This is a genomic window from Streptomyces sp. CLV115 (genome assembly GCF_038448545.1).
GTDB lineage: Bacteria > Actinomycetota > Actinomycetes > Streptomycetales > Streptomycetaceae > Streptomyces > Streptomyces sanglieri.
The window spans coordinates 1-57,671 of sequence record NZ_JBCEWQ010000018.1; the positions used below are offsets into that span (position 1 = coordinate 1).

The window sequence follows — 57,671 nt, forward strand, 5'->3', positions numbered from 1 at the left end:
CCCCGGCCCCGGAACCCGCACCCCAGCAGGGCGGGTGACCACGGGCGGGCCGCCTTCGTGCGGCCGGGCTCACGCGATGGGCGGGCGGATCGGCGCCGGGCCCAGCGTGGTGCTCCCGGGGGACGCCCGGTGGCCGAGCCCGGTCCGGTAGGCGTCCATCGCCGCCTCGGTCCGGCCCACCCGCCGCAGCAGATCGCCCAGCAGCCGGCAGATGTCCGCGAGGTCACCGGCGGCACCCGCCCGCTCCAGCAGGGCCAGCGCGGTGACGTAGTGCTCCTCCGCCGAATCGAGCTCGCCCGCCTCCTCGTGGATCAGTCCCAGCAGCCGGTGCGCGCCGCCCGCGTGTACCGATCCCCGGTCCGGGTGCAGTTCGCCGAGGAGTCGGTGCAGCAGCTCCCGGGCCTCGGTGTTCTTTCCGCGCCGGCGCAGCACATCCGCCAGCTCCACCTCGACCTGGGAGGTGTACAGAGCGGCCCGCTTCGACGCCAGCATGTCGCGGGCGGCGCGCAATTCGGTCTCGGCGCCGGCCAGGTCGCCGTCCTGCGCGTGTACATACCCCCGCATCCAGTGGCAGTGCGCGAGCTCGGTACGGATCTGCAACTGCTGGTAGATCTCGGCGGCCCTCGCCAGTGAGGCGTCCGCCTCCGCGGTGCGGCCCGCCGCTATGAGCGTACGGGCGACGCTCCGGTGCAGTCCGGCCACCAGCTCCGGATCGGACACCTGTGGTGCCAGGGCCAGCGCCAGCTCACCCGCCTGGGCGGCGCGCGCATGGGCGCCCATGTCCATGTACGGGGCGATCGCGGCCGTGTACAGCAGCAGCAGCGCGCCTGGATCCTGGAGACCCGAGGTGTTGAGCTCGTCGATCGCGCTCTCCAGCAGATAGCAGGCGTACCGGAGTTCGCCCGCCAGGAGGTGGGCCACGGCTCGGCCCCGGACGGCCGGGGCGCGCCGGGGGAGCGGGGTGCCGGCCAGCAGCTTCTCCGCGGTCTCGAAGTGCTCACGGGCCGCGGGCAGATCGCCCGTCTCCAGTGCGCAGTGGCCCAGCCCGAGCGTCGCCGCGGCGCGTTCGTCCGGGAGCCCGTGCCGGACGGCCTCGGCGTGCAGGCCCGCGTAGGCGGTGGCGGCGTCCTCGGCCGCACCGGTGGCCAGCGTCCGCTGGGCCTCGACCAGCCTCAGCCGCAGACCGGTCGCGAGATGGGCGGGGCGCCCCGTCGCCAGTTCCTCGTAGCTGACCCCGAGCCGGTCCGCGAGGTGGCGTACGGCCGCCTCCGACGGGCGCACCCGGCCCGCCTCCAGCGTGGAGATGTAGGCGGGGGTGTAGGCGGGCTCGGCCAGCTGTCGCTGTGTCAGTCCGCGTTCGTTGCGCAGTCGTTGGACCCGGCGGCCGATGGCTCCGGGGTCGTCGCCGGCCCCCGCGCCCCCGCTCGCTGTGTGCTTCTCGTCCATCGTGCCGCCCCTTCCGCCCAGCCCGCCCCGAAATACGGTCCATGCATCGTAAATTCCCGGTTGGGTGCCTCAATCACCGGGCTTTCGGGCCTTGTTCGAAGCCCCGTACGCCTCTAGGTTAAGCAGCGCATTAAGTCGAATTAACTCATGGGTTACGTGTCGTCCGTGCCCTGCAAGCCCCCGGATCCCGAGGAGTTGTCCATGCGAATACGCCCCCACACGCATCGCGCGGCAGGAGCACTGGCAGGGCTGGCCCTCGCCGGCCTCCTGGCGGCGACCGCCGCCACCACGCCGGCCACGGCCGCTCCTTCGGGTTCCGGCGGCGGACAGCGCGTCGCCGCCGAGTACTTCCCCGACCCCGGCGGCTCGGGCCGGACCGTCGAGGTTCCCGCCAACACCCCTGTACGGAAAGGGAAGTCACCCGCGCCGCTGAGCGCGGCCGAGGCCACCGTCGATGGCACGGTGGGCGAACAGGCGGTGACCGGTCCGTCCGACGACCGGCTGGACGTCGTGATCATCGGTGACGGCTACACGGCCGGCCAGCAGGGCGACTTCCACGCCGACGCCACCGCCAAGTGGGCCGACATCACCGCCCTGGAGCCCTACAAGAGCTACCAGGGTCTCTTCAATGTATGGACCGTCGACGCGGTCTCCAACGAGTCCGGCATCAGCGGCGATCCCGGTGCGGACACCGTCAAGGACACCGCGCTCGGCAGCTACTTCTGGTGCTCCGACATCGAGCGGCTGATCTGCACCGACATCGACAGGGTGGCCGCGTACGCCGCGAAGGCGCCGGCCGCCGACCTGGTGGTGGTGATCGCCAACTCCACCAAGTACGGGGGCGCGGGCTACTCCGGTCTCCTGGCCGAGGGCCGCCCCTTCAACGGGGTCTCGACCCTCTCCTCCGACCATGCCTCGTCCAGCCTGATCGCCGCCCATGAGATAGGGCACTCGGTAGGCCTGCTGGACGACGAGTACACGTATCCCGAGTACGGGACGTGGACCGGCGGCGAGCCGGGCGGGATCAACTCCACCACCTACACCGCCGCGCAGCTCACCGAGAAGCAGGCCAAGTGGTACCGCTGGCTCGGGCAGAGCGATCCGGCGGGCGGCACGGTCGGTACGTTCGAGGGCAGCGCCTACTACCCGCTCGGGCTCAACCGCCCCACCGACTCGTCGATCATGCGGGAGCTGAGCAACACCGAGTTCAACCTGCCCGGGCGGGAGGCGATGATCGCCGGGTTCTACCGTGCGGGCAACGTGCTGAGTAGCACCGTCGACACCGACAACCCCATCGGTCCGGGCCGGCGCATCGCGGTGAGCCTGGCGGACCTCGGCACCTCCGTGGCCGGGACCGCCGCCGGATCCCGCACCCACCGGCCCGGCCTCGCCAGGCCGGAGCTGCGCTGGTACGTGGACGGCGTCGAGAGGGTGTCCGCGCGTGGACGGACCGCGCCCACCCCGGCAGCGCTCGGCGTCCGCGCGGACGGCCGGGGCCACCGGGTGACCGCCGAGGCCGTCGACCGCACGGACGCCATCCGCGACCCCGCCGTCCGCGCCCTGGCCACCGACACACTGACCTGGAACGTCAGGGCGACCGGACACCGGGGGCGGTAGGTCAGGCGATGATCGGGATCACGGCCTCGGGCGTCAGCATCCTGAAGGTGAACGCCTGATGGAAGTAGAGCCGGATGCTCGTGGCGTCGTGGTCCTGATAGCCGATCGACAGGTCCTGGCCCAGGCGCAGTTCGAAATCGCCGCCTCGGGTCGACAGCAGTACCCCGCCCGTGACGGCGGGCGCCCACAGGATCTGGTCGTCCAGCAGCCGGGCCAGGTGGGTGGCGACCGGGTACCCGTGGTCGGAGGTCTCGGTCGCCTCGGTGTAGGCGTCGGCACCCAGCAGCAGCCGGTACGGGCCGTCGACACCGGACAGCCGCAGCTGGGTCAGCGCCTGGCTGACGGTGGCCGGGTAGTCCCGGGCATCGGCGGGAAGTGTCAGCGGCGCGTGCGAGGAGCCGTCCCGCAGGCCGGTGATCCCGGCCGAGGCGTAGCCGTCGATGATCGCCATGTCCTCGGCGAACGCACAGGTGCGGGCGGCGTCCTTGACGGGCTGCCAGTCGCTGTCGTCCGATCCGCGCTCGACGTCGTCCACCGCCGACCGGGTCACCGTGAACGGCACGCGCCACTCGATGACCGGCACCGAGGTGCGGGCCCGGGCGATCACGTCCGGGGTGGGCGGATCGATGTCGCGCAGATGGCCGTCGCCGATGGCCGCCAGTTCGGGGCCGTCCGGACCGGTGACATCGACGACCCGGCGGCCCGCCACATGGCGGCTGAAGGTGCGCCGGGCCTCTTCTTCGATCTGGTCCCAGGCGGCTTCCGTGACAGGGGCTAGTTCGCGGTGGAGATTGTTCATCACTGGGCGCTTTCTTGCAGGCTGCCGATGCGCAGCGAACCGTCGGCCGGAGCGGCCGGGGCCGGGGTCTTCGCCGTCACCGGCGCGGACGCGGGCTCCGGCACGGTGTCGGCCCCGGCCGACGAGGGCGGGGGCGGCGGCGCGTCGAGGAAGTCGGCGCCGGGGGCGTAGAAGAGTGTGCCGGTGACCGCGGTCGAGAAGTCGAGAATGCGGTCGTGGGTGGCGGGCGGACTGCCGAGGAACATGTTGCGCAGCATCTGCTCGGTGATCCCCGGATCGGCGGCGTAGCCGATGAAGTACGTGCCGAACTCGCCCTGCCCGAAACTGCCGAACGGCATGTTGGCCCGCAGGATGTCGTGCTCCGTGCCGTCCGGGTCGGTGATCGTGTTGAGGGCGATGTGCGAGTCGGCAGGCTTGGCGTCGTCGGCGAACTCGATGTCGTCGAACTTGGTGCGCCCGATCACCCGCTCCTGCTCCTCGGTGCTCAGCGCGTTCCAGGACGTGAGGTCGTGCAGGTACTTCTGCACGATGACGTAGCTGCCGCCCGCGAAGTCGGGGTCCTCGGCGCCGACCAGGGCCGCCGAGACGGCGTCCGCCCCCACCGGGTTCTCCGTGCCGTCCACGAAACCGAGCAGGTCCCGGTGGTCGAAGTAGCGGAACCCCTGCGTCTCGTCGACCACGGTCACCGCCCCGCCGAGCCGGTCGAGCAGCTGGGTCGCCCACTCGAAGCACACGTCCATCCGCTCGGCCCGGATGTGGAACAGCAGATCCCCCGCGGTGGCCGGCGCATGGTGCTTGGCGCCGTGCAGTTCCTGGAACGGGTGGAGCTGCTCCGGCCTGGGTCCGTCGAACAGCCGGTCCCAGGCCCCCGAGCCGATGCCGGTCACACAGGCCAGACCGGCGTCGGGGAACCGGAAGCCGATGGAGCGGGCGAAGGCCGCGAGATCGGGCAGCACCTCGCGCACGGCGGGTTCGCCACCGGGCTCGATCGTGGCGACCAGGATGAGTGCGGCGCTGGTCAGCGGCGCGACGACGGGCTGGGCCGCGGCGGGATCCGAATCCGCGGTGGCGTCGGGCATACGAAGGCTCCCCTGGGGTCGCAACGTCGGGAAAGGGCTGTGCGCTTGTGGTGCGTACGTGACATGGGTCCGCTGCTACTTACGCACAGGCATCACGCCGTCGCAACCCGTGTCACCCGGCCGAGCGAGCCGGTCGGCGGGGCGGGTGGGCCCGCCCCGCCGTCGTCGCCCCGGCCCGCGAGGACCTCCGGCCGGTCGCGGCCCCGTAGCGTGGCACGAGCCCACGCGTTCGGTTCGCCGGCCTCCCGGCCTCCCGGCCACCGCAGAGTCACGAGGCGGTGCGCCCGGTGCCCGGAGCGGCGGCTGCGTGTGGATGTCGGCGCCCCGGCAGGGAAAACCGACGGAATGGCCCGGCTCAGCCGGTAGAGCAGCCCGCGATCACATTCCCCGATGCGGCTAGGGCGGCTGCGAACCCGGGCCGCGTCATGTCGCCGGCCGTCCTCCGGACGAACCTGCCGGCGCCGCGGTTGTCCTTCGACCACGGCCGGGCGCCGAACGCGTCCGCGTGCACCCCCCGTGCACCCCCGTACCTGCCTCCGCCCGGCTCGACGGCTCCGCGCCCGGAACCCGGCCGGCGGTCACGGCGTTCAGGCCGCCCTCACGGCAGCAAGCGCAATGGGGTGCAGTGCCGCATACTCCAGTGGGGCGGACGGGTCGATGGACACGTCCAGCGGGGCGGGCTCGGCTCCCGCCCGGACCAGCAGGTCACCGACGGCCGCGATCATCGCCCCGTTGTCGGTGCACAGCTTCAGCGGCGGTACTCGCAGCACGATCCCGGCGGCGCGGCAGCGTTCTTCCGCCAGAGCGCGCACCCGGGAGTTGGCGGCCACCCCGCCGACGACGACCAGCGTTCCCACGCCGTGCTCGCGGCAGGCGGCCACCGCCTTGCGCGTCAGCACGTCGGCCACGGCCTCCTGCAGTGAGGCCGCCCCGTCCGCGAGCGGAAGTTCCTCGCCGCGCAGCCGGTGCTGCTCGGCCCAGCGGGCGGCGGAGGTCTTGAGCCCGGAGAAGGAGAAGTCGTAGCGCGCGTCGCGTGCTCCGGTCAGCGGCCGGGGGAACGCCACGGCGCGCGGATCGCCCTCCCGCGCGCTGCGGTCGATGGCCGGCCCGCCCGGATACGGCAGGCCGAACACCCGGGCCACCTTGTCGAAGCACTCGCCCGCCGCGTCGTCGATGGTGTCGCCCAGGTGCACGATCGGATCCCGGGCCAGATCCCGTACGAGCAACAGAGAGGTGTGTCCGCCGGAGACGATCAGGACCATGCAGGGATCGGGCAGCGGCCCGTGCTCCAGGGTGTCGGCGGCGACATGACCGGCCAGGTGATGCACTCCGTACAGGGGCACCCCCAGCGAGAACGCCAGGGTCTTCGCCCCGGCCAGTCCCACCTGGAGCGCGCCCGAGAGGCCTGGCCCGGTCGTCACGGCCACCGCGCCGATGTCCGCCATTTCCAGCCCCGCCCGGTCCAGGGCCTCCGTGACGACAGGCGTGAAGGAATGGAGGTGCGCCCGCGCGGCGATCTCCGGGACCACTCCGCCGAAACGCGCGTGCTCGTCCATGCTCGACGCCACCGCATGCCCGAGCAGACGCCCGTCGCGTACGAGGCCGGCGCCGGTCTCGTCGCACGAGGACTCAATACCGAGCACCACTGGAGACTCCACGTCCCACTCTCCTGCCTACCACTATCAAATGCAACCAATGTGCAATAAGGGTAGGTGAAGGGCCGCCCGCCCGATGCCCCGCAGCATCCGGCCTGTCCGTCGGCGCGCCTGGGGTCATCCCGGGACGGCACCGGGGTCCACGCCGGTCAGTTCACAGCTCGCGTCCCACAACCGCGCCGCGACGGAGGTGTCGGCAAGGTGGCTCCATATCGGTTCATTTCGGGGCTTGCCGCGCAGGCCGAAGACGCGCGGTCCCCACAGTTGGCCTCCTTGCGCGGCAGGGTCGAGCACCGCCCGGACCGCGGGCCACGCGCCGGCATGCTTGCCCTGGACGAGGAGAGCCGCAGGCGCTGCGCTCAACCGTGCGCCGGTGGTACTTACATGGACCGACGGCCGCGACGGCGTGAGGGAGTCCAGCGCGCCGCCGGGATGGGCCACCGCGCTCGTCACCGTGCTGCCGGCGGCGCGCAGGCGACGGTCGAGTTCGAGACCGAAATGCATCTGCGCCAACTTGGAACGTCCGTAGGTGCGCTTGGGCCGGAAGTCATGCCAGGACTGCAGGTCGTCCAGGTCGAGTCGTTCCGACTTCGCCGCGAAGCTGCCCATGGTCACAACACGAGCCGCCGGCGCAGCCGACAGCAGGGGCATCAGCCAGTGGGTCAACGCGAAGTGCCCGAGGTGGTTCGTCCCGAACATGAGCTCGTGACCGTCGTCGGTCTCCCTGCGCGGCGGGTCGTCAAGCGCGACGCCGGCGTTGTGGATCACCGCGTCAAGGCGTTCGACCTCCAGTGATTTCACCGCCGTTCGCAGCGAACCGAGGTCGGCGAGGTCCAGCCGTACGGACAGCACCCGCGCACCGGCGACGCGCGCACGGATCGAGGCCGTGGCGGCCTCGGCCTTCGCGGGATTCCGGCTGCCGAGCACGACGGTCGCGCCGGCTTCCGAAAGCTGCTCCGCGACGAAGTACCCGATGCCGGCATTGCCACCGGTGACCAGGAACGTGCTGCCGTCGGCGCGTGGAAGCCGTTCGACATTCCAGGGCGGGGCAGAGGATGCGGACGACATGGCGAGGGGACTCCCTTGGCGTTGAAGGCGGCTGCGGCTGCGGCCGCGGCTGCTGTGCGGGCAACCTGATGCCCCACGGTTTCAGCGGCCGCCGACACATCGCCTATGGATCAACGACAGGCCCGCAAGACGGCCGATGCCCCACCGACACAGTGGGGTCGTCATGCACCGCGCCGACGTGCCACCGGCCCGGTGCGACCCCTCACGCACCGTGCCGGTGAAGGTCACGTCGGACAACCGGAGCACTCGAAGGCCGACCGGGATGCTCGGCCGCCGGAGGCTGAGCGGCGAGCCGAGCGGGTCCTTTCTCCGCTCACGCGGGAGAGGAGAGCTGTTCGCGCACCCATTCGGGGTCGGGGTTGGTGTGTGGCCGACCCGCCACGACGACGGTCGGCACGGTCTCGTTGCCGTTGTTGGCCGCTCTCACCGCCGCGGCTGCTGCCGGATCTCGCCAGATGTTGACCCAGTGCAGCCGGCGGGCGTTGCGGCCCAGCCGGATACGCAGTCGTATGCAGTACGTGCAGCCCGGCCGCCAGAAGACGACCGGCCGGCCATCGACCGCGCTGCGGCGCTGCGCCTCCGTCGCACCGATCGACCTCGGGAAAACCAGAGGCGAGTTCACACCTGCGAGCAGTACAGACACCAGCAGGACCGCTGCCGCTTCGCCGGGGCTCCCGCTGAGGAGCAGTCCGGTCGAGACGAATGAGCCGCAGAGCACAAGCAGCGTCGGCAGGATCCAAGTGCGCGTCATGAGGACGCAGGCTATCTGTCAGCCGAAAATGCTCCTCGTGTGGCCGCGACCGATCCGGCGGACGGCACACCCCCCTGGGACGCGGATCGCAGGAATGGGATGCCGGCGGCAGCTCCCGCCGCGGAAGGGTATCGGCCGGGATCTCCTTCGTGCCTTCATGGAGGCCGGGGTGAAGGGTGGAGCCACGAAGGTGTCTCTGACCACCGGGGCGGAGAACGTGGCGGTCCGGTCGCTCCACGAGTCCCTCGGAGGCGGGCTCGCTGCGCAGGGCCCCACGGTGAACTATTGGTTTCTCCTGGAGCCGCACCAGCGATGAGTGCGGCTATGAGGCGTCGTTGCGCGCATCAGGGCTGATTATCCTCATGAGCCGGGTCGGGAGAACGAAGCCGTGGAAAGCGGCCGGCTCACGGCCGTGCAGGCGGACGCGACACATGGGATGCCGGACCGCGGTGGCCGGCGTGCTGGGCGATCCGCTCGATGGCTGCTGGACCCGCGTACGCCGGACGGGCCGGTTCTTGTACCGGCCGGTGCTTCTCTGCACTTCACGCGGAAGAGCGAAGCGAGCCGGTGTGACGATCGGCGCTGGGCAAGAAGGAGGTGCGCCGGGCAACGGGTGTCGGCAGGATGCCCCGTTCCTCTCGATCGTACGGTGCGGTGTGTGGCGGGCGGCAGGGTGCAGTCGGCCGGGGTTCAACCGGTCGCGGAGCCCGCGCCCGCGTCGCGGCGCGCGAAGCGCATCGGTGCCTGGAAGCGGGCCTTGCGGGCGGCGCGGCGGAAGACCGTGAGGACAGCGGGGCCGGCCAGGGTGATGCAGATGAGGTTGGTGACGGCACGGCCGGTGTCCCAGCCGAGGGAGGTGGCCAGGTCGAAGGCGATGTAGCGCTGGAACTGCTCGGTGAACGGGAGCCCCGGCAAGTACGCGATGGAGCTGTTCGGGTCCAGGGAGAAGGGCCAGAAGGAGAGATTCAGGAGGAAGCCGAACAAGTAGCCGGAGAGCGAGCCGTAGACGGCGAGCATGAGGACTTCTCCGCGGCCGGCCACCCTGGGAAGGAATCCGGCGAGCATGCCGACGAAGGCGCAGCCGAACATCTGGTACGGCATCCACGGGCCCACGCCGCCGGTGATCAGCGCGGAGGCGAAGAGGGAGGTGCACCCGAGAGTGAAGCCGAAACCGGGACCGTATACCCGGCCCGCGAGGACGAGGATGAAGAACACCGTCTCGATGCCGGCGGTGCCCGCGCCCAGGGGACGGATGGCCGCGTTGACGGCGGACAACACGCCCAGCATGGCGAGCGCCTTGGAGTTGATGCCGCCCTCGGCGATCTCGGAGACCACCACGCAGAGCACGATCACCAGCAGAACGCCGAAGATCAGGAGCGGGGCGTAGTTCGAGCCGAACGTGCCAGGTGCTACGAGAAACGGCCAGAAGAACGCGACGACGCCCAGAAAGGCAGCCATGGCGATGACGACCCCGGCCCGGGCACGGATGCGGATGGCCGCGGTGTAGGTGCTCACGAGTCGGGGTCCGTTCTGTCAGCGGGGAGTACGGCGGCCAGCTGGTCCACGGTGAGAAAGGGCAGGGGGGCCAGGATCTTCGCGGTCTGCGGGGCGAAGACCGGCGAAGCGACGATGACCTCGCCGGTGGGGCCGTCGGCCACGACGTCACCCTCGGCCATGACCACGACGCGGTCGGCCGCCCGCGCGACGAACTCCACGTCGTGCGTGGAGATCACTACGGCCCGCCCCTCGGCCGCCAGCCGGTCCACGATGCCGATCAGCTCACCCTTGGCCCGGTAGTCCAGACCGCGCGTGGGCTCGTCCAGCAGCAGCACCCGTGGGGCGGCGGCGAGCTGGATCGCCAGGACAAGGGCCAGTTTCTGGCCCTCGGACAGGTCGCGTGGGTGAGTGGTGTCGGGAATGCCGGGCGCCAGCCGGTCCAGGACGGCGCGGGCCGGTGTCCCGTCCGCCGCGACCCCGGACTCGGAATCGGCCTGGTCGAGCTCCTGCTTGACGCTCTCCAGGTAGAGCAGGTCGGTGGGAGTCTGCGGGACCAGACCGACGAGCCGACGGGCCGCTGCCGCTGAAACCTTCGCCGGGTCCTGTGCCTTCGGGCCGCCGGGCCCGCCCACGGCCACCGAGCCCGCCCTGCGTGGACCGGAGCCCTGGAGAGCCCAGAGCAGGGAAGACTTGCCGGAGCCGTTGCGGCCCATGAGGGCGGTGATCTCTCCGCCGCGCAGATCGACATCGACCTCACGGACGGCGGGAACGCCCCGGTACGTCACGGTGATGCCGCGCGCGGTGAGCAGTTCGGTGCGGCCCTCTTCGGGAACGGACCGCACCGCTGGGGGAGCGACGTGGGCCAGCCGGGTGCGCAGCGGTGCTGCGGCCCGGCGGGCGTCGCGGATGGAGAGGGGGAGCGGGGACCAGCCGGCGGCACGGCCGAGCTCGACGACGGGCGGTGCGACGGACGACGTACGGAAGATCTCGGCGGGCGGGCCCGAGACGACGTGACCGCCGCCGGGGAGGTGGATCACACGGTCGGCGTACTGGACGACGCGCTCCAGGCGGTGTTCGGCGAGGAGGACGGTGACACCGAGGTCGTGGACGAGCCGGGTGACGGCGGCCAGGACCTCCTCCGCGGCGGTCGGGTCGAGGGCGGAGGTGGGCTCGTCCAGGACCAGCACCCGCGGGTGGGCGGTGAGGACCGAGCCGATGGCGACGCGCTGCTGCTGGCCTCCGGAGAGTTCGTACAGGGCGCGATGGCGCAGATCGGCGAGACCGAGCAGGTCGAGGGTCTCCTCCACGCGTTTGCGCATGGTTGCCGGGGGAACGGCCAACTGCTCCATGGCATAGGCGAGTTCCTCCTCCACGGTGTCGGTGACGAAGCTGTCGAGGGGATCCTGGCCGACGACGCCCACGACATCGGCGAGTTCGCGGGGCGGATGGTCCGCGGTGTCCCGTCCGTCCACGGTGACGCGCCCGTAGAGGGTGCCTCCGGTGAAGTGGGGGACGAGGCCGTTGACGGTGCCCAGCAGGGTGGACTTGCCGACGCCGGTGTGCCCCACGACGAGGCAGAGTTCGCCTTCCTCCACGGTGAGGTTCACGTCCCGCAGGACGGGTCCGGCCGTGTCCTCGTACTGGACGGTGACCTGGTCGAAGGTGATCACTTGGGTTCCTCGGTGCGCTGCGCGGGGACGGCCGGACGGACGGGAGTGCTCGGTGGCGGGGCCAGGAATCCGGCGGCTCCCGCGAGGAGGATCGCGACGGCCGGGACGAGTGGCAGCGGCGGCCAGCCGAGCGGATAGATGGAGGGATTCAGCTCGGCCGCGTCGAAGCCGGCCTTGGCGAAGAGGAGCACGGCGGACAGGACCCCGCAGCCCGCGACGGCCCACTCGGCGGCCCGCCAGGGGTCGGGCCGGTAGGTCGTGCGGGTGATCCTGCGCCCGCCGAGGCGCAGTCCGGCCACGCACAGCAGTCCGCCGGCCGCGAGGGCGGGAAAGCCGAGCACGGCCGGGGCGGTGGCGTCGAGAAGCCCGTAGGCGCCGGCGCACAGGCCGCACATGCCGAGCAGCATGAGAGCGCCGGTCGCACGGCGGGAGCGGCGAGTGGCGGTCCCGGCGCGTCCGTAGCCGCGGGAGTCCATGGCGGCGGCCAGCCGGAGGGAGCGTTCGAGGGCGTCTTCGAGGACGGGGACGACGATGCCGCGCAGGGCTCGCAGGCCCTTGGAGCGCCCGGCACGCAGCCGCCGGGCCCGGTGCACGCGCTGGACGCTCTGCACCAGTTGGGGTGCCACGCTGATGGAGACGGTGACGGCCACGCCCAGCTCGTACAGGGCTCCGGGCAGTACGCGCAGGGCCCGCTTGGGGTTGGCGAGGGTGTTGGCGGCACCGATGCAGCAGAGCATGCAGGCCAGGCGCAGCCCGTCGGTCGCGGCCGACAGCAAGGCCTCCAGGGACACCGGACCGCCGAGTCGGATGCCCGCGTACCAGCCGGGGGTCGGGATGTGGGGGAGCGAGAAGAGGAAGTGGTCGTGGGGCGTGATGCCGGTGGCGAAGACGGCGCGGAAGACCACACGGATCGCCACGACGGTCAGGGCCAGGCAGAGGTAGTACTTGAAGCCTCTGGCCCAGGGCGCGTCCGTCCGGCGCATGGTGATGACGTGTCCGAGGACCGCGAGGACCAGGAGCAGCAGCAGTGGGTTGTTCGTACGGCTGACGGCGGTGGCGAGGGCCAGGGCCCAGATCCACCAGGCGACGGGGTGCAGGGTACGGGGCAGCCTGCGGCCGACCCGGTCCGGCGCGAGGCCGGACGCGGGCGGCCCGGCCGCACCCTTGGCGGTACGGGGCACGCGGCTACTCCGTGCGGCGGCGCTTCGCCGCATACCAGGCGGAACCGCCGATCAGCAGGACGAGCACAGCGGTCGCCAGGGCGGGCAGGTACGAGCCCACGTCGTGTTTCGCGTCGGCCGCGGGCGCCGCGTCGACGACTCCGGGGCCGGAAGCGGGCGTGCTGGGCGGCGGCGATGCTGAGGCGGCCGGCGAGGCGCTTCCGGCGGGGCTCGCCGAGGCCGACGCACTCCGCGAGGCCGAGGGGCTCGGTGGTGGCGTCGTCGCGGGTGGCTTCGGGCCCGCCGGGGGCGGGTTCTCCGGTGCGGGGCCGGTGTCGGCGTTCGGCGGAAGGGGCGCCGCGGTGCGGGTGTCCTCGGGGACGGGCTTGCCGCCGCCGGTGGGCCTCGTGTTCTTGGCGCGCAGCTGATCGGGCGTGATGGTGGGACGGCCCCGGGTGCCCTCGATGTTCGTCCCGCCGAAGATCCACAGATCCACGCTGCCGGGCTTCGGCTTGTAGAGCATGGCGCCGAGTTGGCTGTACTCCCAGGTGCTCTGCCCCGGATCGGCGTGCCAGTACGACCAGTAGGCGGAGGCGGGCGGCGTCAGGACGCAGTCGTCCTGATTCGGCGTCGGGTACTGCTTGCCGCCCTGATGCCCGCTGTACCCGATGCGGCAGATGAAGGCGGCGCCGTCGTGGCCCGTTCCGGTGGTCCGCCAGCCGCCCTGGTTGAGGAGCTCGTAACCGGTGGTGGGAGTGGACCCGCAGGAGCGGTAGACGGGCCCGCCCCAATGGCTGAAGTCCACGGCGAGCACCACACCCGAGGAGGTGGTGCACCGGCCCATCGGCTGCGGGGCGGCCCCGGCCGGGGCGGTGGTGGCGGTGAACGCCGCCACCGTCAGCCCCAGGGCGACTGCGGTACGGGCCGGGGCGCGCAGGACACGACTGTGCCTCATGCCCCGCTCCCGGTGGATTCGCGGCGGCGCCGGGCGGCGCGGGTCGCGCCCCAGCCGCCGAGTACCAGCACCACGGCTGCTGCGGCGAGGCCGCCGATCTGTGTGCCGGTGGAGGCCAGGCCGCCGCCCGGACCCGGGCTGCCGTCCGCACCCGCTCCGCCCGTCTCCTCGCCCGGGGTCACGATGTCGGGCGCCGGAGGCGAGCCGGACGGCCGGCCGGAGTTGCTGGGTGTGGGCTCCGGCGCTGTGCCGTCGAGGCTGCGCGTGAGGGTGCCGAAGGAGATGCCGGTGGCGCCGCCGACGGCCTGGGTCGAGGCGCGGACGTCGGATCCGGACCGGCCGTCCTTGACGACATTGAATCCGCCGTCGGCGTTCTGCTGAGAGGCCAGGAACTTGCAGGCCTCGGCGATGCCGCCCGCGTATTTCGTGGCGTCGAGGGACAGTCCCTGTACCGCCAGAGCGGCGGAGTTCACGGAGTTGCCCGAGGCACCGGGGAAGCCGCCGTCCGCCAGCTGCCGGCCGGCCAGCCAGGCGAGGGCCTTGTCCACGGCCGCCTGTGAGGCGGCGTCGGGCAGCAGGTCCAGGGTCATGGCGGCGATCGCGGTGGAGTCGACCTCGGCGTCGCTCTTCTCACCGATCAGGCTCGGCCAGGCACCCGAGGGCTCCTGAAGGCTCTTGAGATAGGCGATCGGTTCGGCCGCGGCGGCCGTCTCGCCCGCGCGGACCTGGGCCATGACGCCGAGGGACTGGGAGAAGACGGACGTGGCGTAGGTGTAGTTGCCCCTGGCCGCGCAGGGGCGCGGCGTCGGTGTCTTCGCCGGACAGACCGCCTCGGCCAGCGCGCCGATCAGGTCCTGCCCGCCGAAGTCGCGGGGGTCGCGGCCCACGATCTCGGCCAGGAGGGCCGCTTTGCCGATGAAGCCGCCCCCCGCGTACTTGGTGCCGATCAGCGTCCAGTCGTGGATGTCGCGGCCCTTGCCGTCCTTGCCGCCCTTGTCGAGGAAGTCCACGATGGTGCGCAGAGCGGTGTTGTCGTGGCCGGTCGCGGCGAGTGCGTAGGCGCCGTCGATGGTCATGCCGAAGTCGGCGAATCCGGATCCTTCGGCGTTCTCGTAGTAGTGGCCCTGCATCAGCCGCTCGTGATCGGTGAGGTAGGCCGTGCCCTTCTTCAGGTCGGGCCCGCCACCTGCCGGAGGAATGGTCGGCAGGTCGGTCTTCTCGGTGGTCAGCGCGACCAGGTCGCTCTTGGCGCCCGCGACGACGACCGGGGTGGTGGCGAACAACCGGGGCTCGGTCTCGCCCTGCTCGAAGCCGAAGCCGCCACCGGGGAGCTGCTGCCTGGAGAGCCAGGAGACACCGGCGTCGGCCCGGGTCGTCTCGCCCAGGGCGCGCAGGGCCTGTGCCGCCCAGCCGGTGGGGCCCGTGCTGCCGGTCGTCAGGTACGACGCGGAGGGCCAGGCGCCGGTCGGGAGCTGGGACTTCTTGAGATAGGCCCGCGCCTTGCCGACCACCGCGTCGTGGCCGCCGGCCCGCTTGAGGGCCAGGGTGATCAGTCCGGTGGAGCTCGCGTCGCTGTCGCACCACTCACCGGCCCGGATGAGGATGCCGGTGAATCCACCGTCCTCGCACTGGAGCCCGGTCAGCCGGGTCACGGCGTCGGCCGGGGGCACCACACCGCCGTTCAGCAGGGCGATGACGGCCATGGCCTGGGCGTCGGCCTGCCCGGTGGTGCGGAAGTCGCCCTTGGTGAGGCAACCGGGGATCGTCTCGCCGTCACCGATGTCTCTCGGGCAGACGTACTTGACGAGGTCCCCGAGAAGGTCGTGCCCGCCGAAGTCGCGCGGGTCCTTGCCGGTGGCCTCGGCCACGAGCGCCAGACGTGCGGCGGCCGAGACGTCGGGAATCCCGTCCCTGCCCGCCGGGTACGCGTACGCGTCCGTCTGCGCGGGTGCGGCCAGGAACGCGGCGGCCCTCCGCGCCGCCGGGCTCCTGGGATCGGCGGCGGCCAGGGCGTAGACGACCTCGGTGGTGAGCAGGTGGTTCGCAGTGGTGGTGCCCGCGTCGACGACACGCTCCTCGTCCGTCAGGTTCCCGGTGAGCCAGCGGGTGGCGGCGGCCACGTCGACCGAGCCGGGAGGCACGGTCGGCGGGTTCGTCGGACCGGTCGGGTCCGTGGTGGGAACACCGCCCCCGGCCCGTACGTCGTCGGGAGAGAAGGTGGGCTTGCCGGTGGTGCCGCCGACGTCGGTACCGCCGAACACCCAGGCGTCCACGTCGCCGTCCTCGGGGGTGCGGGACATGGCGCCGAGAGGGCTGTAGGTCCAGTTCTTCTGTCCGGGCGAGGCGATCCAGTACGACCAGTACGCGGTGGCCTGCGGGGTGAGGACGCAGTCCTCCTTGTCCGGAGTGGGGTACTCCGTGCCGGTGTCGAACGAACCGTTGCCTATCCGGCAGATGAATCCGTCGCCGTCGTGGACGGTGCCGGTGGTGCTGAACCCGCCCTCGTGCAGCAGCTCGTAGCCGGTCGTGGGGGTGGTGTCGCAGCCGCGTACCACCGGGCCGCCGAACGGGCCGAAGTCCACTGCGACGATGGCGCCGGTCGTGGCGGTGCACTGCTCGACGGGGGCGGCACCCGCCGGTGAGGCAGTGGAGAACGCCACTCCCGCACCGAGCATCAGAAGCGAAGCGGTCAAGAGGGACAGCAGCCGCTGTCTCCTGCTCGTCCGCCGTTTCGACTGCTGGTCGATCCCCACGCGGCCCCTCGTCCCTGCCGGACGGCTGCGTACGTGGCGATGCGCCCCCGCGCGGCTGCCGTGCCGTGGGGAAGGGTGCGACGACCACGCCGTAGTCCGCGACGGCGTTCCTCGTGTGTCTGTCCCTGCTCCAGGCATTCCGGCTCACCCGGGACGAACCGGGCCTACGGTTGCGGGTCAGCGCCGGAATTCGACCGGCTTCCCCTGGTGCTGAGCGTCTGTCAGCCGGAGTGCAACACGGATCCGGGCGGGCGGTCAAGATGGTGTGTGCCTCACCGGACGAATACCGGACACCCGGGGACCGTCCCCTCCGAACGGCTGGCGGACCCTTGACCACTCGGGTAGCGTCCTGGGCTGCCAGATGGGGGAATCCGGTGTGAATCCGGAGCTGACGCGCAGCGGTGTGGGACGGCGGGGGCCGTTTCCGAGCCCGAATGCCCTTCTGGCGAGCAGTACCCGAAGCCGTACCACGCGTTCCGGACGGCGGCTCCGACCATGCCCGGCCGTGCCCTTGCACGGAGAGCCCGGCATGCGCCGGAGGCCGGCGTCCGCCGATTCCAGGAGCAGGCCATGCCCCGTCTTCGTGCGTCCCGCCGCCTCGCACTCGTGCTGCCGGCAGTGTGCGGAGCTCTTGCCCTCACCGCCCCGTCCGCCTTCGCGACCTCCGGTCCCGCGCAGGTGGCCAAGTCCAGGGCCAACGGTGTTTCCTATCTCAGGTCGCTCCAGGCGGCGGACGGTTCGTACGCCGGCTCCGGCCTGTCCAACGAGTGGGCGTTCAGCGCCCTCGCGGCGTCCGGAACCGCCGTCGTCGATGTCGCTCCGGGCGGTGACACCACGAAGAACGCCCGCACCGTCTACCGCAACCTGCTGTCCACGTCCGGCTGGCCCTCCGCCGCCCCCGTGGTCACCGACTACGAGCGGGGCACGCTGAACGCGTACGCCGCCGGCATCGACCCGGCCCGCGTCTCCGCGTCCCGCAACCTCGTCGCCGACATCTACTCGTACTGGCAGACCGCCGAGCCCGGCTACTTCGGCCCGTCCGGAAACTTCAACGGCACCGTCTTCGCGGCTCTCGCCCTCGGCGGCGCCAGGACCCGGGCCGACGGCGCCCGCGTCCCGCAGTCGCTGACCGACTCGGTGGTCACCCGTATCCGGGCCAACCAGCACGTCGACGGCGGCTGGACCTACAGCAGGGCCGAAGGCGACTCCACGGCTCTCGACTCCGCGAGCGACGTCGACATGACCGGCGCCGCGATGGCCGCCCTCTGTGTCTCGGGCGTTCCCGGTACCGACGCGGACGTCGTCCGGGCCAAGAACTTCCTCAAGGGCAAACTGGTCGGCACCACCGGTGCGTTCAACTCCCTCTACGGGGTCAACACCAGTTCCAACGGCTGGGGCGTGGCGGGGCTGAACGCCTGTGGAATCAACCCCCAGACCGGCGACTTCGTCACCGTCAACGGCAAGACACCGATCGACTTCCTGATCGCGAACCAGTTCGACCCGGCGGGCGGCTTCAAGTACAAGCCGTCCGACACCGCACCGTCGCCCTACTCCTCGATCGACGCACTTCGCGCGGTCGCCGGCGGTGGCTTCACGGCCGCCCCGCCGGTCCCGGTCACCCCGGGCGCTCCGCAGTGGGTCGCCCAGCCCGCCTTCACCGCGGGCACCTCCACCGAGCTCGCGCTGACCGTCGACGACGGCACCGGCAACCTGAAGGTGTGCTCGGTGCACTTCACCCCGACCGGGACGACCACGACCCTCGGGGAGGTACTGGCCGCCGCGACCAGCGGAGCCTCTCCGGCGGGCTGCGTCACGAGCGTGACCCCCACCTCGGGCACCGGTACCATCACCGCGGTCAACGGCAGGACCAACAGCGGCTCCAACACCTGGAAGGCCGCCGTCGACGGCTCCGCCTTCGGCGTCGCCGTCCGCGAGAAGGTGATCAAGGTGGGCGACACCATCGCTCTGCGCCGGGGGCCTGATTCTCAGGGGTGAGGGCCCGTCGAGGGCCCTCACCCCTGAGTCCGAAGCGAGGGAGTGTCAGTTGCCCGTATCCACTCCGTTGTGTCGCCCCCCGTGTCCGGCGTCACTTCGGACTCGCGTACGCGCGCAGCCGCTCCTCGCGGCTTGTCAGACAACAGCTCGCACAACGCACCTCCTCCGCGCTCGTGTAGTAAAGACAGCAGGTGTTGCGCAGATAGACCAGCCGCTCCGGTCCGCCCGGTGTCCGCCGGACCCGTGCGACCTCGCCCAGTGCCGCGAGTCCGCCGGGTGCGGTGTCCGCGAACTGCCGCCAGCGGGCGGCCAGCAGATCCACCTGGTCGCCCAACGCGCACAGTGCCGTGGCGCAGCCGTGGGCGATCCCTCCGCTCAACTGCCTGGCCCCGGCGCGGGTGCGACGACGCAACGCGTCGGCGATGGGCAGCAGATGCCCGTCGAGCAGGGTGCGGTGCAGCAGCCGTACGGAGTCCTCCCCGGCCCGGGGCACCAGCAGCCGGGCCCTGCGCACCCGGACTCCGCCGATGCCGTGCGTGGCGGGGCGTACCAGGACATTGTCCGACCGCATGTCCGGGACCTCGTCGTGCAGCGCCCAGTGGAGCACGGCGGCGGCAGTGACCCGGCCCGCGTACACCGCCATCAGGGTCAGGGCGGTCGCATGGCCGCTGCGGTGGCCGCTGCTCGTGCGTTCGAGCTCCAGCAGCGTCGACAGCTCCTCGCTCGCCGGATCGGCCAGTCGGCCGGCTGCCAGCCACTGCCCTGCCTCGCTCGCGGGCGGTTCGCCCTCGGTGACCTGCCAGCGTGGTCCGTGCGGCAAGGGCGTCCAGACGGGGGAGGCGTCGTCGCTCATGACAGCGGGAGGTAGACGACGTTGGGGGAGCCGGTGACCGGGTGGACGCCGATCCGGGACGGTATCCCGTAGACCTCGGCCAGCAGTTCTTCCGTCAGTACCGCGTGCGGGGAACCGGACGCCACCAGTCGTCCGGCGCTGAGGACGAACAGCCGGTCGCAGTAGGAGGCAGCCAGATTGAGGTCGTGCAGCACCAGCAGATTGGTGGTGCCCAGGGTCCTCACCAGGCCGAGTATCTCCAGCTGGTAGCGGACGTCCAGATGGTTGGTGGGTTCGTCGAGCGCCAGCAGCCCCGGTTCCTGGACCAGGGCGCGGGCGATCAGGGCCCGTTGCCGTTCCCCGCCGGACAGCTCCTCGAACCGGCGGCCGGCCAGGGGCGCCGCGCCGACACGCTGGAGCGCCCGGTCGATGCGGCGGGCGTCCTCGGCGTCGTCCTGCTCCCAGAACCGTTTGTGCGGGCTTCGGCCCATCGCCACGATCTGGCGTACGGTCAGGCCGAAGGTGCCGGGGCTGTCCTGCGGAACGACGGCGACGCGGCGGGCCCGTTCCTTCGTACTGAGCGCCGCGGCGTCCGTTCCGTCCAGCAGGACCCGGCCCGCCGCGGGGCGCAGGGCACCGTACACACAGCGCAGGAAGGTGGTCTTGCCGCTGCCGTTCGGCCCGACCAGGCCGACCGTCTCGCCGGGGGCGGCGTCCAGGGTGACCGCGTCGAGCAGGGTACGGCCGGCCACCTCGTAGCTGATCCCGTCGGCGGCGAGCGCCGTCGGGGGCGGTGCCGGGCTCATCCGGTGATCCCTTCGGTACGGCTGGAGCGGCGCAGCAGCCAGAGGAAGAACGGGCCGCCCACCAGGGCGGTGACCACCCCGGCGGGAATCTCTTCGGGGGCTGCCACGGTCCGCGCCAGCAGATCGGCCAGCAGCAGGAAGACCGCCCCGCCCAGCGCCGTCACCGGCAGCAGCCTGCGGTGGGACGCGCCGACGATCAGCCGGGCGGCGTGCGGAACCATCAGGCCGACGAAGCCGATCGCCCCGCTGTAGGCGACCAGCACGCCGATGATCAGTGACACCAGCACGAAGACCCCGCCCCGGAATCGTCCGGGGTCCAGGCCGAGGCTGCGGGCCCCTTCCTCCCCGGTCAGCAGCAGATCCAGCGGACGGGCCAGGCTGATCAGGAGCACGGCACCGACAGCCAACACCACTGCGGGCAGCGCCAGTTGGTCCCAGCGGGCGCCGCCCAGGCCGCCCAGGGTCCAGAACAGGATCGCCCGCACATGCTCGGCCCGCGAGGACAGCACCAGGATCAGGCTGGTGAACGCGGACAGCACGTACTGGATCGCCACCCCGGCCAGAATCAGCCGGCCCGTCGTCATGGTGCCGCCGCGCCGGGCCATCGCGTAGACGGCGACCAGTGCGGCCATGGACCCGGCGAACGCCGCGACGGGCAGCGCCACGTCGGTGGCCATCCCGGCGCCGACCCCCAGCACGATCACCATGGCGGCGCCCGCCGACGCCCCGGACGAGGCGCCCAGCAGGAACGGATCGGCCAGCGGATTGCGCACCAGCGCCTGGAGCACCGCGCCCGACAGGGCCAGCCCGGCGCCGACGACGGCCCCGAGCAGCACCCTGGGCAGCCGTACCTCCCACACGATCGTGGGGAACGCGCCGGAGCGTTCACCGCCCAGGACCGTACGCAACACCTCTCCCGGCGGAATCCGTACCGGGCCGAGCGCCAGACCGGCCACCACCGTCGCGAGCAGCAGCACCACGAGGGCGCCGATCACGACGGGGGTCGAGCGCAGGACGGACTCGGGGCCGGGGCGGGCGGGCCCCGCGCTCACAGTGTGCCGGGGTGCAGTTGCCCGGCCAGGTCCTGTACGGCGTCGGCGACCCGGACACCGAGCACGGCCGAGGACAGCGGGAGTACCGCGAACTTCTTGTTCTTGATCGCCGGCACGTCCGCGAGTGCCGGGTCGTTCAGCAGCCGCTTCTTCTTGGCCTCGACCGTGGTGCCGCCGTAGTCGTAGATCACGACCACTTCGGGCCTGCGCTTGATGACCTGCTCCCAGGACACGTCGCCGAAGGTGGCGTCGAGGTCCGCGAAGACGTTCCGGCCCCCGGCGAGCCGGACGATCTCGTTGCCGACGCCCTTGCCGCCCGCAGTGAACGCGGAGCTGTCGCCGGAGTCGTACACGAACACCGAGGGATGTGCGGAGCCCTTGAGCTCCGTTCCGACCGTCGTGATCTTCCGTCGTTCCTCGGCGATCAGGCTCCTGCCGCGCTCCGGAACGCCGAAGACCCTGGCCACCTGGGTGATCTCGGTGGCGAGCTGATCGACGCCGACCTTGCCCTCGGTGCAGTTCTCGATATTCAGCCGGGTGTTGATGCCGTCCTTCTGGAGCCCCGCCCGGTCCTGGCCCTTGGCCTTGTCGAAGGCGCTGGCGTACCCGCCGTAGACGAAGTCGGGGTTGGCGCCGAGCAGTACCTCCTTGGAGGGGTACTCCTTCGCGAGCACCTTGGTCCTGTCGTACGCGGACCGGTACTCCGGCAGGATGCTGTCGTCCAGGTAGGCGGTCCCGGCCAGCCGGTCCTGGAGCCCGAGGGCCAGCATGATCTCGGTGACGTGCTGGTTCATGGTGACGACCCGCTTCGGCGGGGCGTCGAAGGTCGTCTTCGTACCGCAATTGGTGACGGTGTAGGGGAAACCTTCGGCGGCCGGTGCGGCCTCTGCCCTGCTCTCGCCGCCGGTGCCGCAGCCGGTGAGCGGCAGCAGGAGCAGGGGTATGAGCGCGAGGGGTACACGGCGTATCGGGGGCATGGCCGAGCCTTTCCGGGGGATGTCCTCGTCCCCTGGTTGTACGAGAAGGCGGCGCGGCCAGTATCTGGCTTCCGGGCTGTGTGCAGCCCGGTCACAGTGGCGGGACCGTACCGGATTCACACCGGTTTCCTGACGCGCGTCGCCCGAGATTTCGCAGGCCATTCTGTCAGACCGCGTATTCCGCAGGTCATGCCCCTTGGGTTGCCGGCTCCGGACGCCGACGTCCGCGAGGACGGCCGGCACTGCGGACAGGTTTCGCCCGGACCGGGAGGGTCGCCCGCCCCGTCAGCGGCTCGGTGGGCACCGGTCAGCTCTCGACCTCGGTTCTGTCACCGCCCCAGAGGGTGTGGAAGGTGCCGTCGCGGTCGACGCGGTGGTAGGTGTGTGCGCCGAAGTAGTCGCGCTGGCCCTGCGTGAGGGCGGCGGGGAGGCGTCCGGCGCGCAGGGAGTCGTAGTAGGCGAGGGCGGCGGCGAAGGCGGGGGTGGGGACGCCCTGGGCGGCGGCGGTGGCGATCACGGTGCGCCAGTCGTCCTGTGCGGCGGCGATCTCTTCGGCGAAGCTCTTGTCGGAGAGGAGGCTCGCCATCCGGGGCTGGGCCTCGTAGGCGCTGGTGATCCTGTCGAGGAACGCGGCCCGGATGATGCATCCGCCGCGCCAGATCGAGGCGACCCTGCCGAGATCGATGTCCCAGTCGTATTGCCCGCTGCCGGCCGCGATCTCGTGGAAGCCCTGGGTGTAGGCGACGATCTTCGAGGCATACAGTGCCTGCTCGACCCGGTCGGCGAATGCCGCCGCCTCGTTCTCACCGAGCTTGCGGGCGGTCGGTCCGGCGAGGTGGCGTGAGGCATCACGGAGGGCGGCGTGGCCGGAGACGGAGCGGGCGAAGACGGCCTCGGCGATGCCGGAGACCGGAACGCCCAGGTCGAGGGCGACCTGCACGGTCCAACGGCCGGTGCCCTTCTGCTCCGCCTGGTCGAGCACGACATCCACGAAGGGCTTTCCGGTCGCCGCGTCGACATGGGAGAGCACTTCTGCTGTGATCTCGATGAGGTACGAGTCCAGGCGCCCGGTGTTCCAGACCCGGAAGATGTCCGCGATCTTGGCGGGAGAGTATCCGGCCACGTCGCGAAGCAGCTGGTAGGCCTCGCCGATGAGCTGCATGTCCGCGTACTCGATGCCGTTGTGCGTCATCTTCACGAAGTGTCCGGCGCCGTCAGGACCGATGTGCGTGACGCACGGGGCGCCGTCCTTGGCCTTCGCGGAGATCTTCTCCAGCATCGGTCCGAGCGAGTCGTAGGACTCCTTGCTGCCGCCCGGCATGATGCTCGGTCCGTCGAGCGCGCCCTCTTCGCCGCCCGAGATGCCGGTGCCGACGAAGTGGATGCCCTGCTCTCGCAGTTGCCTCTCCCGTCGGCGGGTGTCCTCGAAGTGGGCGTTGCCGCCGTCGATGACGACATCGCCCTCTTCCAGGAGCGGGGCGAACTCCTGGATCACCGCATCGGTCGGGTCGCCCGCCTTGACCATGATGACGAGCCTGCGCGGACGCTCCAGCGCCGCGACGAACTCCTGCGGGGTGTGCGCGGGTACGAAGGAGCCCTCGTCGCCGAACTCCTCGATCAGCGCGTCCGTCTTCGCGGCCGTCCGGTTGTGCACCGCGACCGTGAATCCGTTGCGGGCGAAGTTGCGTGCGAGGTTGCGGCCCATGACCGCGAGACCTGTGACGCCGATCTGTGCAGTGCCGCTCATCTGTGTGCTCTGCAATCTGTTTCGGGGATGCCCGGATCTTCGGCAGTGCCGGGATCTTCAGTATGGGCACGGGGTGCGGCAACGGCCTGTTCGGCATCGCCCGGATGGAGTCACCTGTGTATATTAGGAAACCGCCTAGGACCTCTAGGTGGGTTTCGACGGAGGTGGCGAATGGTTCGCGCGGGTCTCACGACCGAACGCGTGGTGGCGGCGGCGGCCGATCTGGCCGACTCCATCGGCTTCGACAAGGTCACCATCTCCGCGCTGGCCCGCGGCTTCGGGGTCAAGGACGCCAGCCTGTACTCCCACGTCAAGAACCTGCACGACCTGCGTGTCCGGGTCGCGCTGCTGGCCGCCGGGGAGTTCATCGACCGGATCGGCACCGCGGTCGCCGGCCGGGCCGGGAAGGACGCGCTGGTCGCGTTCGCAGACGCCTACCGGGCCTTCGCGCTGGAGCGGCCGGGACGGTACGAGGCGACGCAGATGCGGGTCGACCCCGAGATCGTCGCCGGGTCGGCCGCGTACCACCGCACCATCGAGACCACGGGTGCGATGCTGCGCGCCTACGGACTGTCCGAGCCCGATCTGACGGACGCGGTACGGCTGTTGCGCAGCACCTTCCACGGATACTGCGCACTTGAGGCGAGCGGCGGCTTCGGCGCGCCCCGCGACGTGCAGAAGTCCTGGGAACGCTCCGTCGAGGCCCTGCACTTCCTGCTGGAGCACTGGCCGTCCGCCACCGGTGAAGGCACCGACGAGGGGGAGAACGGACATGACTGACCACATGCTGCCGGAGCGCACCGGGCATCTGAAGGTGCCCGGCGCGACGCTGTACTACGAGGTGCGCGGCCGGGGCCCGCTGCTGCTCCTGATGCCGGGCGGCAGCGGCGACGCGGGGCTCTACGACCGGATGGCGGCGCGGCTGGCCGACAGCTGGACGGTCGCGGCCTTCGACCCGCGCGGCTACTCGCGCAGCCTGCTCGACGGCGCGCCGCAGGAGCAGCGGGTGGCGGTGCACAGCGACGACGCCCACCGGCTGATCGAGCTGCTGTCACCGGACGGCGGTCCGGTGGCCGTGTTCGGCTCCAGTTCGAGCGCGATCGTCGCCCTGGACCTGCTCTCCCGTCACCCGGAGCGGCTGCGCCGAGTGGTCGCGCACGAACCGCCGTCGGTGGAACTGCTGCCCGATCCGGAGCGGGGGCGGAAGCTCTTCGCCGCGGTGCGCGACTCCTTCCGCAGGGGCGGGGTGGCCGCGGCGCTGGCCACCATGACCGAGGGACTGACGGACCCGGAGGCGCCCGAACCGGCCGGGGGCGGACACCGGGAGGCGCCCGGAACCTCCGCGCGGGAGGCCGAGGCGTTCCGGCGGACGGGGGTCAACCTCCCGGTGTTCCTGGAGCACGTGCTGTGTTCGTTCAGCGGGTACGTGCCGGACCTGGCGGCCCTGCGGCGTGGCGGGGAGAAGCTGGTCATCGGTGTCGGGGAGGACTCCCGCACCCTGCTCACGGCGATTCCCGGTGCCCGGCTGGCGGACCGGGGGATCGGCGGGCTCGTGGAGTTCCCCGGCGGGCACACCGGTTGTGTCGAGGACCCCGAGGCGTTCGCCGCGCGACTGCGGGAGGTGCTGTCCGATCCGGCGCCGGAGGGGACACGGATGCCTCCGAACGACAATCATCGGCCGTGATCCGTTTCCACAAACATCTCGTCACGCACCTTTGAATTCGCCCTTTTGGCGGATGAGTTGGCAATGGTTCAGGTAGGTCTCCTGTCAAAGGTCTGGTGCCGGACCATCTGGGGCGCCACCCTGGCTTCGGCGTCCCGACGACGCATCCGAATCCGGCGAAGGCAGGCAGATGACACCGATCACCCGCAGGGGATTTGTGGCGCTCGGCGCGGGCGTGGCGGCGGGAGCCGCCATGCCCCCGGTGACCGCGGGCGCCGCGGTCCGGACGGGCACCGCGACCGCGACCGCGGCGACCGGCACCATCAAGGACGTCCGGCACGTCGTGGTGCTGATGCAGGAGAACCGCAGCTTCGACCACTACTTCGGCACGCTCAAGGGCGTACGCGGCTTCTCGGACCGCTCCGGGATCACCATCGGCGGCGGTCGCAGCGTCTTCGACCAGCCCAACGGCACGGGGCGGCAGTATCCCTGGAAGCTCAGCGCCACTCCGGCCGCGGGCGGCGCCGATCCCGAGACGATCGCCCAGTGCAACGGCGATCTGCCGCACAGCTGGACGTCCCAGCACGCGGCCTGGAACAAGGGCCGGATGGACAACTGGGTGACGGGTGTGGGGAACGTCCGCTCGCTCGGCCATCTGGAGCGCTCGGACATCCCCTTCCACTACGCGCTCGCCGACAACTACACGGTGTGCGACGCCTACTTCAGCTCGGCGCTCAGTGCCACCGGCCCGAACCGCACCTTCCTGTGGAGCGGCAAGGTGGACGCGTCCAGCAAGGACGGCGGTGACGAGTCCGGACTCACCTGGGAGACGTACGCCGAGGCGCTGCAACGGGCCGGTGTGTCCTGGCGCGTCTACCAGAACGCCGACGACAACTATGGCGACAACGGCCTCGCCTATTTCCGGAAGTTCACGGACGCGCCGGCCGGCGACCCGTTGCACGACCTCGGGATGGCGTCGGTGCGGAAGGTGACCGGCTCCACCCCCGACGACATCGCCGCCGCCATCAAGGCCGATGTGGTGGCCGGTACGTTGCCGCAGGTGTCGTGGGTCGTCGCCAACCAGGCCTTCTCCGAGCACCCGTACGCCCCGCCCGGCGACGGAGCACACTTCGTCGACCTCGTGTACCGGGCGCTCGCCGCCGATCAGGACGTCTTCGACTCCACGGTGCTCTTCCTGAACTACGACGAGAACGACGGTTTCTTCGACCACGTACCGCCCCCGTCGCCGCCCGCCGGAACCGAGGGGGAATTCCTCGGCGGAGTGCCCATCGGCCTCGGCTTCCGCGTCCCGATGATCGTCATGTCGCCCTGGACCCGCGGTGGCTGGGTCTCCTCGGAGGTCTTCGACCACACCTCCGTGCTGCGCTTCCTGGAGACCTGGACCACGGCTCTCGGGAAGCCGGCGGCCTGTGCCGGTATCAGTGCCTGGCGGCGCAGGGTCTGCGGGGACCTCACCGGCGCCTTCGACTTCGCCCATCCGGTGAACGGAGTGCCGTCCGGCCTGCCGGCCACCCCGGTGATCGGGATGAACACCTGCGGCCCCCTGCCCAACCCCGTTCCGCAGAACAACGCACAGCCCGTGCAGGAGCCCGGCACCCGGCCCGCCCGTGCGCTGCCCTACCAGCCCGGCGGTGATCTGGACCGGCTGGAGTTCGGTGCCGCGGGAGTCGTCAAGCTCTGGCTGACCATGACCAACAAGGGCGCACCGGCGACCCGGGCCGCACACTTCTCGGTGCACCCCAACGCCCACCGTTCGACGGTGCCGTGGCAGTACACCGTGGACGCGGGCGGCACCGCCACGGACTTCTTCAACATCGGCACGGCCAACGGCGACGGCAAGTACGACTTCACCATGGCCGGACCCAACAGGTTCCTGCGCCGGTTCACCGGCGACGCGACGGCGGCGGGCAGATCCTGCGAGGTGGCCGCCCGTTACGCAGAGGCACCGGACACCAGCAGGCCCGCCCTCTGGTTCACCTTCACCAACACCTCGGCGAGTGCCGTCACGTTCACCGTGACCTCCGGCCAGTACCGGAGCGACGGCCCCTGGACGTACACCGTCCCGGCCGGCGGCAGCAAGGAGGACTACTTCAACGCGGTGGCGCTGACCAGGGGCTGGTACGACTTCACGGTGAAGATCAGCGGTGACGCCTCCTGGTCGCGGCGGTACACCGGACACATCGAGACGGGCGCGGCGAGCGTCAGCGGCTGAGCCGCGGGGCGCGTGGTGGCCGCCGGCCGAGGGGCGGATCCGGCCCCCTCGGCCACCACGCGTACCCGGACGTCAGCCCGCGAAGACGGTGTCGTGCTGATCGGGGATCACACTGCCGTCGCCACGGAGCACCGGGCCCGGGGTTCCGTCCGACGCGGTGTAGCCGGTGGTGGCACACGGATAGGTGCCGTTCAGCCGGCCCTTCGGCGCGATGAACATGGGGTTGACCAGCCACTTGCCGTCCGCGTCGTCGTAGGAACGGCACATCAGCTCGGCCTTGTTGCGGTTCAGGGCCAGTCGCAGCCCGGTCGCGTCACGGAGCATCGACACGTCCGTGTCGGAGTCCCCGGCGGCGAACACCGGGCGCCTCGCCGGGGCCTGCACCCGGGAGGCGGCCGCACCGCGCACACCGAAGATCTCCTTGTTGATCCAGCAGCGCTTGCCGTCGATGTAGGTGATCTGCGAGTCCTCGCCCGGACGCGCGCTGCCGCAGGCGCTCAGGTGCGAGGTGTAGCGGCCCCGCTCGGTGGTGGACCTGATGCCGATCACGTTCCCGGGGGCGACATCGACGCCCCCGGCCCAGACGTCGACCACGGGCTGCGGCGACGCGGAGACGATCCACACGTCGAATCCGGCCCGGCGCAGCGTGCGGATCAGGTCGCGCTGCTGGTCGTAGTAGCGGACGTAGCCGGTGGCGTCGGTGGTGCTGCCGACCCGCTGGGTGGCGCCCACGGGGGCGGCCAGGTTCTCGGCGCGGGCCGCGGCGGCGAAGGAGCGCACCTGCGCCGCCGTCCAGCCGTGGGTGAGCTGCGCCAGCCAGGCGTACGAGGGTTCCATCGTGCGGCGGTCGTAGCCGGCGAAGGCGTCCTGTCCCGAGGTGGTGGTGGCCTCGCTGTAGACGGACAGGATCTCGTCGGCGCAGCCGGTGTCGGTCGAGGTCGGCAGGGTGCGGTCGCGGCCGGTGCCGTCCGGGCAGGCGGCGCGCAGCGACTCGGCCGCCGCGTCGGTGAGGTAACGGCTGGTGGTGCGCCAGTCTCCGTGCTCGGGCTGCCGGATCCGGGAGTTGCGCAGCAGCCAGAACATGGTGGCGTCGCCGACGTCGTTCTTGATGACGGTGTTGTCCCAGTCGAAGACCGCCACCGGAGCGGCCCGGCCGGTTCGGTGGTGCGGCGAGCAGCTTCCGTAGCGGTCGAGGAGACGCTGGATACGAGCCTGGTTGGCCCCGTACCAGCCCGTGGAGAGGGACAGCTGCGGACAGGCGCGGCCGGGGCGGCCATGGGCCCCGGCCGTATGCCGGCTAGAGAGGGGTGACGTAGGCGCCGGAGATCCCGCCGTCGACCAGGAAGTCCGTGGCGTTGACGAACGAGGAGTCGTCGCTGGCCAGGAAGGCCACGGCGGCGGCCATCTCGGTGGGCTCCGCGAACCGGCCGAGCGGGATGTGCACCAGCCTGCGCGCGGCCCGCTCCGGGTCCTTGGCGAACAGCTCCTGGAGCAGCGGGGTGTTGACCGGCCCGGGGCACAGCGCGTTGACCCGGATGCCCTCCCGTGCGAACTGCACACCGAGCTCGCGCGACATGGCCAGCACGCCGCCCTTGGATGCGGTGTAGGAGATCTGCGAGGTGGCGGCGCCCATCCGGGCCACGAAGGAGGCCGTGTTGATGATGGAGCCCCTGCCCTGGCGGCGCATGTACGGGATGGCCGCCTTGCAGCAGAGGTAGACGGAGGTGAGGTTGACCTCCTGCACCCGGCGCCAGGCTTCGAGACCGGTCTCCAGGATGGAGTCGTCCTCGGGCGGCGAGATCCCCGCGTTGTTGAACGCGATGTCGACAGAGCCGTACGTGTCGAACGCGGCCTTGAACAACGCCTCGACCTGCTCGGCGTCGGTGACGTCGGTACGTACGAAGAGTCCGTCGACCTCCTCGGCGGCGGCCTTGCCGCTCGCCTCGTCCACATCGGCGCAGACGACGTGCGCGCCCTCGGCGGCCAGGCGCCGGACGGTGGCCAGCCCGATGCCGCTCCCGGCTCCGGTGACTACGGCGGTGCGGCCGACCAGGCGGCGGCAGACAGCGGTGGTGTCGGTCATGGTGCTCAGGCCTCCGTGCTGATGAAGACGTTCTTGGTTTCGGTGAAGGCGGCGAGTGCGTCGGGGCCGAGCTCGCGCCCCAGTCCGGACTGTTTGTAGCCGCCGAAGGGAGTGGCGTAGCGGACGCTGGAGTGGGAGTTGACCGAGAGGTTCCCGGCCCGCAGCCCCTGGCCGACCCGCAGCGCGCGGGCCACGTCACGCGTCCAGATCGATCCGGCCAGACCGTATTCCGTGGCGTTCGCCAGTCGTACGGCGTCCGCCTCGTCGTCGAACGGCAGCACCACGGCGACCGGCCCGAAGACCTCGTCGACGGCCACCGGGGCATCGGGCGACACCCCGGCGAGCACGGTCGGCGGATACCAGAACCCGGGGCCGTCGGGCGCCGGGCCGAGGATCGTCCGTACGCCGTCGGGCAGGGCCGCCACGAACCCGCTCACGCGTTCCCGCTGGGCGGCCGAGATCAGCGGACCCATCTGGGTCTTCTCGTCCGACGGGTCGCCGACCACCACGGCGGCGACGGCCGGTGCCAGCAGATCGAGGAAGCGGTCGTAGACCGGGCGCTCGACCAGGATGCGGGTCCGGGCGCAGCAGTCCTGGCCGGCGTTGTCCAGGAAGGACATCGGTGTCCCGGCCGCCGCGGCCTCCAGATCGGCGTCCGCGAAGACGACGTTGGGGCTCTTGCCGCCCAGTTCCAGGGTGAGTCGCTTCACGCGTTCGGCGCAGCGGGTCATGATGTGCTTGCCGGTCCGGGTGGAGCCGGTGAAGACGATCTTGGCCACGCCGGGGTGGTCCACCAGGGCGGCGCCTGTCACCGCACCCTCGCCCGGCAGCACCTGGAACAGTCCGCCGGGCAGCCCGGCCTCCAGGGCCAGCTCCGCCAGGCGCAGTGCGGTCAGCGGGGTGGTCTCGGCGGGCTTGAGCAGTACGGCGTTGCCGGCGGCGAGCGCCGGGGCCGCGCCCCAGGCGGCGATCGGCATCGGGAAGTTCCACGGTGCGATGACCCCGACGACGCCGAGCGGTTCCAGCAGGGTGAAGTCGATGCCGCCGGCGACCGGGATCTGCCGGCCCAGCAGGCGTTCGACCCCACCGGCGCAGTAGTCGAGGAGGTCGCGCACATTGCCCGCTTCCCAGCGGGCGTTGCCGATGGTGTGACCGGCCTCGCGGACCTCCAGCAGGGCCAGTTCCTCGATGTGTTCGTCGACGGTGGCGGCGAACCGGCGGAGCAGCCGGGCGCGGTCGGCCGGCGCCGCCGCGGCCCAGACGCGCTGGGCGGTGGCGGCGCGGGCGACCGCCGCGCCGACAGCGGCGGCGTCGGTGGTCGGGACGGTGGCGACGACCTCGGCGGTGGCCGGGTTCAGGACGTTCAGGCTGTGCGGTGCGCAGTGGTTGGACACGTACGGGCCTCGATCGGGAGTGAGGGACGTGAGGGGCGTGAGGGGCGCGAAGGGAGTGCGGGGGACGTGCGGGACGGGACGGCGGTCACAGGCGCTCGAAGGAGCGGCGCAGCTCCCAGTCGGTCACGGCGGCGTCGTAGGCGGCGAGTTCGACACGCGCCATGTTCAGGTAGTGCGCGACGACCTCCTCGCCGAACGCCTCCTTGGCGATGGGACTGGCCTCCCACAGGTCGGCGGCCTCGCGCAGGGTGGTCGGCACCTGCTCGTACTCGGCGGTGTAGGCGTTGCCCGTGCAGACCTCCGGCAGCGCCAGCTCGTGCTCCACGCCGTACAGTCCGGCGGCGACCAGTCCGGCGGTGGCCAGATACGGATTGACGTCGCCGCCGGGCAGCCGGTTCTCGAAGCGGCGGGAGCGGCCGTGGCCGACCACCCGCAGGGAGCAGGTGCGGTTGTCGTGGCCCCAGGCGACGGCGGTCGGCGCGAAGGAGCCGGGCTGGAACCGCTTGTAGGAGTTGATGTTCGGCGCGTACAGCAGGGAGAAGTCGCGCAGGGCGGCGAGCTGTCCGGCGAGGAAGTGCCGCATCAGGTCCGACATGCCGTCCGGGCCGTCACCCGACATCGCGTTGTCACCGTTGTCGTCGGTGAGCGAGAGGTGGATGTGACAGGAGTTGCCCTCGCGCTCGTCGTACTTGGCCATGAAGGTGAGCGAGACGCCCTCCTGCGCGGCGATCTCCTTGGCACCGGTCTTGTAGACGGCGTGCTGGTCGCAGGTGACCAGTGCCTCGTCGTAGCGGAAGGCGATCTCGTGCTGGCCGAGGTTGCACTCGCCCTTGGCCGACTCGACGGTCAGCCCGGCCGCCTGCATCTCGTTGCGGATGCGGCGCAGCAGGGGCTCGACGCGGCCGGTGCCGAGGATGGAGTAGTCGATGTTGTACTGATTGGCCGGGGTCAGCCCGCGGTAGCCGCGGTCCCAGGCCTGCTCATAGGTGTCCTTGAAGACGATGAACTCCAGCTCCGTACCCACCTGGGCCCGGTAGCCGAGGCCGGCCAGCCGGTCCAGCTGGCGGCGGAGTACCTGGCGCGGTGCGGCGACGACCGGGCCGCCGTCGTTCCAGGCGAGGTCGGCGACGAGCAGCGCGGTGCCCTCGTGCCAGGGCAGCAGCCGCAGGGTGTCTAGGTCCGGGACCATCGCGAAGTCGCCGTAGCCGCGCTCCCAGGAGGACATCGCGTAGCCGCCGACGGTGTTCATGTCGGTGTCGACGGCCAGCAGATAGTTGCAGCCCTCGGTACCGTGCTCCAGAACCTCGTCGAGGAAGAACCCGGCGGCGAACCGCTTGCCCTGGAGCCGGCCCTGCATGTCGGGAAAGGCCAGGACGACGGTGTCGATGGCCCCGCTCGCCACGAGCGAGCGCAGCTCCTCGACGGCGAGCGGGGGTGTGCGGTCTGCCACGGGATTCCTCCTTGGGTGCACCGAGATTCGTAAGGTATGACAGGGAACCATTGCTTGGGAAGAGGGCCCGGCCGACGGCGGTGAATCACCTCCGGAGGTGCCCGGCGCACCCGAACGAGCTGGGCGCACATCGGTAACCACTGTTTGACGCGCGCCCCTTGTGTTTCGCCTGACGTTCCACAAAGGTGTGGCGACGAACCTTTGATGCGCCCGTTTCGTCTGCCACGCCTCGACGCAGCGCCGTCGACACACATCTGGAGCGCCCCATGGCCCAGGGAACCGACACACCCACCAGCCCACCCGGCGGCACGGCCGGCGGGGTGACCGGCAAGGACGAGTACCTGCACCGCCGTACGCTGCGCCGGGGCAGCGCGGGCTGGCTCCTGCTGACCGGACTCGGCGTCGCCTATGTCGTCTCCGGCGACTACTCCGGCTGGAACATCGGCCTGTCCAAGGGCGGCTTCGGCGGGCTCGCCGCGGCCACCGTGCTGATGGGCCTGATGTACGCGTGCCTGGTCTTCGCCCTGGCCGAACTCTCCGCCATCCTGCCCACCGCGGGCGGCGGTTACGGCTTCGCGCGCCGCGCCCTGGGCACCTGGGGCGGCTTCCTGACCGGCACGGCCATCCTCATCGAGTACATCCTCGCCCCCGCCGCCATCTCGCTGTTCATCGGCGACTACGTCGAGTCCCTCGGCCTCTTCGGGCTCACCTCCGGCCGGCCTGTCCATCTCGCCTGCTTCGCCGTCTTCATCGGGATCCACCTCTGGGGGGTCGGCGAGGCGCTGCGGTTCAGCCTGGTCGTGACCGCCGTCGCCGTGGCCGCCCTGCTCATCTTCGCGATCGGCGCCTTCACCGAATTCGACGCCGGCCGCCTCAACGACATCCCGGTCGACACCGGCGCACTCGGCTCCTCCTCCTGGCTGCCCTTCGGCCTTCTCGGCATCTGGGCCGCCTTCCCCTTCGGCATGTGGTTCTTCCTGGGCGTCGAGGGCGTGCCGCTCGCCGCCGAGGAGGCCAAGGACCCCGTCAGGTCGATGCCGAGGGCGCTGGCCATCTCGCTCACCGTGCTGGTCGGGCTGGCGGCTCTCACCTTCCTCTCCGCCACCGGCGCACAGGGCGCGAGGGCCATCCAGGAGGCGGGCAACCCCCTGGTCGTCGCACTGGAGGGCGACGGCGGTCCCACCGCCCTGAGCCGCTTCGTCAACTACGCGGGCCTGGCGGGCCTGGTGGCCTCCTTCTTCTCGCTGATCTTCGCCGGCTCCCGCCAGCTCTTCGCGCTCTCCCGGGCCGGCTATCTGCCCCGTTTCCTATCCCTGACCAACCGCCGCAAGTCCCCCTACCTCGGCCTGCTGGTCCCCGGCGCGATCGGCTTCACACTCGCCGCCTGGATCGGCAACGGCGGCCGGATGCTGAACGTCGCCGTCTTCGGCGCCACCATCAGCTACGCCCTGATGGCGCTCTCCCACATCGTGCTGCGCCGGCGCGAACCGCACCTGGAGCGGCCCTATCGCACGCCCGGCGGCGCGCTCACCTCGTCCGTGGCGCTCGTACTGGCATGCTCGGCCCTGGTGGCGACCTTCCTGGTGGACCGGGACGCCGCGTTCATCGCGCTCGGCGTGTACGTGGTGGCACTGGCCTACTTCGCCCTCTACAGCCGTCACCGCCTCGTCGCGAGCGCCCCGGAGGAGGAATTCGCCGCCCTCGCGGCGGCCGAGGCCGAACTGTCGCGGGACTGAAGGGGACCACGGGACAAGGGCGTCGCCCACGCCCGCACCGCCGTTCGCCGCGCCCGTACGCGGCAGCGGCGGCACCACGACCGAACAGCGAACGAACCAGAGGAGGGGCCCGTGAACCGGCCCGTCATCGGCATCAGCACCTACCAGGAACCGGCCCGGTGGGGTGTCTGGGACACAACGGCCGTCCTGCTGCCCGCCGTCTACCCGCGCCTGGTGCGGGCGGCCGGCGGCCTGGCGGTGCTGCTGCCGCCCGACGACACCGCCGACGCGGCCCGGGAGGCCGTGGCGGCACTGGACGGTGTGGTCGTCGCGGGCGGCGCCGATGTCGAACCGGTCCGCTACGGCGAGGTGGCCGACCCCCGCACCGGCCCGCCCGCACGCGAGCGCGACGCGTGGGAGACCGCCCTGATCGAGGCGGCGATCGCCCAGCACGTCCCGCTGCTGGGCATCTGCCGGGGCATGCAACTGCTCAACGTCGCGCTCGGCGGCACCCTGCACCAGCACCTGGACGGACACACCGGCGGCCCCGGCGTCTTCGGCGAACACCCCGTCATTCCCGTTGCCGGCACGGCGTACGCGGCGGCCGTCGCGGAACCGGACGGGGTGCCCACCTACCACCACCAGGCCGTGGACCGTCTGGGATCCGGCCTCACGGCGAGCGCCCATGCCCCCGACGGCACGGTGGAGGCCGTGGAACTCACCGGCCACGACAGCCTGGTGCTGGGGGTCCAGTGGCATCCCGAGATGGGCCACGACACCCGGGTCATGACCGCCCTCGTGGACGCGGCCCGGCAGCGCGCCGCCGCCCGGGCGGGCACGCCCGTACGGTGACCGCCCGGCGGAGGGCGGTGACCGCCGGGCCGGCCGTTACCGGCATTCCGGCCGCTCTCTTGTCACCGCCCTTTGCCTGCACATAAGTTGGGCGCTTGCGACGTGTCCCAATGCCAGTGGGGGAGCCAAGTCATGGCCGCGAACGGACGGCACCGCAGATATCAGCCCAGCCGGATCAACCGTGCCTCGCTCACGGTCACCGCGGGCGGTGCGGGCCTCGCACTCCCGCTCATCGCGGCGGCCTCGGCCGGCGCCGCGACCCCGGATGTGTGGGAGAAGGTCGCCGCCTGCGAGTCGACCGGCAACTGGCACATCAACAGCGGGAACGGCTTCTTCGGCGGACTGCAGTTCACCCGCTCGACCTGGGCGGCGTACGGAGGCACGGTCTACGCCCCGCGCGCCGATCTGGCCACCAGGGGCGAGCAGATCTCCATCGCCGAGAAGGTGCTCGATGCACAGGGCCCCGGTGCCTGGCCCGGCTGCTCGACCAAGGCGGGGCTGAGCAGCCGCGGGGACGCCGCCGACATCACGCCGCAGTCGCAGCGCACCGGCCACGTGAAGGCCCCGGCCAAAACCTCCCCGGACAGAACCTCCCCGGACAGGACCGTCTCCGGCAGGCCCACGACGAAGCGGACCTCCGCCCCCGCCACGCCGACCACCGTGCCCGGCAAGCGCGAGTCGTACACCGTGACACGCGGCGACTCGCTCTCCGCGATCGCGGCGAGCGAGCGCGTCCGGGGCGGCTGGCAGCACCTCTACGCGCAGAACCGCGAGGTCGTCGGGGACGACCCGGACCTCATCCTGCCCGGGCAGCGCCTGAGTCTGGACACGGCCCGGTCCGAGAGGACGGGCACACCCGCGCAGGCGAAGCCGAAGGCCGCGCCGAAGCCCCGGAAGTCCACCGCGCCGCAGCGCCCGGCCGCACCGGAGCGCCCGAAGGCGAAGCCGCACCAGCGGGCCGCCGAACCGGAGCGACAGGCCGCCGCGACGAAGCCCCGCCACGACACCGCGAAGCCGCACCCGAGCACCGCGAAGCCGAAGCCCCACCACGACACCGCGAAGCCGAAGCCGCAGCCGAAGAAGACCGAGAGCCACCGGCCGAAGCCGCGCCCGGAGCAGCACGCCGGTCTCGTGGCACCCGTCGCGGCCGGCATCGGCACCCCGTACCACCAGTCCGGCTCCTGGGCCAGCGGCTACCACACCGGGGTCGACTTCCCGGTCCCGACCGGTACGTCGATCAGGGCGGTGGCCTCCGGCACGGTCGTCTCGGCCGGCTGGGGCGGCGCGTACGGCTACCAGGTCGTCATCCGGCACGGCGACGGCAAGTACAGCCAGTACGCGCACCTGTCCGCGCTGCACGTGCGTGAGGGCCGCCATGTCTCGGCGGGCCAGCGGATCGCGCGCTCGGGCTCCACCGGGAACGTCACGGGACCGCACCTGCACTTCGAGATCCGCACCGGCCCCGGCTACGGATCGGACATCGACCCGCTGGCCTACCTCAGGGCGGGCGGCGTCAGAGTCTGAACGGCGCCCTGGGGGTCGGCCGCGTCGTCGGGATCGGCCGGCCCCGCGGGACCGGGGTGGCGCGACATCCCCGGCCCGAGGACCACCCGGCCCAGGCACTCCAGCGGCATCGGCACCGGCATGGGACGACGCGCCGCGGAGGATGCGCCGCGGACCGCCCCGACGGTCCCGCCGGGCACGGAGGGTCCGGGAGCCGTTTCCGGGGCGGCCACGTCCTCACGCTCCGCGGCGTCACGTACCACGCCCTCCGGCTCCCCGTCCGCCCCGGCGTCCGGGAGCCCGCCCGCGGCCGCCCGAGCGGCCCGGTGCTCCGGGCCCAGCCGCTCCGTCGTGAGCAGGATGAGACCGCCCGCGGCGATCACCGCACAGGCCGGCGCGAGCACGGTCCCGACCGTGCCGTGCCGGAACTGCTCGCCGAACATCGTGAGGCCCACGACCGCCGCTATCACCGGGTTCACCACGGTCACCGTCGCCAGTGGCGCGGTCAGCCCGGCGCCGCGGTACGCGGCCTGGGAGACCAGCAGCCCGGTGGCGGCGAAACCGGCGATCGCCAGCAGCGCCGGCAGCCCGGCCCCCATCGCACCGGAGGTCAGCCCCACCGCCACGGTCTTCGTGAACACCGAGGCGATGCCGAACGCGATGCCCGCCGCCCCGGCCAGCACCACGCTCCGCACCACCGGCCGGCGCACACCCGTGGAGATCAGCAGGAGCAGCGCGACCGCACCGAGCGTCGCACCGGCGACGATCAGCTGGTCCCGGCCGTTCAGGGCGTGCGACTCGGCGTGCCCCGTCAGCGTGAGCAGGCCCGCCAGACCGACGGCCGCCATGATCGCGCCCCGCCACGCGGTGGCCCCCGCCCGGCGGCGTACGAAGAGCGCCGCCATCGGCAGGGCGAAGACGATGGTCAGCGCACCGAGCGGCTGGACGAGGCTCAGCGGGCCGTAGGCCAGCGCCACGACATGGAGCACCGCGCCCACGCCGTTCAGCGCCACGGCGGCCCACCAGACCCGGTTGCGCAGCGGTGCGGGCGAGTGCCCCCCGCCGGTCGTCGCCACGCGCTCCTGGACGATCGCCCCGGCCGCGTACGCGACCGCGGAGACCAGTGACAGCAGCACGGACAGCGCAAGGGAACTCATGTACACCACGATGTCTCTTCGACGCGGCTGCGTCGTCGTCCTTGAGACGGCGATTCGGCGTACTGCTTCAGGAGTACGACCGTGGTCCCAGTGTCCTCCTCCGGAGGGTAGTTCTCGCCCGCACGGCTCAGGAGCCGTGCCCCCACGGGGTTACGGTGAGCGCCGGGCCGCGGCTGCCGGGGCGGCCGCACAGTCGGGACCGGTGGCCGGAACGCCGGGAAGGAGCACGTGCGATGGACGGGTCCGCAGCGGCCTCGACGGGCGGATTCTTCGCGCTGCGGAGCACCGCGCCGCCGCAGGGGGCGCACCGTCCGCTGGCGCGGTTGTACGCGGGGGAGCAGGCCACGCTCACGGACCGGATCGACACGGTCGCCGCCCGGCTGGGCACCTCCGAGCGCAGGGTCGCCGCCTCGGTCGCGCACCTGGGACTGGCCTCCCGCCTCTGGTCGGTCGCACTCGGACCGGCGGCAATGACCGGCCGCTTCCCCGCCCTTGGGCCCGGCGACCTCCACTGGGATCCCCGGCACCCGGCCCCCGACGACCTGTGGCTGGACGGCACCGGGTCGCTGCCCGGCACCGCCCGCCGGATCCGTGAAGTCGTCCAGTACGGCCACCTCGTACCCCTGGCCGAGGCGATCCACCGGGACGGTCCGCTGTCCGACCGGCTGCTGTGGGGCAACGCGGGATCCGCGCTGGCCGGAGCCCTGCGCCAGCTCCTGGTCAGGGCGCGCGCCCACCACCGTCCCGACGCGGCGGCGCGGGCCCGCGCACTGGCCGCCGAACTCTTCGACCATCCGGACCTCCGGAACACCGGCGCCCCGCACGACACGGGCTTCCGGCGCCGCAGTTGCTGTCTGTACTACCGCACGCCGGGCGGCGGCCTGTGCGGGGACTGCGTCTTCGAGGGCGCCGGACCCGGAAGCGCCTGACCCGCCGCCGCTCCCCGCGGATCTCCCGGCCCGCCACGCTCCGGGCCCGTTGTCAGAGGTCCGCGCGATCATGTCGGCAGCGGCGGCGGACCGTCCGCACGGACGGGAACGACGCGGACGGACGAGGTACTCGGGGGGACTCATGCGGGCGGAATCGGTGCGGGACCTCAGTCTCGCGGACCGGCGCGCGGCGGCGGAGGAAGCACTGGCCGGCGGCGGTGGAGTCGCGGCGGAGGCCATCGTGCGGGAGCCGGCCGACGACACCTCACCGGTCGACCGGTGGCATGTCGCCCCGGCGCTCCGGCGGATCGGGGCCGCGGCCTTCGACCCCCTGCTCCGGGCCCTCCTCGACGCGCCCACCGACGAGGCGCGCGAGCGGGTCGGCGCAGCCTTCATGCGTCTCGGAGAGGAGGCCCTGGAGCGCTACACCGCCACGCTGTCGCATCCCGCACCGCACGTGCGCCGATGGGCGGTCCGGGGGATCCGGCACTGCGACGAACCCGGCCCGTCCGCGCTGCACGCGCTGCTGCCGCTGCTGGGCGACGCGGACCCGGAGGTCGCCGGGACGGCGCGCGACACCCTGCTGTACCGGGGACCGGACCTCGCGGACGGCCTGGTGCCGAGCCTGCGGAAGATCCGCCGCGAAGGTCCGGGCAGGGCCAGGGCGCGGGCGCTGTCCGTGCTCGCCGGAATCGGCGGTGAGGCCGCACTGCCCGCCGAGGACCTGGCGGCCGTCGAGCGGCTCATCCGCGTCAAGGTCCCGGACGAGCGGCCCGTGGCGCTGTGGGCCTGCTGGAACCACTGGATCGCGGTGCCTGGCGGGGACCGGGCCGGGATCATGGAGACGCTGGGGCTCACCGGTCCCAGACCCGTCACGTTCGCGCTCGGCAACGACATCGTCGACAGCGACGGACACGACGCCGGGGACGGCGGCGAAGCGTTCGCCCGTGTCTTCGTCACTCCCGAACTCGACGGCTGGACCTTCGTGCTCGGCGCCTGGTGCGATCCCTGCGGCGCGGAGCGCAGCGAGGACGTCCTGCGGTTGTGCACCCTGCTCAGCGCCCGGTACGGGCAGGCCCAGGCGTACTACTACGGGGCCCAGGGCGACGGTTCCGCCTGGCTCGTAGCCGAGCGGGGCACAGTGCTCCGGCGCTACTGCGAGACCGGCGAGGGCGAGGACGAACTGCTCACGCTGGGCGAGCCGTTGCCGTTCGAACGGGCGCGCCGCGCCGAACTCGGCCTGAACCCCGAATGGGACGCTGCCCAGGAGTCCGACGAGGACGAGGCGCAGTGGCGGACCGCCGCGTTCGATCTGGTGCCGGAGCTGGCGAAGGCCCTCGGTGTCAGCCCGCTCGACATCGGGCCGGACACCCGCGCATGCGGCGCCGGTGTCCTCGCCATGACCCCCTACGGGGTGGCCCACGGCGTGCCGACGGGGGCGTATCGCATCTGAGGACGGGGCAGCGAGCCCGATCCCGCGACGCCGGGCCACGGTGACCCCCTCGACTTGTCATGCACCTGGACACCGGCTCGGATGTCGTGCTGTCATGCCAACTGCCGTTCCTTCCAACGTTGTACATCGTGCTGCAACGAGCCGCCACCCTTCCTCAGCTAGGAGGATCCGTGCGCATCAGAAAGAAACTGGTACTGCTTCTCGCCATAGCACTCGGCGCCGCCGGTCCGACCGCCGTGCCCACCGCGTCGGCCGCCCCCGAACCCGGCGACGTGCATGGTCTCAAGGGCGAGTACTACACCCAGTCCGCCCCCGGTGCCTTCGACTTCGGGCAGATCAGGGCGACCGGATTCGACCCGGACATCGACTTCCCGACGCTGGAGCCACGGCTGGCCTCGGCCACCGGACAGAACGACGACGTCAGCATCCGCTGGACCGGGAAGATCGTGCCGGAGAAGACCGGCGCCCATCTCTTCTCGATGATCGGCGACAACGGCTTCCGGCTCTGGATCGACGGGAAGCCGGTCATCGACCACTGGGTCGACGACTGGGAGAAGGAACAGAACTCGCAACCCGTGGAGTTGACCGCCGGCCGGGCGTACGACCTCAAGGTGGAGTTCTTCGAGCACCAGGGCGGATCCAACCTCCACCTGAAGTGGACCGAACCCGGCGGCAGCAAGGTGCCGGTGCCGCAGTCCGCCTTCCGGCTGCCCGACGGCTTCGCGTACGACGGGGCCGTCGCCGCCACCGTCCTCGCGGACGGCCGCACGCTCAAGCTGGACTTCGCGCAGAAGCTCGCGCCGCCGCCCGCCGGGCTGGTGAACCACCTCGACGCCGTCATCGGCGGCGCCGAGTGGCCGCTCGGCGCGGTCGAGGCCGATCCGGCCGACCCGCGCAGCCTGACCGTGGCGCTGGAGGAACCCGTCGTCGGCAACAAGGCCGGCGACGCCACCGGGCTCGCCGACGTCCGCTACGACGGCGCGGGAGCCCTGGCGGGTGCGGACGGCAAGAGCGTCGGGGCCTTCTGGTCCGGCGGGCCGAACCGCTCCACCTACGAGCTGCGTACCCGGTGGGCCGACGAGGTGGGCCCGCGCAACGCGTTGCCGGAGTACCCGCGGCCCCAGCTCACCCGGGACAACTGGCAGAACCTCAACAGCTCCTGGGAGTTCGCCGCGGCGAAGGCCGGGGAGCGGCCCCCGGTCGGCAGGAAGCTCGGCGAGAGGATCCTCGTGCCGTACCCGGTCGAATCGCAGCTCTCCGGGATCGAGCGGCACGAGGACCGGATGTGGTACCGCCGCACCTTCACCGTGCCCCGGGACTGGAGGATCGGCTCCGGCAAGCGGCTCCAGCTGAACTTCGGGGCCGTGGACTGGCAGTCCGAGGTCTACGTCAACGGCAGCAAGGTCACCGAACACAAGGGCGGCTACGACAAGTTCGGCGCCGACATCACCGATGCGCTGAAGCCCGGCCGCACCCAGGAACTCATCGTGGGCGTCCACGACCCGACCGACGCGGCGGACGGCGAGAACCCGCCGATGGGCAAGCAGCGCCTCGACCCCAGCGGCATCTGGTACACCCCGTCGTCCGGGATCTGGCAGACGGTGTGGATGGAGCCGGTCACCGCCGACCACGCCGACTCGCTGAAGCTGACCCCCGACGTCCGGGGCGAGAAGCTCGCCGTCGAGGTGCGCGGGGTACGGGACGGGGTGCCCGTCACGGCGACCGCGTACGACGGGAAGCGCAAGGTCGCGACCGCCGGCGGGCGCACCGGTGCCGCACTGGACCTGCCGGTGCCCGACCCGCATCTGTGGTCCGCCGCCGACCCGCACCTCTACCGGCTGGAGGTCCGTGTCGGACCGGACCGGGTCGGCAGCTACTTCGGGATGCGCTCGATCGCCGTCGAGAAGGTGGACGGCACCCCGCGCACCGTCCTCAACGGCAGGCCGGTCTTCCTGATGGCCACCCTCGACCAGGGCTTCTGGCCCGACGGGCTGCACACCGCGCCCACCGACGAGGCCCTCGCGTACGACCTGAGAATGCACAAGGCGATGGGGTTCAACTCCGTGCGCAAACACATCAAGGTCGAGCCCGACCGCTGGTTCTACTGGGCGGACCGGCTGGGCCTGCTGGTCTGGCAGGACATGCCCGCGATGAACACGGTCAACCCCTCCACCGCCGCCCGCGCCGAGTACGAGCGCGAGATGAAGGAGATGATCGACGAACACGCCGGCCATCCGTCCGTCGTCATGTGGGTCACCTTCAACGAGGGCTGGGGCCAGTACGACCAGGCCCGCATCGCGGACCAGGCCAAGTCCTGGGACCCGACCCGGCCGGTGAACAACATGAGCGGGCTCAACTGCTGCGGAGCGGTGGACGGCGGCAACGGCGACATCGCCGACGCGCACGGCTACCCGAGCCCCGCGCTGCCGCGGCCCGACGGGAGGCGCGCTCTGGTCAGCGGCGAGTACGGCGGGCTGGGCCTGGCTGTGCCGGGGCACGCCTGGGCCGTACAGCAGTCGTACATCGCGGTCGACCCGGCCACCTACACCGACGACTACCTGGCCAGGCTCGACGAGGTGCGCAAGCTCGCCTGCGAAGGCAGCAACGGCGCCGTGTACACCCAGATCTCGGACGTCGAGGGCGAGCTGAACGGACTGCTCACCTACGACCGCCGGGTCGTGAAACCCGACGTCGAACGGATCCGGGCGGCGCAGGAAGCGCTCGTCCGTGACGCGTCGGACCCGGTCGTGGCGGGGTGTCCCGCGAGCTGACCCGTGACCTGGTCGTGGGGGGGGGGGGGGGGGGGGCGGCCCCCCCCCCCCACAGCTCGGCTGCTCAGCTGCTCAGCTCGAACTCGGCCCGGATGCGCTTGCCCACCGGCACCCGTTCCGCGGTCAGCCGGTCGCACAGCGCCACCACGATCTCCATGCCGTGACCGCCGGGGCGCGCCGGATCGGGGGAGTAGAACAGCGGCAGAGCGGTGCTGGAGTCGTACACCGTGACGCTGACGCGCTCCGCGGTGCCCTCCAGCTCCAGCAGATAGGGGCCCTGGCTGTACCGGTCCGCATTGGTGACCAGCTCGCTCACCGCCAGCAGCAGATCGGTGCGGGTGTGCTCACCGAAGACCGCGAGCCACTCGGCGGCCAGCCGGACCAGAAAGCGATCGGCCAGCGCCCGGGCCTGCGCGATGCAGCCGGGCTCACCGTCGAACACCTCGGCGCTGTGCAGAACCTCCGTGGACCGGTCCGGGCAGGGGGAGCCGGCCGGTCGTGAGGTGACCTGTTCGTTCATGTGCTCCAGCCAGGGCGACGCAGGGGTGTTCGGGGACAGCTTCTCGACGTCCGCCTACCCGCGACGAACGGTCCCACGCCGGGGAGAACCCGGCAGATCTCAGCCATGGCCGGCCTGCCTCGCTGCCGGGTCCGCAAGGGGCTGCTCCGTCGCCGAACGCGCGGGCACGGCCGCGGAGACCGGCAGGGTGAAACGGATCCGGGTGCCGTCCGAGGGCTCCTCGTCCAGCCAGATCCGGCCCCCGTGGACCTCCACGATCTTCCGGCACAGCGCCAGACCGATGCCGGTGCCCTCGTACTCGTCCCTGCCGTGCAGCCGCTGGAAGATCACGAAGACCTTCTGGGCGGACTCCGGCGCGATGCCGATCCCGTTGTCCGAGACGCAGAAGTGCCAGTCCTCGCCCTCCCGGACACAGCCGACCGTGATCCGGCACGGCACGTCGGGGCGGCGGAACTTCACCGCGTTGCCGATCAGGTTCTGCCAGACCATGGAGAGCGCCGTCGCGTCCCCGGTCACCTCGGGCAGCGGGGACTCCCGTACGACCGTGGCGCCGGACTCCTCGACGACCAGCGCGAGATCGGCCAGCGCCCGGTCGAGCGTCCGGTCGAGGCCGACCGGCTTCCACTTGTCGTGCACCCGCCCCACGCGGGAGAAGGCGAGCAGGTCGTCGATCAGCACCTGCATCCGGGTGGCGCCGTCCACCGCGTAGTCGATGTACTGACGGGACCGGCCGTCCAATGATGGGGCGCACCGTTTCTCCAGGAGCCGGCAGAACGAGGCGACCTTGCGCAGCGGCTCCTGCAGATCGTGCGAGGCGACATAGGCGAACTGCTCAAGCTCCGCGTTCGACCGGCGCAGCTCCTGGGCCTGCTCCGCCAGCAGCTGTTCGCGCTCCTGGGAATCGGCGAGCTCTTCGACGATCCGGCGGCGCATGTCCTCGACGGCCGCCGCGACCGCCCGCACGTCCGACGGCCCGCCGACCTCGATCCGGTTGCGGAACGCCCCCGACCGGACGGTGTCGGAGGCGGCGGCCAGCCGGCTCAGCGGCCGTCCCACCATCCGGTGCAGCAGCAGCCCCAGCGCGACCACGGCCGCCAGGAAACCCACGACCAACGCGATGAACACCCGGTCCCTGGTGGTGCGGGCGGTGCCCAGATCGGAGCGGGCCAGGTCGCGCGCCACGTCGAGATGGGCCTGCTGGGCCTTGTACAGCCGCCGCAGCGTGTCGAACTCGTCCTTGCTCTGCCGGATCGGGGCCGAGGACTCGGAGGCCGGACCGTCCCGGCGGACCTCGGCGACCAGCGGCTCGGCGTGCTGACCGCGCCACTCCCGGGCGGCCGCGGCGATCCGGTCGAGATCGTCGGCGAAGGGCTGCTCGTGCCCGACGAGCGCGCGCACCCGGGCCAGCCGCAGGCTCTCGTCGCGCATCCCCTCCTCGTAGGGCCGCAGGAAGGTCGTGTCACCGGTGAGCGCGAAGCCACGGATCCCGGTCTCCTGCTCCAGCAGGGCGTTCTGCAGCTGGAAGGACGAGGAACGGGCGGGCTGGATACGGTCCACCAGGTCGGTGGTGCGGTCGGATATCCGGGACTGGACCAGGCCGCCGACGAGCCCGCCGGCGCACACGATCAGCACGAAGACGGCGAGTATCAGATGGACCCAGCGCTGGACCGACAGGCGCGAGGCAATTCCGGGCCGGGTGCCCGGCGGGGCGTCGCGGCCGCTCATCGCGCGCCGCTCCGTCCCCAGCCCAGGTGCAGCACGGCGACGTCGTCGGCGAGACCGCCGTACGGGGACGCCGCCGAGGCCGCCTCGTCGACCAGGGTGTCCACGAAGTCCCGGGCCGCCAGCGCGCCGTGCCTGCGGGCCAGGGCGAGCAGCCCCTCCTCGCCCAGCCGGGTGCCCGGTCCCGAGCGCCCCTCGAAGAGCCCGTCGGTGAACAGCACGAGCCGGCCGTCCCCGGGCAGCGACAGCTCCGAGGCGCTCCACCGCTCCGTCCCCGTACCCGGCACCAGCCCCAGCGCCATCCCGGGCTCGGGCTCCTCCCAGCTCACCCGGGCCCCGCCGCGCAGCAGCAGCCCGGGGTGGCCGGCGCGCACCACCCGCACCCGGCGCCGGTCCGGGTCGAAGGCCAGGGAGGTGACGGTCGCGAAGACATGCGGGTCGGAACGCTCGGCGACCAGGATCTCCTCCAGCAGCCGGACCTGTTCGAGCTGGCCGGTCGCGCACAGCACCGCCGTACGCCACGCCACTCGCAGGCACACCCCCAGCGCCGCCTCCGCCGCCCCGTGCCCCGACACATCGCCGATCACCGCGTGCACCGTGCCGTCGGACGTCTGCACCACGTCGTAGAAGTCCCCGCTGAGCAGCGCGTGCGCCCGGCCCGGCTCGTATCGCGCGACCGCCTCGAAGGAGTCGTCGAGCAGCAGCGGCACCGGCAGCAGACCACGCTCCAGGCGGGCGTTCTCCTGCGCCATCAGACGGTTGGCACGCAGCGCCGCCGCCGCCCGCTCGACCTGCTTGCGCTGGAGGGCGTAGCGGACCGAGCGGCCCAGCGCCTGCGGATCGAGCCGCCCCTTGACGAGGTAGTCCTGGGCGCCGTTCGCCACGGCCGACAGGCCCGTGTCGGACTCGGCCCGGCCGGTCAGCACCACGATGGCCGCGTCCGGCGCCGACTCGACGAGCTGGGTGACGGCGTCCAGGCCGAACACGTCGGGCAGATGCAGATCGAGCAGCACACAGCAAGGGGTGCGGCTCCCGGCCAGGAAGTGCCGTGCCTGGGCCAGTGTCTTGCACCAGGTCAACGCGGAGTCCAGCTCGCTGTCCGCGAGCATCTCCTCGACCAGCAGCGCATCGCCGGCGTCGTCCTCGACCAGCAGGATCACGGCGTCGACGTCCCAGACCGATCCGCTGCCGACGGGGGAGGGGCCCGGCTGTACGGGGACGGCGTCCGAACGCACAGGTTTCGCCGGAGAGCCGTCCGCGGGGAGCCCGGTCACACTGCACCCCCCTCGTCTGCACGTACGGCACGGCCCACCCCGGGCGTATGGCAGCGAAGCATATGTGACCTGTCCGTGGAGGAGACGTCCGGGCGCTGGCGGCCCGCGGTCGTCCGCGCCCACGGCCGACCGACCGCGGAGCCGTGCGACAAGTCACGCGAACGGAGCAGCGGCCGGTGCATGGCAGACTTGATCGGGGCGTTCGGCCCGGCAGGAGCAGGTACGGCGGTCGGCGCCACGAGAGACGGATGGCAGAGGAACGGCAATGACGGTGACACAGGACAGCCCGGAGCTCGCTCCCGGAACTGAGGAGTTCGGTCCCGGTATCGACCCGGAGCGGCTGGCCGTCTGCCTGAGCGTGCTCGACGAGCTCGACAACATCGAGGTCGACCACCCGGACGCCATCCTCGTGCGCCGCGCCACGGCCGGGATCTACCGGACGGTGAAGCAGCGCCGCCGCCAGGAGCGCCGCGCCGCCAAGACCGCCCACGACAAGGCGGTCACCGAGGCCACCGCGACCGGCTCGGCCGACCGGATCGACGACGAGACGCAGGGCGTCCTGCCGTCGTCGTCCGCCCGCGCCGAGATCGCGGGCGTGCTCCAGCGCCCCCGCTCCTGCTACATCTGCAAGACCCGGTACGTCGAGGTGGACGCCTTCTACCACCAGCTCTGCCAGCAGTGCGCGAAGGAGAACCGCTCGCGCCGCGACGCCCGGACCGACCTCGGCGGCCGGCGCGCGCTGCTGACCGGCGGCCGGGCCAAGATCGGCATGTACATCGCGCTGCGGCTGCTGCGCGACGGGGCGCACACCACCATCACCACCCGCTTCCCCAACGACGCGATCCGCCGCTTCAAGGCGATGCCGGACAGCGACGAGTGGATCCACCGGCTGAAGATCGTCGGCATCGATCTGCGCGACCCCGCCCAGGTCGTCGCCCTCGCCGACTCGGTCGCAGCCGAGGGCCCGCTGGACATCCTGATCAACAACGCGGCGCAGACCGTGCGCCGCTCGCCCAACGCCTACAGCGAGCTGGTCAACGCCGAGTCGGCGCCGCTCCCGGCGGGCGAGCTGCCCGCCGCCGAGGTCATCGGCACCTTCGGCAGCGGCACCGTCGACCGGGTCGCGGCCCTGCCGGCCGCCCGCAAGGAGGGGCTGAGCGCGCAGGACGTCACCGAGCTCGCGCTGGTCACCGGCTCCGCGTCGCTGGAGCGGATCGCCGCCGGGACGGCGATCGACGCGGGCGGACTGGTGCCCGATCTGCACGACACCAACAGCTGGATCCAGACGGTCGAGGAGGTCGAGCCGATCGAGCTGCTGGAGGTCCAGCTCTGCAACTCCACCGCCCCGTTCATCCTGATCAGCCGGCTCCGCCCGGCCATGGCCGCGACCGCCGCCAAGCGGGCCTACGTGGTCAACGTCTCCGCCATGGAGGGCGTGTTCAGCCGCGGCTACAAGGGCGCCGGCCACCCGCACACCAACATGGCCAAGGCCGCCCTGAACATGCTCACCCGCACCAGTGCCCAGGAGATGTTCGAGAAGGACGGCATCCTGATGACCGCCGTCGACACCGGCTGGATCACCGACGAGCGCCCGCACCCCGACAAGATCCGCCTCGCCGAGGAGGGCTTCCACGCCCCGCTCGACCTGGTCGACGGCGCCGCCCGCGTCTACGACCCGATCGTGCGCGGCGAGGAGGGCGAGGATCTGTACGGCTGCTTCCTCAAGGACTACGCGCCCGCCAACTGGTAGTCGCCGCCGACGCGGCGTGCATGAACAGTCGTCGACCCGGTCGGGACCTGCTCCCGACCGGGCTTTTTTGTATGTCCGGCGCCCTGCCCGGTGGCTGAAAGTGACCTAGAGCACACGTTCCATCGAGCACGGAAGCGCTCATTTGGTTACCCTGATGTGAACGGACGTAATCGAGGAGTCCACAAACCTTCCTCGACCGTCCCGGGACAGGCTTGTCAACCAGGCCGCCGTCCCGCCCCGTACCCGGCGCCACCGCGACCGAACTGTTCTTGCCCCTGCCCATACGGGTGGCTGATCCCCCGGTGATGAGGCCGGGGCATCGGCGACGCCGAGGGTGACGCGACACAAAGGAGTGCGCGGTGACGACACCGGAACTGACGAAGCAAGAGAAGCGACCTGCCGATCGGCACGGAGACCGGGCCCGCAGGCCCGAGAAGCTCCGGAACATCGAGGTCTGGGCCAGGTCCGCACCGATCCGGCTGGCCGGCTACGAGGACGACCTCGCCGAGCCCCACATCCTGCCCGGCATCGACTGACACGGCCTCACAGCACGGCGCCCGAGCTCCGGTCCGCATCGCGCGGCCCGGAGCTCGGCCCGTCGCCGCGCCCGCCGCCTCACCGGAGGGCACCCGCCACGGCCGCCCCGGCGAACGACAGCCCGACACCCGCACCCACACTGAGCACCAGATACCCCGCCGCCATGGACAGCCGACGGGCCGAGGTGAGGGTCAGCAACTCGTACGAGAACGTCGACCAGGTCGACAGGGCGCCGCAGAAGCCGGTGGCGAGCAGCAACTGGAGCCGGGGCCCCAGCTCCCCGTCGGTCACGGCCTCGGAGAGGAAGCCGAGGAACAGCGCCGCACCCGCGTTGGCCGCGAAGGTACCCCAGGGAAAAGCGGTCCGGAGCCTGAACTTGGCGTCCACACCGAGCAGATAGCGAAGCGGAGCGCCGGCCAGTCCCCCCGCGAGCACGAGCAGCCAGTCGGTCATCGGTCGCCGTCCTGGGCCGCGTAGCCATGTCCGAGGGCCGAGTGCGCGGCGAAGGCGCCCGCCGTCACGGCGGTCAAGGCCGCCACCACCGTCAGGACCAGACAGCCGACCGCATAGCCGGGCCGGCCGTTCTCGAAGAGCTGCCGCACGTTGTCCGTGTAGTGGGAGAACGTGGTGAACCCGCCGAGGACACCGGTGCCCAGCAGTGGACTGATCAGCCGCGGTGAACCGGGGAAGCGCAGCTTCAGGGTGACCATCAGGACGCCCATGAGGAAGCAGCCCACGGTGTTGACCAGCAGAATCGTCCAGGGGAACGCCGAAGCGCCGGTGGGCCAGATCCGCTCGGCACCGTAGCGGGCGGCGGCCCCGGCGGCGCCGCCGATCGCGACGGCCACCACGACGGCCGGCTGCGCTCCGGGGTGGTGATCGGGGTGGGGGTGGTGGTGCAGTCTCATCCGCGGGGACATCCGGCGAACCTAACGAGCGGGCCCGGGCACACGCGCGCAGCACGCGCAACGGCCCACTTTCGGACTCCAATGGAGGACCGGAACACCGCACGGCGAGAAGAGCTGTCCGGCATATGCATTGATGGCGTTGAGCCGATTCCCGCCGTCCGTGCTCCGCGAGGAGAGCGACCGGTGCCTGCCGAGCCGTTGGAGCTCCCCTTGCCCATTGCCGAGCCGGACGCCGTCCGGAAGCTCGAAAGCCGGCAGCCGACCGCCTTCCTCCTGGCCTCGGTGCGCGGCGTCGGTCAGGTGGACCTCCAGCCGGGCATCTGGACGGGCGCGTTCATCCTCGCCGGGCTGTGGGCGGCGGGCTGGCGGATCGGCCTCTTCGCCACCCTGGGCACCCTCGTCTCGACCCTGACCGCGTACGCGGCCGGCATCGACCGGTCCGGCATCGCCCTCGGCCTGCACGGCTACTCCGGCTGTCTCACCGGCATCGCGCTGGTCACCTCGCTGGGGAACCACCCCGCCACGTATGTGCTCGCGGTCATCGGATCGATCATGTGCACCATTCTGACGATGTCGCTGACCACTCTGCTGGCGCCGTACCGGCTGACGGCGCTCACCGCGCCGTTCTGCCTGGTCTCCGGTGTCATGGTGCTCGGTGCGCCGTCGTTCGGGCGGATCTGGCACGGGGCGCCCAAGGCCGTGTCCAGCACCACCAGCGGCGACACCGCGATCTCCTGGAACGACCTGTGGCACGCCTTCTTCACCAACGTCTCGCAGATCTTCCTGGTGGACGCCTGGTACGTCGGGCTGATCATGCTCGTCGGACTGGCCTTCTCCGGAGCACGCGTGGTGCTGTACGCGGCGGCCGGCAGCGTCGTCGGGATCGTCGCGGCCTGGGCGCTCGGCGCCCCCACCTCGTTGATCGCCAACGGGATCTACGGCTACAACGCCGTGCTCGTAGCCATCGCCGTCGGCGCGGTCTTCCTCACCGGCACGGTGTGGAACGGGGCCTACGCCCTCTTCGGCGCCGCCGCATCCACCGGCCTGACCGCCTCACTGACCTCGTTCTTCAAACCCTTCGGCGGCCACACCTTCACCTGGCCTTTCATCCTCGTGACCTGGGTGCTCATGGCGGCCGTCCCGCTGATGCCCCGCTTCCGCAGGAGCGGCTGACCGCCCGGCCGCCGGCCCTTTATCGCCCCTCCCCGCATCCCAGAGGAAGGTACTGACGATGAACCTCGCACCGCGCGAGATCGACAAGCTGTTGGTGTACGTCGTGGCCGACCTGGCCCGCAAGCGCCGGGACCGTGGCCTCAAACTCAACTACAGCGAGTCCGTGGCGCTGATCAGCGAGGCGATCCTGGAAGCCGCGCGCGACGGCAGGAGCGTCGCGGACTGCATGGAACTCGGCCGGCACGTCATCGGCGAGAAGGACACCATGCCCGGCGTCCGGGAGATGCTCGGGCTGCTCCAGATCGAGGCGTCCTTCGTCGACGGCACCAAGCTGGTGTCCTGCCACGATCCCATCGGTGGCTGAACCGATGCCCGACCACTGCCGGGTGATCGCGGTGTGCGGCCACGAAGCCGCGTACGGCGAGGCCCTGCACGGCCTGGTGGACCCCGCGGTGACCGTCGTGGCCAACGGGCGTGAACTGTTCCGGACGGTCGCCGCGCTGAGCCGCCGCGGCCGGCGGAGCTGCGTCGTCCCGATGACGCTGGGCCGCGAACCGGAACTCGTCGCGGACACCGCCCGCACGCTGCGCGCGCTGCCCGCCGCCGAGCGCGCCGGGACCGTGCTGGCCGAGCCCTTCGGAACCTCCCAGCACCTGGTCGGCTGGCTGCGCGCTGCGGCGGCCCGCGCCCCGCAAACCGCCGCGCTGCTGGTCACCGCCCCGGCCGGCGACCCGTTCGAGGACGCCGAGTTGTACCGGGTCGCGAGCCTGGTCCGCCGTTACGGGAGCCACGGCCTGGTCGAGGTCGCGTTCACCGGGGGAGACCCGGACCCGGCCGAGGGGGTCCGGCGCTGCGGGCTGCTCGGTGCCCGGCACGTGGTGCTGCTCCCCGCGGCGTTCGCCGAGCCTCCGATGCCCGACGTGCCCGGCATCCGGGTCGAAAGCGCCGGTCCGCCGATCGCTCCCGCGGCGCTGGCCCGGGTGCTCGCCGAGCGCGTGGCCGATGCCCGGCGGCACCGGGACGAGCGCGGTGACGACGGCATCGCGGCCGGACTGACGGCCGCGGACCACCACGGCCACTCCCACACCCACCCGCCGGGCGAGGGCCACGACCACGGTCACGGACATCAGCACACGCATCCGCACCCGCACGCCCACGGTGCGGGCCGAGTCATCAGGAGCACCGCATGACGCCCCGTCAGAGGTACATCTACGGCAAGGAACCCATCGAGATCAACGCCGGCCGCCGCACGGTGAAGCTCACCGTGCGCAACACCGGGGACCGCGCGGTCCAGGTCGGCTCGCACTACCACTTCTTCGAGGTCAACTCGGCGCTGTCGTTCGACCGTCAGAAGGCGCTCGGTATGCACCTGGACATTCCCGCCGGAACGGCGGTACGCATCGAGCCCGGCGGCACCCGCGACGTGCAGCTGTGCACGTACGCCGGAACCGGCCGGCTCGTCGGTTTCAGCGGGCTGCTCAACGGCAGCCTCGCCTCGCACCCGATCAAGGTCGAGGCCGTGCGCAAGGCGATCGAGCTGGGCTTCCAGGGCACGCAGGAGAGCGGTGACGGGGGCGCGCCCCAGGAACGCACCGCGAAAACCAAGAGCACCAAGAGCGCCAAGAGCCCGAAGGACTCCAAGGCCAAGAAGAAGGGTTCGCGCTGATGTCCATCATGCCGCGCAAGCAGTACATCGACATGTTCGGCCCGACGGTCGGCGACCGCTTCCACCTCGCCGACACCAACCTCGTCGTCGAGGTCGAGAAGGACTACAGCGAGGGCCTGTACGGCGACGAGGTCGTCTACGGCGGCGGCAAGACCATGCGCGACGGCATGGCTTCCGACCCGCAGGCCACCGCCGCCCAGGGCGCGCTCGACACCGTCATCACCAACGTGGTGGTCATGGACCCCGTGGTCGGCATCGTCAAGTGCGACATCGGCATCAAGGACGGCTTCATCGCCGGCATCGGCAAGTCGGGCAACCCGCAGACGCAGAACAACGTCCACCCGGACCTGGTCATCGGACCGGGCACCGAGGCCATCGCCGGGGAGCACCTCATCGCCACTGCGGGCGCCATCGACCCGCACGTCCACCTCATCTCGCCGCAGCAGGCGCAGCAGGCGCTCACCAACGGCATCACCACCCTGATCGGCGGTGGCACGGGCCCGGCCGACGGCACCAACGGCACCACCTGCACACCCGGCCCGTACAACATCGCCCGGTTCCTCCAGGCGGCCGAGACCTTCCCCGTCAATCTCGGCATCATGGGCAAGGGCAACGGAAGCCTGCCCGAAGCGCTCGACGAGCAGATCGAGGCCGGAGCCTGCGCCCTGAAGGTCCACGAGGACTGGGGTGCGACCCCCGCCGTGATCGACAACTCACTGAAGGTCGCCGACCGTTACGACGTCCAGGTCGCCATCCACACCGACAGCCTCAACGAGAGCGGCTTCTTCGAGGACACCCGCTCCGCGATCGACGGCCGCGCCATCCACACCTTCCACAGCGAGGGCGCGGGCGGCGGTCACGCCCCGGACATCCTGCGGGTGGCGGGCGAGCCGAACGTACTGCCCTCCTCCACCAACCCGACGCTGCCGTACACCAAGAACTCGGTGGACGAGCTCCTCGACATGGTCATGGTCTGCCACCACCTGGACCCGCAGATCCCCGAGGACGTCTCCTTCGCCGACAGCCGGGTCCGCGCCGAGACGATCGCCGCCGAGTCGGTGCTGCACGACCTCGGCGTCATCAGCATGTTCTCCTCCGACTCGCAGGCCATGGGCCGGATCGGCGAGTCCGTCACCCGGGCCTTCCAGACCGCCCACCACTGCAAGGACAAACTCGGCACGCTGGAGGGCGACTCCGCCCGCAACGACAACCAGCGGGTGCTGCGCTACCTCGCCAAGGTCACCATCAACCCGGCCATCGCCACCGGCATCTCCGACCACGTGGGATCGATCGAGAAGGGCAAGCTCGCCGACATCGTGCTCTGGCCCATCCACTCCTTCGGCGCCAAGCCGAAGATGGTGATCAAGGGCGGCATCATCTCCTGGGCGCAGATGGGCGACCCCAACGCCTCGCTGCCGACCCCGCAGCCGGTGATCTACCGGCCGATGTTCGGGCAGTACGGCAAGGCCCTGCCCGCGAGCCATGTCACCTTCATGTCCCAGGCGGGTATCGCCGCCGGGGTTCCGGCAGAACTGGGCCTGGAACGCATGGTGTTGCCGGTGAGCCGCACCCGGACCATCGGAAAGCACAACATGATCCGCAACAACGCGCTGCCGGACATCGAGGTCGACCCGGAGACGTTCAGGGTCACGCTCGACGGCAGGGTCGCCACCATCGACCCGGCCGAGGAACTCCCCCTCAACCACCTGTACTTCCTGGTGTAGGGCGATGTACCGCGATGAGAGCGACCCGTTGGGCGACCCCGCCCCGGCATCGGCCGCGTCCACCACCCCGGTGCGCACACCCGAGCCGGAGCTCGGGCCGCTGCTGGTCAGCCTCCAGCTGACCGACTCGGCGTTCCCGAGCGGCTTCTACACGCTGTCGCACAGCCTGGAGGGGTTCGCCCACGCCGGGGCGGTGGACCAGGAGAGTTTGCCGCTGCTGCTGGAGGACCTGTTGCTGCACGGCGTCGGCCCGGCCGACGCCACCGCGCTCGCGCTCGCCCACCGGGCGACCCGGGCGGGCGACGCGGCGGCCGTCGTCCGCATCGACGAGCACCTGTTCGCCACCAAGCTGGGCCGCGAGATGCGCCAGGCGGCCACCCGGACCGGACGGCAGCTCCTCGACCTGGCCCGGGAGGTGTTCGACCGCCCGGAGATCGCCGAATACTTCGGCCGTGTCGAGCGCCGTGAGGCGCCCGGCACCCAGGCGGTGGCCGCCGGTGTCATCCACGCCGCGACCGGCGTCCCGGTCCGCCAGGCGGTCGCCGCGGACCTGTTCGCGTTCTGTGCCAGCTTCGCGGGCGCCGCCCTGCGGCTGCGGCTCACCGACCACCGCTGGGCACAGACCCTGTTGCGGGGCGCCGCACCCGTCATCGAGGCGGCCACGGAGGCGGCGCTGCGGCGCGAACCGGCAGACATCGGCGCCACCGTCTTCGCCTCGGACATCATGTCGGGCCGTCATGAACGCGCCGAGGCACGGCTGTTCGCCAGCTGACCCATCCACACCCCCACACGAGTCAGGGAGCACCATGGACGACAACGTACTTCGGGTCGGCATCGGCGGACCGGTCGGATCCGGCAAGACCGCGCTCATCGAGGCGCTCGTACCGGTACTGATCGAGCGCGGCCACCGTCCCTCCGTCATCACCAACGACATCTACACGCAGGAGGACGCCCAGCACGTCCGCCGGACCCTCGCCGGCGTCCTCGAACCGGAGCGTGTCGTCGGGGTCGAGACGGGGGCCTGTCCGCACACCGCCGTGCGGGACGACCCCACGATGAACCTGGCGGCCGGCGCCGAGATGCTGGAGCGCTTCCCCGACACCGACACGCTGCTCTACGAGTCCGGCGGTGACAATCTCACGCTCACCTTCAGCCCGGCCCTGGTCGACCTGTTCATCTTCGTCCTGGACACCGCCGAGGGCGAGAAGATGCCCCGCAAACGCGGTCCGGGCATCACCGACTCCGATCTGCTCGTCATCAACAAGATCGACATCGCCAGGTACGTGCGCACCGACATCGGCGTCATGGAGTCCGACGCCCACCGGGTCCGCGACAACCGCCCCGTCGTCCTCACCGACTGCCTCACCGGCATCGGCATCGAGGACGTGGCCGGCTACCTCGAATCCCGCCGCAAGGCGCTGATCTGAGATGCGCTCCGCCCCGTCGCCGCCCCGGCCGGACCGGCTCGCCCCCGACTACTACAGCGCGGTCCGCGTCCCCCCGGAAGTGGCCGCCCTGGCCTCCGTACCCGACACGCTCGGGCCCGGTTCCCCGGCCAAGGTCGGCATCCTCGATCTGGCCTTCGCCGTACGGGGCGGGCGCACCGAACTCGTGGAGCGGTACCAGAAGACCCCGTTGCAGATCATGCGGCCGCTGTGGATCGACCCGGCGGCGCCCGGCATGAGTTACGTCTATCTGATGGCGACCGGCGGCGGCATCGCCCAGGCCGACCGCTACCGGATGGACTTCCGCTGCGGTCCCGGCACCGAGGTGCACCTGACCACCCAGGCGGCGACCAAGGTCTTCCGCATGGAGCACGACTACGCGAGCCAGCGCGTACACATCACGGCGGACGAGGGCGCCTATGTGGAGTACCTGCCGGACCCGCTGATCCCGTTCAAGGACTCGCGGTTCTACCAGCGCACCGAGGTCACGGTCGCGCCCGGCGCCACCGTGGTCGTCGGCGACACCCTGACCGCCGGGCGGCTCGCCCACGGCGAGCGCCACGACTACCGGGTCCTCGCCACCGATCTGCACATCGCCCGGCCCGACGGCACCCTCCTCGCCATCGACACCCTGCGCCTGGCACCGGGGGCGGGGCCGGGCGGAAACGGCGTCGTCGGCCCCGGTGTGTTCGCCGGGCACGACCATGTGGCGTCGCTCTTCGTCGTCACCGACCGTGCCCCGGCCACCGAGATCGCCGACACCCTCCACGAGGCGCTGGCCGGGCTGGGCGTCCTGTACGGGGTCAGCGTGCTGCCCCGGGACTGCGGCGCCTGGCTCCGGCTCCTGGACGACAGCCCGGTCGGGGTCGCCGAAGCGCACAACACCGCATGGGACGCCGTGCGCCGGCTGCTCACCGGCCACCCGGCCCCCGCACTGCGCAAGCCGTGACGTACCCGCTGCCGACACTCCGACTCCGACTTCGACTTCGACTTCGACCCCGTCCCCGACCCGATCCCGAGGTATCCCGCCGATGAACACCGCTCCCGCGCCGATGCCGGCCGCGTACGACTCCGGCGACACCGCCTGGCTGCTCGCCTCCACCGCCATGGTGCTGCTGATGACGCCGGGACTGGCGTTCTTCTACGGCGGCATGGTGCGCACCAAGCACATCCTGATGATGATCAAGATGAGCTTCGCCGCGCTCGCCTTCGGCACCCTTCTGTGGTGGGCGATCGGCTATTCGCTGGCGTTCGGACCGGACGTCGGCGGAGCCGGGCTCATCGGCAACCTCGACCACGTGTTCATGCGCGACATCGGCCTGAACACGCTCACCGGCCACATTCCCACCTACGTCTACAGCACGTTCCAGATGGGCTTCGCGATCATCACGGTCGCGCTGATCAGCGGCTCGATCGCCGACCGCGCCACGATGAAGGGCTGGATCGTCTTCGTCGTCCTGTGGCTGCTCATCGTCTACATCCCGCTCGCGCACTGGGTGTTCGACCCGGACGGGTGGATCGTCAAGCACCTCGGCGCGCTGGACTTCGCCGGCGGTCTGCCGGTGGAACTCAACTCCGGGGTCGCCGGGCTCGCCGTCGCGCTGGTGCTGCGGGCACCGCGCGACTTCGCCCGCCGCGAGGAGCGGCCCAACAACATTCCGCTCGTCGTGATCGGTGTCGGGCTCCTCTGGTTCGGCTGGTTCGGCTTCAACTCCGGCTCGGCGCTCAGCGACCAGGGCACCGCGTCCGCCGCGTTCATCAACACCCAGCTCGGCGCGGCGGGCGCCATGGTCACCTGGCCGCTGGTCGAGAAGTGGCGGACCGGCACGGTCACCACCGTGGGCGTCGTCTCCTCCGCCGTCGCGGGCATGGTCGCCATCACCCCCGCCT

The 57,671-nt window shown here is 71.6% G+C and carries 48 protein-coding genes and 2 riboswitches (1 of these 50 running past the window's edge); of the genes, 22 read left to right on the forward strand and 26 right to left on the reverse strand.

The window, feature by feature from the left end; all coding sequences use genetic code 11:
• Nucleotides 1-69: 69 nt before the first annotated feature.
• Nucleotides 70-1,446, reverse strand: coding sequence for a helix-turn-helix domain-containing protein (locus AADR41_RS09620; RefSeq protein WP_342280897.1), 1,377 nt, complete (start codon nt 1,444-1,446; stop codon nt 70-72).
• A gap of 201 nt (nt 1,447-1,647) precedes the next feature.
• Between AADR41_RS09620 and AADR41_RS09625 the strand changes: the two genes are divergently transcribed.
• Nucleotides 1,648-3,063, forward strand: a complete 1,416-nt coding sequence (locus AADR41_RS09625; protein WP_342280898.1) for a M64 family metallopeptidase — start codon at nt 1,648-1,650, stop codon at nt 3,061-3,063.
• 1 nt (nt 3,064) lies between these two features.
• Here AADR41_RS09625 and AADR41_RS09630 read toward each other — a convergent pair whose 3' ends face one another.
• The 10 genes from AADR41_RS09630 to AADR41_RS09675 form a co-directional block, all read right to left on the reverse strand.
• Nucleotides 3,065-3,862: a family 1 encapsulin nanocompartment shell protein gene (locus AADR41_RS09630; protein ID WP_342280899.1), complete on the reverse strand. Its 798-nt coding sequence runs from the start codon at nt 3,860-3,862 to the stop codon at nt 3,065-3,067.
• Nucleotides 3,862-4,941, reverse strand: a complete 1,080-nt coding sequence (locus tag AADR41_RS09635) for a Dyp-type peroxidase (RefSeq protein ID WP_342280900.1) — start codon at nt 4,939-4,941, stop codon at nt 3,862-3,864. The genes AADR41_RS09630 and AADR41_RS09635 overlap by 1 nt, the downstream gene beginning before the upstream one ends.
• A 587-nt stretch (nt 4,942-5,528) precedes the next feature.
• Nucleotides 5,529-6,599: a tRNA (adenosine(37)-N6)-threonylcarbamoyltransferase complex transferase subunit TsaD gene (gene tsaD / locus AADR41_RS09640; protein ID WP_342280901.1), complete on the reverse strand. Its 1,071-nt coding sequence runs from the start codon at nt 6,597-6,599 to the stop codon at nt 5,529-5,531.
• 114 nt (nt 6,600-6,713) lie between these two features.
• Nucleotides 6,714-7,664, reverse strand: a complete 951-nt coding sequence (locus tag AADR41_RS09645) for an SDR family NAD(P)-dependent oxidoreductase (RefSeq protein ID WP_342280902.1) — start codon at nt 7,662-7,664, stop codon at nt 6,714-6,716.
• A gap of 313 nt (nt 7,665-7,977) precedes the next feature.
• Nucleotides 7,978-8,415 carry a glutaredoxin domain-containing protein gene (locus tag AADR41_RS09650; RefSeq protein ID WP_342280903.1) on the reverse strand — a complete coding sequence of 146 codons (438 nt, stop codon included), beginning with the start codon at nt 8,413-8,415 and terminating at the stop codon, nt 7,978-7,980.
• Between the two features lie 690 nt (nt 8,416-9,105).
• Complete coding sequence (locus tag AADR41_RS09655) at nt 9,106-9,930, reverse strand: ECF transporter S component (RefSeq protein ID WP_342280904.1); 825 nt, start codon at nt 9,928-9,930, stop codon at nt 9,106-9,108.
• A complete protein-coding gene (locus AADR41_RS09660) occupies nt 9,927-11,582 on the reverse strand; it encodes an ABC transporter ATP-binding protein (RefSeq protein ID WP_342280905.1) in 1,656 nt (551 codons plus the stop codon). The genes AADR41_RS09655 and AADR41_RS09660 overlap by 4 nt, the downstream gene beginning before the upstream one ends.
• Nucleotides 11,579-12,796, reverse strand: a complete 1,218-nt coding sequence (locus AADR41_RS09665; protein ID WP_446751004.1) for an energy-coupling factor transporter transmembrane component T — start codon at nt 12,794-12,796, stop codon at nt 11,579-11,581. Before AADR41_RS09665 ends, AADR41_RS09660 begins: the two co-directional genes overlap by 4 nt.
• Complete coding sequence (locus AADR41_RS09670; RefSeq protein WP_342280907.1) at nt 12,768-13,697, reverse strand: hypothetical protein; 930 nt, start codon at nt 13,695-13,697, stop codon at nt 12,768-12,770. The genes AADR41_RS09665 and AADR41_RS09670 overlap by 29 nt, the downstream gene beginning before the upstream one ends.
• Complete coding sequence (locus AADR41_RS09675; RefSeq protein WP_342280908.1) at nt 13,694-16,450, reverse strand: prenyltransferase/squalene oxidase repeat-containing protein; 2,757 nt, start codon at nt 16,448-16,450, stop codon at nt 13,694-13,696. Before AADR41_RS09675 ends, AADR41_RS09670 begins: the two co-directional genes overlap by 4 nt.
• Before the next feature lie 321 nt (nt 16,451-16,771).
• A riboswitch (cobalamin riboswitch) is annotated at nt 16,772-16,910 on the forward strand.
• Between the two features lie 110 nt (nt 16,911-17,020).
• Here AADR41_RS09675 and AADR41_RS09680 point away from each other — a divergent pair.
• Nucleotides 17,021-18,445, forward strand: coding sequence for a hypothetical protein (locus AADR41_RS09680; RefSeq protein WP_342280909.1), 1,425 nt, complete (start codon nt 17,021-17,023; stop codon nt 18,443-18,445).
• 91 nt (nt 18,446-18,536) lie between these two features.
• On the opposite strand, the gene AADR41_RS09685 is transcribed toward AADR41_RS09680, so the two are convergent.
• From AADR41_RS09685 to gndA, 5 genes are all read right to left on the reverse strand, one after another.
• Nucleotides 18,537-19,298 carry a (2Fe-2S)-binding protein gene (locus AADR41_RS09685; protein ID WP_342280910.1) on the reverse strand — a complete coding sequence of 254 codons (762 nt, stop codon included), beginning with the start codon at nt 19,296-19,298 and terminating at the stop codon, nt 18,537-18,539.
• Nucleotides 19,295-20,083 (reverse strand): ABC transporter ATP-binding protein, encoded by a 789-nt coding sequence (locus AADR41_RS09690; protein WP_342280911.1) that lies wholly within the window; start codon nt 20,081-20,083, stop codon nt 19,295-19,297. The genes AADR41_RS09685 and AADR41_RS09690 overlap by 4 nt, the downstream gene beginning before the upstream one ends.
• Nucleotides 20,080-21,096: a FecCD family ABC transporter permease gene (locus tag AADR41_RS09695; protein ID WP_342280964.1), complete on the reverse strand. Its 1,017-nt coding sequence runs from the start codon at nt 21,094-21,096 to the stop codon at nt 20,080-20,082. The genes AADR41_RS09690 and AADR41_RS09695 overlap by 4 nt, the downstream gene beginning before the upstream one ends.
• Nucleotides 21,097-21,131: 35 nt before the next feature.
• A complete protein-coding gene (locus tag AADR41_RS09700; RefSeq protein WP_342280912.1) occupies nt 21,132-22,112 on the reverse strand; it encodes an ABC transporter substrate-binding protein in 981 nt (326 codons plus the stop codon).
• A gap of 38 nt (nt 22,113-22,150) precedes the next feature.
• Nucleotides 22,151-22,303: riboswitch (cobalamin riboswitch) on the reverse strand.
• Nucleotides 22,304-22,419: 116 nt separating this feature from the next.
• On the reverse strand, nt 22,420-23,859 hold the full coding sequence (gndA, locus tag AADR41_RS09705) for an NADP-dependent phosphogluconate dehydrogenase (RefSeq protein ID WP_342280913.1): 1,440 nt from the start codon (nt 23,857-23,859) through the stop codon (nt 22,420-22,422).
• Between the two features lie 171 nt (nt 23,860-24,030).
• Here gndA and AADR41_RS09710 point away from each other — a divergent pair, with 171 nt between their 5' ends.
• From AADR41_RS09710 to AADR41_RS09720, 3 genes are all read left to right on the forward strand, one after another.
• Entirely contained in the window at nt 24,031-24,639 is a 609-nt protein-coding gene (locus tag AADR41_RS09710; protein WP_342280914.1) for a TetR-like C-terminal domain-containing protein, read from the forward strand.
• Nucleotides 24,632-25,543 (forward strand): alpha/beta fold hydrolase, encoded by a 912-nt coding sequence (locus AADR41_RS09715; RefSeq protein WP_342280915.1) that lies wholly within the window; start codon nt 24,632-24,634, stop codon nt 25,541-25,543. The genes AADR41_RS09710 and AADR41_RS09715 overlap by 8 nt, the downstream gene beginning before the upstream one ends.
• Before the next feature lie 169 nt (nt 25,544-25,712).
• On the forward strand, nt 25,713-27,755 hold the full coding sequence (locus AADR41_RS09720) for a phosphocholine-specific phospholipase C (RefSeq protein ID WP_342280916.1): 2,043 nt from the start codon (nt 25,713-25,715) through the stop codon (nt 27,753-27,755).
• Nucleotides 27,756-27,827: 72 nt separating this feature from the next.
• Here the strand turns inward: AADR41_RS09720 and AADR41_RS09725 are convergent, their stop codons facing one another.
• The 4 genes from AADR41_RS09725 to AADR41_RS09740 all read right to left on the reverse strand — a co-directional run bounded on the left by AADR41_RS09725 (nt 27,828) and on the right by AADR41_RS09740 (nt 32,682).
• On the reverse strand, nt 27,828-28,895 hold the full coding sequence (locus tag AADR41_RS09725; protein WP_342280917.1) for a haloacid dehalogenase-like hydrolase: 1,068 nt from the start codon (nt 28,893-28,895) through the stop codon (nt 27,828-27,830).
• Between the two features lie 157 nt (nt 28,896-29,052).
• Complete coding sequence (locus tag AADR41_RS09730) at nt 29,053-29,838, reverse strand: 3-oxoacyl-ACP reductase (RefSeq protein ID WP_342280918.1); 786 nt, start codon at nt 29,836-29,838, stop codon at nt 29,053-29,055.
• Between the two features lie 5 nt (nt 29,839-29,843).
• A complete protein-coding gene (locus AADR41_RS09735) occupies nt 29,844-31,232 on the reverse strand; it encodes an aldehyde dehydrogenase family protein (protein WP_342280919.1) in 1,389 nt (462 codons plus the stop codon).
• Between the two features lie 85 nt (nt 31,233-31,317).
• A complete protein-coding gene (locus AADR41_RS09740; RefSeq protein WP_342280920.1) occupies nt 31,318-32,682 on the reverse strand; it encodes a glutamine synthetase family protein in 1,365 nt (454 codons plus the stop codon).
• A 266-nt stretch (nt 32,683-32,948) separates the two neighbouring features.
• On the opposite strand from AADR41_RS09740, the gene eat reads away from it, so the two are divergent.
• From eat to AADR41_RS09755, 3 genes are all read left to right on the forward strand, one after another.
• The gene (eat, locus tag AADR41_RS09745) at nt 32,949-34,418 is read left to right on the forward strand and encodes an ethanolamine permease (RefSeq protein ID WP_342280921.1); all 1,470 of its coding nucleotides are present in this window, start codon (nt 32,949-32,951) and stop codon (nt 34,416-34,418) included.
• A 111-nt stretch (nt 34,419-34,529) separates the two neighbouring features.
• The gene (locus AADR41_RS09750; RefSeq protein WP_342280922.1) at nt 34,530-35,249 is read left to right on the forward strand and encodes a gamma-glutamyl-gamma-aminobutyrate hydrolase family protein; all 720 of its coding nucleotides are present in this window, start codon (nt 34,530-34,532) and stop codon (nt 35,247-35,249) included.
• 132 nt (nt 35,250-35,381) lie between these two features.
• Entirely contained in the window at nt 35,382-36,773 is a 1,392-nt protein-coding gene (locus AADR41_RS09755) for a peptidoglycan DD-metalloendopeptidase family protein (protein WP_342280923.1), read from the forward strand.
• Here AADR41_RS09755 and AADR41_RS09760 read toward each other — a convergent pair.
• Complete coding sequence (locus AADR41_RS09760) at nt 36,743-37,918, reverse strand: DMT family transporter (RefSeq protein ID WP_446751005.1); 1,176 nt, start codon at nt 37,916-37,918, stop codon at nt 36,743-36,745. The two genes, AADR41_RS09755 and AADR41_RS09760, sit on opposite strands and share 31 nt — an antisense overlap.
• 224 nt (nt 37,919-38,142) lie before the next feature.
• On the opposite strand from AADR41_RS09760, the gene AADR41_RS09765 reads away from it, so the two are divergent.
• The 3 genes from AADR41_RS09765 (at nt 38,143) to AADR41_RS09775 (ending at nt 43,062) form a co-directional block, all read left to right on the forward strand.
• Nucleotides 38,143-38,838, forward strand: a complete 696-nt coding sequence (locus AADR41_RS09765; RefSeq protein ID WP_342280925.1) for a (2Fe-2S)-binding protein — start codon at nt 38,143-38,145, stop codon at nt 38,836-38,838.
• A gap of 142 nt (nt 38,839-38,980) precedes the next feature.
• Nucleotides 38,981-40,291, forward strand: coding sequence for a HEAT repeat domain-containing protein (locus tag AADR41_RS09770; protein ID WP_342280926.1), 1,311 nt, complete (start codon nt 38,981-38,983; stop codon nt 40,289-40,291).
• Between the two features lie 170 nt (nt 40,292-40,461).
• Nucleotides 40,462-43,062 carry a PA14 domain-containing protein gene (locus AADR41_RS09775; RefSeq protein WP_342280927.1) on the forward strand — a complete coding sequence of 867 codons (2,601 nt, stop codon included), beginning with the start codon at nt 40,462-40,464 and terminating at the stop codon, nt 43,060-43,062.
• Between the two features lie 64 nt (nt 43,063-43,126).
• On the opposite strand, the gene AADR41_RS09780 is transcribed toward AADR41_RS09775, so the two are convergent.
• The 3 genes from AADR41_RS09780 to AADR41_RS09790 all read right to left on the reverse strand — a co-directional run bounded on the left by AADR41_RS09780 (nt 43,127) and on the right by AADR41_RS09790 (nt 46,539).
• The gene (locus AADR41_RS09780) at nt 43,127-43,582 is read right to left on the reverse strand and encodes an ATP-binding protein (protein ID WP_342280928.1); all 456 of its coding nucleotides are present in this window, start codon (nt 43,580-43,582) and stop codon (nt 43,127-43,129) included.
• A gap of 99 nt (nt 43,583-43,681) precedes the next feature.
• Nucleotides 43,682-45,307, reverse strand: coding sequence for a sensor histidine kinase (locus AADR41_RS09785; protein ID WP_342280929.1), 1,626 nt, complete (start codon nt 45,305-45,307; stop codon nt 43,682-43,684).
• A complete protein-coding gene (locus AADR41_RS09790) occupies nt 45,304-46,539 on the reverse strand; it encodes a fused response regulator/phosphatase (RefSeq protein ID WP_342280930.1) in 1,236 nt (411 codons plus the stop codon). Before AADR41_RS09790 ends, AADR41_RS09785 begins: the two co-directional genes overlap by 4 nt.
• A gap of 304 nt (nt 46,540-46,843) precedes the next feature.
• Here AADR41_RS09790 and AADR41_RS09795 point away from each other — a divergent pair, with 304 nt between their 5' ends.
• Both AADR41_RS09795 and AADR41_RS09800 read left to right on the forward strand, forming a co-directional pair.
• Nucleotides 46,844-48,328 carry an SDR family NAD(P)-dependent oxidoreductase gene (locus AADR41_RS09795; protein WP_342280931.1) on the forward strand — a complete coding sequence of 495 codons (1,485 nt, stop codon included), beginning with the start codon at nt 46,844-46,846 and terminating at the stop codon, nt 48,326-48,328.
• A gap of 359 nt (nt 48,329-48,687) precedes the next feature.
• Nucleotides 48,688-48,864 carry a hypothetical protein gene (locus AADR41_RS09800; protein ID WP_342280932.1) on the forward strand — a complete coding sequence of 59 codons (177 nt, stop codon included), beginning with the start codon at nt 48,688-48,690 and terminating at the stop codon, nt 48,862-48,864.
• A gap of 79 nt (nt 48,865-48,943) precedes the next feature.
• On the opposite strand, the gene AADR41_RS09805 is transcribed toward AADR41_RS09800, so the two are convergent.
• Entirely contained in the window at nt 48,944-49,318 is a 375-nt protein-coding gene (locus tag AADR41_RS09805) for a fluoride efflux transporter FluC (protein WP_342280933.1), read from the reverse strand.
• Nucleotides 49,315-49,785 carry a fluoride efflux transporter FluC gene (locus AADR41_RS09810; RefSeq protein ID WP_342280934.1) on the reverse strand — a complete coding sequence of 157 codons (471 nt, stop codon included), beginning with the start codon at nt 49,783-49,785 and terminating at the stop codon, nt 49,315-49,317. The genes AADR41_RS09805 and AADR41_RS09810 overlap by 4 nt, the downstream gene beginning before the upstream one ends.
• 198 nt (nt 49,786-49,983) lie before the next feature.
• On the opposite strand from AADR41_RS09810, the gene AADR41_RS09815 reads away from it, so the two are divergent.
• The 9 genes from AADR41_RS09815 to AADR41_RS09855 form a co-directional block, all read left to right on the forward strand.
• Complete coding sequence (locus AADR41_RS09815) at nt 49,984-50,946, forward strand: urea transporter (protein WP_342280935.1); 963 nt, start codon at nt 49,984-49,986, stop codon at nt 50,944-50,946.
• Nucleotides 50,947-51,004: 58 nt separating this feature from the next.
• Nucleotides 51,005-51,310, forward strand: a complete 306-nt coding sequence (locus AADR41_RS09820) for an urease subunit gamma (protein WP_342280936.1) — start codon at nt 51,005-51,007, stop codon at nt 51,308-51,310.
• A 4-nt stretch (nt 51,311-51,314) separates the two neighbouring features.
• Complete coding sequence (locus AADR41_RS09825; protein WP_342280965.1) at nt 51,315-52,136, forward strand: cobalamin biosynthesis protein CbiX; 822 nt, start codon at nt 51,315-51,317, stop codon at nt 52,134-52,136.
• Nucleotides 52,133-52,612 carry an urease subunit beta gene (locus AADR41_RS09830; protein WP_342280937.1) on the forward strand — a complete coding sequence of 160 codons (480 nt, stop codon included), beginning with the start codon at nt 52,133-52,135 and terminating at the stop codon, nt 52,610-52,612. The genes AADR41_RS09825 and AADR41_RS09830 overlap by 4 nt, the downstream gene beginning before the upstream one ends.
• Nucleotides 52,612-54,336: an urease subunit alpha gene (gene ureC / locus AADR41_RS09835; protein WP_342280938.1), complete on the forward strand. Its 1,725-nt coding sequence runs from the start codon at nt 52,612-52,614 to the stop codon at nt 54,334-54,336. The genes AADR41_RS09830 and ureC overlap by 1 nt, the downstream gene beginning before the upstream one ends.
• Before the next feature lie 4 nt (nt 54,337-54,340).
• Complete coding sequence (locus AADR41_RS09840) at nt 54,341-55,108, forward strand: urease accessory protein UreF (protein WP_342280939.1); 768 nt, start codon at nt 54,341-54,343, stop codon at nt 55,106-55,108.
• Between the two features lie 34 nt (nt 55,109-55,142).
• A complete protein-coding gene (ureG, locus tag AADR41_RS09845; protein WP_342280940.1) occupies nt 55,143-55,763 on the forward strand; it encodes an urease accessory protein UreG in 621 nt (206 codons plus the stop codon).
• Between the two features lies 1 nt (nt 55,764).
• Nucleotides 55,765-56,730 (forward strand): urease accessory protein UreD, encoded by a 966-nt coding sequence (locus tag AADR41_RS09850; RefSeq protein ID WP_342280941.1) that lies wholly within the window; start codon nt 55,765-55,767, stop codon nt 56,728-56,730.
• Nucleotides 56,731-56,812: 82 nt separating this feature from the next.
• Nucleotides 56,813-57,671, forward strand: partial view of an ammonium transporter gene (locus AADR41_RS09855; RefSeq protein WP_342280942.1) — the 5' portion only. 491 nt of this gene lie beyond the right edge of the window; only the first 859 of its 1,350 coding nucleotides appear in the window; the start codon lies at nt 56,813-56,815; its stop codon lies off the right edge, out of view.

Excerpts from the sequence above, each read along its gene's own strand:
- AADR41_RS09620 (WP_342280897.1), bottom strand. The coding sequence starts at position 1,446 with ATGGACGAGAAGCACACAGCGAGCGGGGGCGCGGGGGCCGGCGACGAC.
- AADR41_RS09625 (WP_342280898.1), top strand. The coding sequence starts at position 1,648 with ATGCGAATACGCCCCCACACGCATCGCGCGGCAGGAGCACTGGCAGGG.
- AADR41_RS09630 (WP_342280899.1), bottom strand. The coding sequence starts at position 3,862 with ATGAACAATCTCCACCGCGAACTAGCCCCTGTCACGGAAGCCGCCTGG.
- AADR41_RS09635 (WP_342280900.1), bottom strand. The coding sequence starts at position 4,941 with ATGCCCGACGCCACCGCGGATTCGGATCCCGCCGCGGCCCAGCCCGTC.
- AADR41_RS09645 (WP_342280902.1), bottom strand. The coding sequence starts at position 7,664 with ATGTCGTCCGCATCCTCTGCCCCGCCCTGGAATGTCGAACGGCTTCCA.
- AADR41_RS09650 (WP_342280903.1), bottom strand. The coding sequence starts at position 8,415 with ATGACGCGCACTTGGATCCTGCCGACGCTGCTTGTGCTCTGCGGCTCA.
- AADR41_RS09665 (WP_446751004.1), bottom strand. The coding sequence starts at position 12,796 with ATGCGGCGAAGCGCCGCCGCACGGAGTAGCCGCGTGCCCCGTACCGCC.
- AADR41_RS09670 (WP_342280907.1), bottom strand. The coding sequence starts at position 13,697 with ATGAGGCACAGTCGTGTCCTGCGCGCCCCGGCCCGTACCGCAGTCGCC.
- AADR41_RS09680 (WP_342280909.1), top strand. The coding sequence starts at position 17,021 with ATGCCCCGTCTTCGTGCGTCCCGCCGCCTCGCACTCGTGCTGCCGGCA.
- AADR41_RS09685 (WP_342280910.1), bottom strand. The coding sequence starts at position 19,298 with ATGAGCGACGACGCCTCCCCCGTCTGGACGCCCTTGCCGCACGGACCA.
- AADR41_RS09690 (WP_342280911.1), bottom strand. The coding sequence starts at position 20,083 with ATGAGCCCGGCACCGCCCCCGACGGCGCTCGCCGCCGACGGGATCAGC.
- AADR41_RS09700 (WP_342280912.1), bottom strand. The coding sequence starts at position 22,112 with ATGCCCCCGATACGCCGTGTACCCCTCGCGCTCATACCCCTGCTCCTG.
- gndA (WP_342280913.1), bottom strand. The coding sequence starts at position 23,859 with ATGAGCGGCACTGCACAGATCGGCGTCACAGGTCTCGCGGTCATGGGC.
- AADR41_RS09710 (WP_342280914.1), top strand. The coding sequence starts at position 24,031 with ATGGTTCGCGCGGGTCTCACGACCGAACGCGTGGTGGCGGCGGCGGCC.
- AADR41_RS09715 (WP_342280915.1), top strand. The coding sequence starts at position 24,632 with ATGACTGACCACATGCTGCCGGAGCGCACCGGGCATCTGAAGGTGCCC.
- AADR41_RS09720 (WP_342280916.1), top strand. The coding sequence starts at position 25,713 with ATGACACCGATCACCCGCAGGGGATTTGTGGCGCTCGGCGCGGGCGTG.
- AADR41_RS09730 (WP_342280918.1), bottom strand. The coding sequence starts at position 29,838 with ATGACCGACACCACCGCTGTCTGCCGCCGCCTGGTCGGCCGCACCGCC.
- eat (WP_342280921.1), top strand. The coding sequence starts at position 32,949 with ATGGCCCAGGGAACCGACACACCCACCAGCCCACCCGGCGGCACGGCC.
- AADR41_RS09755 (WP_342280923.1), top strand. The coding sequence starts at position 35,382 with ATGGCCGCGAACGGACGGCACCGCAGATATCAGCCCAGCCGGATCAAC.
- AADR41_RS09765 (WP_342280925.1), top strand. The coding sequence starts at position 38,143 with ATGGACGGGTCCGCAGCGGCCTCGACGGGCGGATTCTTCGCGCTGCGG.
- AADR41_RS09770 (WP_342280926.1), top strand. The coding sequence starts at position 38,981 with ATGCGGGCGGAATCGGTGCGGGACCTCAGTCTCGCGGACCGGCGCGCG.
- AADR41_RS09780 (WP_342280928.1), bottom strand. The coding sequence starts at position 43,582 with ATGAACGAACAGGTCACCTCACGACCGGCCGGCTCCCCCTGCCCGGAC.
- AADR41_RS09785 (WP_342280929.1), bottom strand. The coding sequence starts at position 45,307 with ATGAGCGGCCGCGACGCCCCGCCGGGCACCCGGCCCGGAATTGCCTCG.
- AADR41_RS09795 (WP_342280931.1), top strand. The coding sequence starts at position 46,844 with ATGACGGTGACACAGGACAGCCCGGAGCTCGCTCCCGGAACTGAGGAG.
- AADR41_RS09805 (WP_342280933.1), bottom strand. The coding sequence starts at position 49,318 with ATGACCGACTGGCTGCTCGTGCTCGCGGGGGGACTGGCCGGCGCTCCG.
- AADR41_RS09810 (WP_342280934.1), bottom strand. The coding sequence starts at position 49,785 with ATGTCCCCGCGGATGAGACTGCACCACCACCCCCACCCCGATCACCAC.
- AADR41_RS09820 (WP_342280936.1), top strand. The coding sequence starts at position 51,005 with ATGAACCTCGCACCGCGCGAGATCGACAAGCTGTTGGTGTACGTCGTG.
- AADR41_RS09825 (WP_342280965.1), top strand. The coding sequence starts at position 51,315 with ATGCCCGACCACTGCCGGGTGATCGCGGTGTGCGGCCACGAAGCCGCG.
- AADR41_RS09830 (WP_342280937.1), top strand. The coding sequence starts at position 52,133 with ATGACGCCCCGTCAGAGGTACATCTACGGCAAGGAACCCATCGAGATC.
- ureC (WP_342280938.1), top strand. The coding sequence starts at position 52,612 with ATGTCCATCATGCCGCGCAAGCAGTACATCGACATGTTCGGCCCGACG.
- AADR41_RS09840 (WP_342280939.1), top strand. The coding sequence starts at position 54,341 with ATGTACCGCGATGAGAGCGACCCGTTGGGCGACCCCGCCCCGGCATCG.
- ureG (WP_342280940.1), top strand. The coding sequence starts at position 55,143 with ATGGACGACAACGTACTTCGGGTCGGCATCGGCGGACCGGTCGGATCC.
- AADR41_RS09850 (WP_342280941.1), top strand. The coding sequence starts at position 55,765 with ATGCGCTCCGCCCCGTCGCCGCCCCGGCCGGACCGGCTCGCCCCCGAC.